We start from the raw sequence: 55,821 nt of genomic DNA, 5'->3' as shown, positions 1-55,821 counted from the left end.
ACCGTCTCCTGTTCGCCTTGCAGATGGATGTCGAAACGGTAGCCGTCCGCGGCAGGCGTGGCTACGAGGGACGCGCGGCGCGATTCCGGCAGCGAGGCGAGCAAAGGATCCCCATCGAGATCGTCCCCGGGGAAGTAGACCCGCGTGACGGCCCGGCGAAGCATGCCGCGGGCAAAGATCGAGAGCGCGATGTACGGCGCCTGCGCCCGCCCGTCGATCGTCGGCACCGCTCCCGGCTTGACGGTGACGAACTCGTACTCACCGCTATCAGTCATCGACCGCCCGAAACCCCGAAACCCTTCCAGCGCCTCGTAGATGCCGGGCGAACTCACGAACCGTCCGTCCTGGTCCGCCTGCCAGAGCTCGACCAGAGCATCGAGGATCGGCTCACCACCACCGTCGAACACAGTCCCGGCCAGCCGGATCCGCCCCGGCACGGACGGTCCCGCGACCTGTGGCCCAGCTGCGTACGCCAACGCGTCATGGAAGAACGGCCCCACCGTCTGCCACGGCGTCGGCCCAGGCGAGGCCGGTACGTCGGTCACCGGGTACACGTAGCTCACAGCTGCCCCTCGAAAGGCGTCGCCGTCGCGCCATCGAGCACGATGTCGAACCGGTACCCCGTAGCCCATTCCTGCATCGTCGCACTGTGGTCGTAGGTCGCGATCAACCGCTTCCGGGCAGCCTCGTCCCGGATCGAGTTGAAGATCGGGTCCTGGAAGAACAGCGGATCCCCAGGGAAGTACATCTGCGTCACCAACCGCTGCGTGAAAGCCTGTCCGAACAATGAGAAATGCAGATGCGCCGGCCGCCAGGCGTTGTCGTGATTGCGCCACGGGTAAGGCCCCGGCTTGATCGTCACGAACCGATAGTTGCCGTCAGCATCAGTCAGGCATCGCCCGGCGCCGGTGAAGTTCGGATCGAGCGGAGCCGGATGCGCGTCCAGCTTGTGCACGTACCTGCCCGCCGCGTTGGCCTGCCACAGTTCGAGCAGCGTCCCAGCGAGCGGCCGGCCGAGCGTGTCGGTGACGCGCCCGTGCACGATCAGCCGCTCGCCGATCGGCTCACCGACCCCATGCAGGGTGAGGTCGGAATCGGTCTCCCGGACATCGCCCGTGCCGAACACCGGCCCGGTCGACTCGACATAGCCAGGCGGCGGCATCACCAACGCCTTGCCCGGCGAGCGAAGTACCGTCGAGGAATAGTCCGGGAAGAGGTAGGGCGGGTCCAGGGCCATGCCCATCATGCTCGCTTGCGCCGGCCTGGCATCGCGAGCAGACTTCCGTCACATGGAAGGCACCGGTACGGCCGCGAGCAGACTGCTGTCCGTTCTCAGCGTGTTCACCGGCCAACGCCCCGCCCTGACCCTGACCGAGATCGCCACCACCACCGCCCTCCCCCTCAGTACGGCCCACCGCCTAGTCGGCGAGCTGGTCACCTGGGGAGCTCTCGAACGCGGGTCCGACGGCCGATACCGGATCGGCCTGAGGCTGTGGGAACTCGGCTCTCTGGCCCCACGCGGCCTTCCACTCCGCGAGGCGGCGCTCCCCTACCTCGAGGATCTCTACGAGGCCACCCACGAGAATGTCCAGCTCTCAGTCCTCGACGGCGACGAGGTGGTCTTCGTCGAGCGCCTGTCCGGCCGCCAAGCGGTCAAGACCCGCACCCGCGTCGGCGGACGGCTCAGCAGCATCGCCACCGCCGGCGGCCGGGTTCTCCTCGCCAACGCACCGGCCGAAGTCCTCGACAAAGTCCTGACCGAGCCAGTCGTCCCCTACACCCCCGAGACCATCACCGACCCCGCAATCCTGCGCAAGCTCCTCATCGACATCAAACGGCAAGGCGTCGCCGTCGACCAGAACCAGGTGACCAACGGCGCGATCGCCATCGGCGCTCCGATCCGCAACCGGTACGCCGAAGTCGTCGCCGCCGTCTCCGTCGTCGCCAAAGCCGAACCGGGCGCCGCGCGACTCCTCACCCCACTGGTGACGACAACCGCCTCAGCCGTCTCCCGGACCCTTGGCTACAAGGGCAAGCGAAGACGCTCCTAGCTCCACCGCAGCCCGACATAGTTCTCGGCCAGCGTCGTCGCCGCGGCAGGCGAGCTGACGACGTACTCCAACTGCGACCGTTGCAACCGCCGCTCGAAGGGGTCGTCGCCCGGGAAGTTGTGCAGCATCGATGTCATCCACCAGGAGAAGTGCTGCACCCGCCACACCCTCCGCAAGCAGGTGGCGGAGTACGAATCCAAGCCGGTACTCCGTCCCGTCGCATACCAATCCTCCATCGCCGAGGCCAGCACGTGGACATCGTGGATGGCCAGATTCAGCCCCTTCGCCCCCGTCGGCGGCACGATGTGCGCGGCGTCCCCGGCCAGGAAGAGCCGCCCGTGCTGCATCGGCTCGCAGACGAAGCTGCGCATCGGAGTGATGGTCTTCTCGAGGACCGGCCCTTCCTTCAGCGACCAGCCGTCGTGCGCGAGCCGCGACTGCAACTCGTCCCAGACCCTCTCGTCCGACCAGGCCGCCAGCTCCTCCGCCGGATCGACCTGCAGATAGAGCCGGCTCACCGTCGGCGACCGCAGGCTGAGCAACGCGAAGCCCCGGTCAGTGTTGGCGTAGATGAGCTCGTCATTCGACGGCGCGACGTCGGCCAGAATGCCCAGCCAGGCGAACGGGTACTCCCGCTCGTACACCGTTGCCCCAGGCAACTCATCGCGGCAGCTGCCGTGAAACCCGTCGCACCCGGCGATGAAGTCGCAGTCCAGCTCGACCCGCTGGCCGTCGTGGGTGAAGCTCACCCGAGGCACGGCCACATCCACGGAAACCTCGTCGGCCGAGAAGAAGATCTGCCCACCCGCCGCCAACCGCGCCTCGGTGAGATCGCTGACCACACGCTGCTGACCGTAGATCGTGATCGCCCGGCCTCCACTGAGATCGCTCAGCGGAACCCGATGCGACACCCCGTCGAAGAGGAGTTCGATCCCATGATGTGGCAGGCCGTCCCGATCAAGCCCGTCGCTCACCCCGATAGACCGCAGCAGATCGACGGTGCCCTGCTCGAGCACCCCGGCCCGGACCCGCTTCTCGACGTACTCCCGGCTACGCCGCTCCACCACGACGGACTCGATGCCGCGCAGATGCAGCAGATGCGACAGCACCAGCCCAGCCGGCCCGGCACCGACGATCGCCACCTGTGTCCGCACGCGGTCTCCTCCCGACGTCCCCGGAAGAATGCCCGACCGCGCCCCGGAGAGCGACCACCCTTCCGCCAGACGGAAGCCGACTGGCCGGGTCTGAGCAGCCCGGCCAGTACGGTCCTACTTCTTGGCGCCGCCGCCGCGGAGCAGGCCGGTGACGTGGTCCCGGGTTTCGTCCCATTTGTCGGCCGGGAGGGAGCCTCGCAGGACGGAGTACGCAAGCCAGAGCGCGAGTGCGTAACACGGGAGGCCGAGGCCGATCTTGGCGATCCCCAGGGCGTTCAGCTGGTGGGTCAGATACAGCGGAATCTGGATGGCCAGACGGCCGGCGAACAGACCCGCGAAGACCAGCGTCGCGCGGTTGAAGCCCCGGTACATGTCGGGGTCTTTGCGCCACTCGCCGCCGGTCTGGGTGATCACGCCGTAGAGGGCGCCGAACAGCGGCCAGCGGACGACGATCGAGAGGCCGTAGATGAGGAGGTAGCCGCCGCTGAGGATCATGCCGGGGAGGTAGACGTTCTCGGCCTTGCCACTACGGTTCGCGACCCACGCGGAGAACGCGACGCCGATGAAGCCGCCGATGACGTTGCGCAGCGGCTGCTTGCGCAGCAGCCGGAGCAGCGCGACCGCGCCACCGCAGGCGACCGCGACGATCAGGGCCAGCTTGAGGTCGTGGTCGGACGCGGCGTACACGATCATGAACGCGATCCACGGCAGACCGACGTCGAGCAGGGCTCCCCAGCCGCCGAGCGCCTGGAAGAAGTCCTTGTCGGTGGTCGCCCCGGGCCTGGCCGGTGCCCCTTCCGCGGCCGGTACTTCCTCGGCCGGCGGTACTGCCCCGGCCGCCTCGAACTCGGGCTTCAGAATCTCGACGAGCTTCTCGTTCAGGTCCTCGTCGAGCTGGTCACGCTGCGTTCCGTGCGGCTCAGCCATGCGCGGCCGCGGGACGGAGCTCGTACTTCGGGTTGAACATCACCCGGTCCCCGTCCACGACACCGATCCGCCCGGACGCGGTCAGCTCCGATCCCGGGTGGATGCCGGCGATCTTGCGCCGGCCCAGCCAGACCAGCTTGACCGTGCCGGTGCCGTCGTACAGCTCACCCTCGAGCGCCGGTACGCCGCCGCGCGGGCTGAACGTGATCGTGCGCAGCGTGCCGTACAGCGTCACCATCTCCCGGTCATGGCATCCGGTGATCGACCGCGCGCCACAACCCGACGCGTAGTCCTTCAGTACTTCGGCGTCCTGCTCGTCCCGGTCGCCGGCCAGTCCCTTGAAGGCGCGCTTCCACAGCCCCCCGGGTTTCTCACTACCCATGAGCCCAGTGTAAGCCGTTCGTGAGCGTGCTCGGCCGGTATCCGGACATGTCGGTCAGGCCTCTTCCTCGGTCGCTGCCTGGGCACCCGCGGGCAGCCGCAGAGCCAGCGACTCACGCGGCGCCATCGGCTCCGGACCACGGACGACGACCACGTTGCGCAGCGACTGCTCCATCGGCGGCGCGGCGTCCGGCTCGACCGCGGCGCGGCCCAGCACGGTGGCCCGCAGCAGCCAGCGCGGACCGTCCACACCGATGACGCGCGAGGTCTGGCTGAAGATCTGCCCCTCGGGGTCCTCGACCGGTACGACGAGCACGAGCTCGGTCCCGAACGGTCCCTCGGTCTCGGACGCCGTGCCACCCATCCGGGTCGCCTCGGAAGCGATCTCACGCCGCACTTCGGACCAGATGCCACTCGTCTTGGGCGCCGCGAACGCGCGCAGCTCCAGCGCCGAGTCCTCCAGCACCAGCAGCACCGCCTGGACATCACCGCTGGCCTCGTCGACCTGCAGCCGCAGCTCCATGCCCGGCAGCCCGGTGACGACCAGCGCCCCCAGGTCGATCCGGTCCTCGGCCTCGAGCGACTCGGCATCCACCTCGGTCGAGTCGAACGGGCCGGCGCTGCGACCGACCGGTGCGGCCTCCTCGGCGTCGTCAGCCTCGACTGTTTCATCGTCGTCGCCAAAGAAACCGCCAGAGGTGGCCGGCTCGTCGTCGTTCTTGCCCTTGCGACGGAAGATCACTGCTCTAGCCCTACTTCCATAGTCATCATCTAAATCCGCTGGCGGCCATGACTCAGCCAAGGCCCGCCGTAGTCTCGCGCATGCCGCAGGTCAATCGCGTGCACCTGATCAGCGTGTCACACCACCGAAGCCACCCGTCGAGCCGTGGCCACCCTCGCCGCGATCCGACCCGGGCAGCTTCGTCACCTCGACGAACCGGGCCCGCTCGACCCGCTGGATGATCAGCTGCGCGATCCGGTCGCCGCGCTTCAGGGTGATCTCGGCGGCCGGGTCCAGATTGATCAGGCACACCTTGATCTCGCCACGGTAACCCGCGTCCACGGTGCCCGGCGCGTTGACGATCGACACCCCGTGTTTCGCGGCCAGTCCGGAGCGCGGGTGCACGAACGCGGCGTACCCGTCCTGGAGCGCGATCGCGATCCCGGTACCGACCAGTCCCCGCTCCCCTGGCTTCAACGTGATGTCACTGGCCGCCACGAGGTCGGCACCCGCGTCTCCAGGGTGCGCGTACGCCGGTACCGGCAGGTCCTCGTCTAGCCGCTGGATCAGTACCTCAGTCATGGGAGAGGACCCTACCGACGGCGCCGGACACCGGGCGTGCCAGGCTGGTGTCGTGGAGCAATACCGGGAACGGCTGAGCGTGCCAGTGAGCTGGTGGGTCATCGCCACTGCCGCAGTGATCACCCTGTACGTCATCACTGCTGTCCCTGCCGGCGTCATAGCGGGCGCAGCGGTCGGCGGGATCGCCGCTGTCCTCCTGCTCACCCTGTTCACCCGGTACGGCGGTGCTGTGGTCGCCGTCGACTCCGAGAAGCTCCGGGCCGGCCGTGCCGCCATCGAGCGGGAGTACCTCGGCAAGGTCGAGCCCCTGTCCGGTGACGATGCCCGCAACGCGTTCGGCCGCGACTGCGACCCCGCTGCCTTCCTCGTCCTGCGCAGCTACCTGCCTGGCGCGGTACGGGTCGAGATCACTGACCCGCAGGACCCGGCGCCGTACTGGCTGATCGGCACGCGACACCCTGATCGGCTAGCAGCGGCGCTCACAGCCGACAGCGTGGCAAGATCCTGAACAACGGGACCTAGGAGGTAGTCGTGGTCGGAGCGAAGATCGGCTGGAAGCTTGTGCTGATGGCGTTCACCATCGTGGTGTCGCTGGTCGCCAACAAGGCGGTGACGACGGCCTGGAAGATCGGGTCCGGCGGCAAGCCGCCCAAGGGCAACCAGGCCGGCTACATCGAGATCATCACCTGGGCCGTGGCCAGTGGCGCGTCCGCCGCGGCCGCCAAGCGGTTCGCCGAAGACCGTGCGGCCAAGTACTGGCTGAAGTCCACCGGCAGCCTGCCTCCCGGCTACGAGGACAAGCCGAACTCCTGACGCAGCGACTCCGCGACGGGACCGCGCGGGCGGTCGCGAAGCTTCCCGTCGACGTAGACGTCCAGTACGTCGTCGTAGAACGACACCAGCCCGGCGAGCTCCCTAGCCTCCTTCAGCGGCTCCAGGTAGCTCCACAGGAGGCTGTCACTGCCGTAGTAGGTAGCCCTGCCCTTGTAGGCGCAGGTAGTTACCCGGTCGCTCTCCACCAGGTCGATGACGAAGTCTTCCCGCGGTAGGTAGAACCGCGTCGGCAGACTCGTCTCGAACACCAGTGTCGGCCTACTGCTCTCGGCGAGCACCTGCCCGTCCCGCTCGACCCGGACCGTCCGCGAGCTCTGCCGGGCCGCCACCCGGTGATACGGCTCCCGCGGATGCCCCACCAGCCGCTCGTCCTCCTCGTACCACTCGTCGAAGGCCCTGAAGTCCAGTACGACGTACTCGGCCAGGTCGGTGTCCGCCGGCCGGAACCCCGCGCCCGGCAGTCCGTCGACGTCCATCACCTCCCCCGGGCACGAGTGCGCCGCGAAGGGGATGCCGGGATGGAGGATGCCGTCCGGTACCGGCATCACCGGCGCGTCCGACGGCTTCAGCGTGGCGTGCAGCTCGGTGGCCGGTACGGCGTACGAGGGGACCACCCGGCGCGGTTCCCAGACCAGGAGCGCCCTGGCCGTGTCCACCAGCTCGTGACCGTCGTGCCGGATCCGCACCCGCATCTCGGTCGGTTCGTGGCGTAGCTGCCCCAGCCCCTCCGCCCAAAGGTCCCGCATCTGCTTGCTCATACGGCCAGGCTAGGAGCCGCTCGGCCGCCTGCACATCGGTGAGAGCCACCTATTGCAGGACATGACAACGGGACCGTCCCCCCGGAAGGGGACGGTCCCGTGAGTCGGTACGGACTCAGCCGAGCAGGGCGACGATGCTGTGGTTCAGGCAGCGCAGTCGCGGCAGATCAGCTGTCCGTTCTTGCTGTTCGCGAGCTGGCTGCGGTGGTGAACCAGGAAGCAGCTCGAACAGGTGAACTCGTCGGCCTGGCGCGGGAGCACCCGCACCGCCAGCTCTTCGTGGCTCAGGTCCGCGCCGGGCAGCTCGAAGCTTTCCGCAGCTTCCGCCTCGTCCTCGTCGACCTTGCCGGAGTTCTTGTCGTGACGGCGAGTCTTCAGTTCCTCGATCGACTCTTCGCTGGAGTCCTCGTCCGTCTTGCGCGGGGCGTCGTAATCAGTCGCCATGGTGTTCCCTGCCCTCTTCGTACCCGTGGTGTTGCCTGCTGAGCCCTTGAACGGGTAAAGCGGCCGAGAAATTCCGCGATGGAAGCTCTCGTCCCCCGAAACCCTTGACAGACAGGCTGGCAGCGGTGTCAGTACCGCCCCCGAGGCAGGGATTGTGCCCTATCAACGGGCCTTCGCGCGCGTCGGGGTCCACCTTCTGGCCCGCGTGTCGCAGATTGAGACAGGACCGAACAGTCGAATGCTCATTATTGCGTACTAGCGCGCACTAATGAGCAGTTTTACGATCTGAGCGGGTTGGCGGCAGCGAGCGCATCGTGCAGCGCGCTGAACACGGCGGGGGTCGCGGCGATCGACATCTCGGGCGAAACCGGGGCTCCGCCGATCCCGCCGACGGTCGCCCCGGCCTCCGACGCGATCAGTGCGCCCGCACCGTAGTCCCACGGGTTGAGCCCCCGCTCGTACACAGCGTCGAGCCGGCCGCACGCTACGTAACACAGGTCGATCGCGCCGACCCCGATCCGGCGGATGTCGCGGACCTTGGCGATGAGAGATTGCACAACTTCGGCCTGCACCAGGCGGCGGTCCGGGTCGTACCCGAAGCCGGTGCCGACCAGCGCCTTACTCAGATCCGGGCAGTCCGAGACCTGGATCGGCTGCCCGTCGAGGAACGCTCCACCGCCGAGCGTCGCGGTGAACATCTCCCCCTTGGGCGCGTCCACGACCACGCCGGCCACCGTCTGCCCGTCCACCTCGACCGCGATCGACACCGCGTACGTCGGAATGTCGTACAGGTAGTTGACCGTGCCGTCGATCGGGTCGACGACCCACCGGACGCCACTGGAGCCGTTGACGTCGTCACCCTCCTCGCCGAGGAACGAGTCGTCCGGCCGGGCCGCCAGCACCCGGGCCCGGATCAGCTCCTCCGACTCCCGGTCGACAGCCGTGACGATGTCCGTCGCGGTGCTCTTCGTGTCGGCCACGGTGATCGTGCCCCGGCGGCGCTCGACGATCAGCTGGGCTGCCTCGGCGGCGACCTCGACCGCCAGCTTCAACAGGTCCTGGGGGTTCTCGGAGCTCATATGGATTCCTTAGCTGCCGGTGCGGCGGGTTCATTTGAGGTGGGCGCTCCGGGGCGGCGGAGGGCGGGACAGCAGTCGGGGCGGCAGTCATCCCAGCCGGGGCCGAGCTTGCCGAGGCAGGGGCGGGCAGGCTGTTCGCCACGCTCGGCGGCGGCCCGCTCGAGGACCAGGTCGCGCAGCATCGTCACGAACCGCGGGTCGGTACCAGGGGTCGCGGCGCGAGCCATCGGCAGCCGCAGCTTCTCCGCAGTCGCCAGTGCCTCGGTGTCGAGGTCGTAGATGACCTCCATGTGGTCACTGACGAACCCGATCGGTACTACGGCGACACCGGGCACCCCGTCGGCCGCAAGGGCCTCCAGGTGGTCGTTGACGTCCGGCTCCAGCCACGGCACCTGCGGCGGCCCAGAGCGCGAGCAGTAGACCAGATCGGTCCGGCGCTCGACCCCGGTACGCCGCTGCAGCTCCGCCGTGATCTCGGCGGCCACGTCCTGGTGCCAGCTCACGTATCCGTTGCCGTCAGGGCCACTGGTCTCGTTCATCTTGTTCGGGATGGAGTGCGTCACATACGCGATCGCGGAGCCCTCGGGCAGCTTGCTCAGCGCCTCGGCGGTCGACTCGACGAAGGAGCCGACGAAGCCGGGGTGGTTGGCATAGTGCCGCAGCTTGTCGATCCGCGGCGCACCCTCGACCGCAGCGGTCGCATCGGCCAGGTTCTCCCGGTACTGCCGGCAGCCGGAGTACGAGGGGTAGGCGCTGGTGACGATCACCACAGCCCGGCGTACGCCGGCCGCCGTCATCTGCCGCAGCGTGTCGGTGAGGTACGGCTCCCAGTTGCGGTTGCCCCAGTACAGCGGCAGGTCAAGGCCCACCTCGTCGAAGGACTCACGCAGCGCGCTCAGCAGCTCACGGTTCTGGTCGTTGATCGGGCTGCGGCCGCCGAACGAGTAGTAGTGCTCACCCACCTCCACCAGCCGCTCGTCCGGGATGCCGCGGCCGCGGGTGACGTTCTGCAGGAAGGGCAGCACGTCCGCGGGCTTCTCGGGACCACCGAAGGACAGCAGCAGGACGGCGTCGTACGGGGTGGGGTCAAAGACTGGATCTGGCGTCGGCTCGACGGGCATACCCCGATGATCCCAGGCGCACCGGAAATGGATGCGTGTGGTCCCCTCGGCGCGAGTTAGGGTGAACTCGATTTCCTATGCTGAAGCCCTACGTACACCTCATGCGCCGCCCTGGCGCCCGTGCCTTCTTCGTTGCCGCGATCATCGGCCGGATGCCGATCTCGATGCTCGGCCTCGGCATCGTCATCCTGATCGCCCGGGAGAGCGGCTCCTACGGGCTGGCCGGCGCAGTCTCGGCCGCCGGGGTGATCGCGGGAGCGCTCACCGGACCGATCCAGGGCCGGCTGGTCGACCGCTGGGGCCAGCGGTCGCTGCTCCTGGTCGGTACGACGCTGTGCACGATCGCGCTCGGCGGTCTGCTCGTCGCGGTCCGTGCCGACGCGCCGTCCTGGGTGCTGTACGTCATCTCGTTCGTTGCCGGGGGCACCCGTCCGCAGGTCGGCTCGTTCGTCCGGGCCCGCTGGACCCATCTGCTCGGCCGGGGGCGCGCCCTGCAGACCGCGTTCGCGCTCGAGGCCGTCGGCGACGAGGTCGTCTTCATCGTCGGTCCGGTCCTCGTCACGGCCCTCGCCACCCAGATCAGCCCGTACGCCGGCCTGGCGGCAGCCGGACTCCTCGGCCTGGGTGGTGGCATCTGGCTGGCCTCGTTGCGCGGCTCCGACCCGCCAGGACGCGGCAGCGCGAACGGTACCGAGAAGGCACCGCTCCCCTGGCTCTCCCTGCTCCTGCTCAGCATCATCGGGCTGGGCCTGGGCGCCACGCTGGGAAGCGCTGAGGTCGTCACTGTCGCGTTCACCGCCTCCGAGGGCAAGCCGGGCATGTCCGGCGTCGTACTGGCCGTGTGGGCGCTCGGGTCGCTGCTGGCGGGCCTCTGGTACGGATCGGTGCACTGGAAGGCGCCGGTGGAGCGACGGCTGCTGCTCGGCACCATCGCTTTGGCCATCACGCTCGCGCCGCTGCCCTTCGTCGGCAACATCCTCGTGCTGGGCGTGGTGCTGTTCGGGGCCGGTCTGACGATCGCGCCGACGATGGTCGCGGTCACCGCGTGTGTCGAGGAGTGGGTACCGCCCCAGCGGCTCACCGAGGCGATCACCTGGACCGTCACCGGGCTGCTGCTCGGTGTCGCCCCGGGCAACGCGGCCGCCGGACACGCGGTCGACGTGTGGGGCGCCTCGACGGCGTACTGGGTCCCGGTCAGCGTCGGCATCACGTGTGCCCTGATCGCGAGCGTCTCGGTCACTTTCGCCCGCCCGAAGACCCGCTTCGCCCACAACTGAGGTTGACTCTCCCCCGAGGGGAGACAGGAGGGTGGCCGGTATGGACGAACTCTTCCCGATCGGTGAACTGGCCCGGCGGACCGGACTCACGGTCAAGGCGGTCCGGTACTACTCCGACCGCGGGCTCGTTCCACCGACCGACCGCAGCCCGGCCGGTTACCGCCGCTACGACCTCGCCGCCGTCGCCCGCCTCGAACTGGTCCGCTCCTTGCGGGAGCTCGGGCTCGATCTCGGCACGATCCGCCAGGTGCTGGATCAGGAGCTCGCACTCTCCGACGTGGCCGCAGCCCATGCGGAGGCGCTCGCGGTCCAGATCCGGACGCTGCGGTTGCGGCGCGCGATCCTCACGGCGGTGGCCGAGCGTGGCTCGACTCCTGAGGAGCTGAATCTCATGCACCGATTGGCCCGACTCTCCGAAACCGAACGATCGCAACTGGTCGACGACTTCCTGATGAGCGTCTTCGGATCCGACCCGGTGTTCGCGGGCATCCGGCAGACGCTCACCGCTGAGCTACCGGACCATCCGTCCGCGGAGCAGCTGGAAGCCTGGGTCGAGCTTGCCGAGCTCGCCCAGCAGGAGTCCTTCCGTTCCAGCGTCCGGCTGATGGCGGCCGACTATGCGGTCGTCGTCGTGCGGCCCGGGACGCTGCGTGAGCGGTTCGCGCAGTTGCAGCGGCCGGTGGATCCGCGCTGGAACCGGTACCTGGAACTGCTTGCCGTGGTCAACGGATGGGCTGCTCTACGTCATACGGGGTAGCGGGGCGTTCCAGCCTCGGCGGATGGCGATGAAGCGGATCAGGAAGCAGACGACGGCCGCTGCGAGGGTGGTCCAGGGCGCGTCGTAGTGGAGGGCGTTGACGACGACCACGATGCCGGCGCCGAGGAAGGCGGGGGTGGCGTAGATCTCGCTGCGCAGTACGACGGGGACGCGGCCGGAGAGCAGATCGCGGATGACGCCGCCGCCGATACCGGAGATCGTGCCGACGAGCGCGGCCGACAGCGGCGGCAGTCCGTACTCCAGCGCCTTACGAGCGCCCGTGACGCAGAACAACGCAAGCCCGGCCGCATCGAAGATGTTGACCAGGCGCTCGACGCGCCCGATCCCCGGATGCAGGAAGAACGTGATCAGCCCAGCCGCCACCGGCACCACCAGATACCGCCAGTCGACCAACGCGGCCGGCGGAGTCGCGCCGATCAGCACATCGCGGATGAACCCACCTCCGAGCCCGGTCACCAGAGCCAGCACCTGGATCCCGAACACGTCCAGCTTCTTGCGTACTCCGACCAGCGCTCCGGTGATCCCGAACACGAAGATCCCCACCAGATCGAGCACATGCAAAGCCCATCCACTCACCCCCGCACCGTAGCCGCGCCCCGAAAACCAGCGGCACCCGCCACGCCGACCCCCTACCCTGCATGCATGAGCGGACCCCCCGAAGTCGACTACACAGCCACCTCGGCCCGCCCTTCGTGGAGCGCTCTCCCGGCGTCCCTCCGCCACGCCCTGACAGTTGCCCTAGGCACCGAAATCCTCGAAGTCGCCCCCTCGGTAGGTTCCGGCTTCACCGGCGGCTTCGCAGCCCCCGTCACCCTCGCAGACGGCCGCCAACTCTTCATCAAAGCCGCAGACGACAGCCAACACCCGTACAAGGCCTACCAACGCGAAGCAGAACTGGTCCCCCGCCTACCGGCATCCATCCAGGTCCCCCGCATCCTCGCAACAGCCCACGCAACCGCACCCCGTACGGCCGCTGCCGCAGGCAGCCCGCCAGGCGCCGCCACCCGCGGCAAGCCCAGCACCACCATCAGCGGCGCGACCGCTTCCTCCCCCACCCCCGCGACCGAAGGCGAAGCCCGATGGTTCGCGGTTGCGTCGGAGCGGGTCGACGCTCGGATGCCAGGCATGCCCTGGACTCCGGAGGACTTCGCGACGGTGACTTCTACGCTTGAGCAGATGGCGGATGCTCTAACACCCAGTCCGTTCGACGATCTCGAGCCTTTCAGTGCTGAGATCGAAGGGCCCAGCTTTCCGCGGTACCGGCCGGCCGAGATTCTGGCTGGGAAGGAGCCGATGCCTGAAGGGTTCCAGCCGTGGCTGCCTGATCGGCTCCGAGAGCTTCAGGAGCTGGTTGAGCTTTATCCGACGGCGCTGGCACCCACGTCAGCGATCCACACCGACATCCGGCCGGACAACCTTCTGATCGACGCAAGCAACATCTGCTGGACCGTCGACTGGAACTGGCTGTCGCTCGGCCCCGCCTGGTTCGACTGGGTCGGGCTGCTTCCGCTCGCCCACCGCCACGGCATCGACACCCTCGCCGCCGTCAAAACCAGCCCGCTGACAGCAGACGTACCACCCGAGCACCTCGACTGTTTCGCCGCCGTCCTCGCCGTCTACTTCATCAACAGGCTCGACGCTCCGCCCCCACCCGGCTGCACCCCGGAGATCCGCCGCCACCAGCGCCTCTACGCCTGGGCCTACTTCGATTGGCTCGCCATCAGGCGCAACTGGGCGTAGAGCGCCTAGATTGTATACATGAGCAAAGGACCCACGACCCGGTACAAGGTCGAGGTGCAGGACGGCACCAAGACGTCCCGCCGCGAGGACGTGGTGGTCACCGAGGAACCGCTCGAGCTCCGCCTCGAGTGGCCCGGTCGCCCGCCCGAGCCGCTCGTCATCACCATGCGCACCCCCGGCTCCGACTTCGAGCTCGCCGCCGGCTTCTGCCTCGGCGAGGGCTTCGCCGTACGACCGGACGCGATCAGCACGGTCGCCTACTGCACCGACGTGAAGCTCACCCGCGAGCAGCAGTTCAACACCGTCACCGTCACCTTCGACGGCCCGCCTGACCGCGAACCACCCCAGCGGTACGGCATCACCTCGGCCGCCTGTGGCGTCTGTGGCCAGCAGAGCCTCGACGAGCTCGCCGAGCGTCAGTACGACCCAGTCGACCCGGTAGAGGTCCCGCTGGACGTAGTACTCCGCCTGCCCGATCTCCTCCGCGACGCGCAGCCCACCTTCGGCCGTACCGGAGGCCTGCACGCAGCTGGCCTCTTCACCCCCGACGGCCAGAAGGTAGTGGTCCGGGAGGACGTCGGCCGCCACAATGCCGTCGACAAGGTGGTCGGCTGGACCGTGCTCAACCAGCGCAGCCGCAAGGACCTAGTCCTCGTAGTCAGCGGCCGGATGGGCTACGAGTTGGTCCAGAAGACGGTCGCCGCGGGCATCGGCATGATGGTCGCCGTCGGAGCGCCGTCCAGCCTCGCCGTCGATCTCGCGCGACGGTTCGGCGTCACCCTCGTCGGCTTCGCCCGGGGCGAGCGCTGTGTGATCTACAGCTCACCCGACCGGGTCCTGCGCTGACCCATCCGATGACCACCCTGCTCCGAAGTACTCCCGACCAGCTGGATCGAGTCGGAGGAAACGCCTTGTGAGCGAGGAGACCGCTTTACCGTGGCCGCGGGTGGTGAACCCGGCGACCGGTAGCCCGGCCGACCTGATGGCCCGGGTGGCGCGCGGCGACACCGACGCGTTCGCCGAGCTGTACGACCAGATGGCGCCCCGCGTCTACGGCCTGATCCGGCGCGTCCTGCGCAACCCGGCCCAGTCCGAGGAGGTGACCCAGGAGGTGATGGTGGAGATCTGGCGCACCGCCACCCGGTACGACGCCGACCGCGGCTCGCTCACCTCGTGGGTCCTGACGATGGCACACCGCCGGGCGATCGACCGGGTCCGCTCGGAGCAGTCGTCGACCGACCGGGAGCAAGCGGTCGCGGCGGCGAGTTCGACCACGGAGTACGACGAGGTCGCGGAAGCCGTGACCACGAACCTCGAAGTCGAACAGGTCCGGCACTGTCTGTCCTCGCTGACCGAGCTGCAGCGGGAATCGGTGACGCTGGCCTACTACGGCGGATACTCGTACCGGGAAGTGGCGGAGTTGCTCGACGCCAAGCTAGCGACGATCAAAGCACGCATGCGCGACGGCCTGATCCGGCTGCGCGACTGCCTGGGTGTGACGGGGAGGTGAGGGCCATGACGACACCGGAAGTGCACGCGCTGACCGGTCCCTACGTATTGAACGCACTGCCCGAGGACGAGCGGATCAACTTCGAGGAGCACCTCGCCGATTGCCAGTCCTGCAGCGCGGAGGTCGCGGAGCTCCGTGAAGCGGCCAACAAGCTCGGTACGGCGGTCGCCACCCAGCCACCGCCCGCACTGAAGGCCCGGGTCCTCGCCGAGATCGCGGGCACCCGGCAACTACCGCCGCTGGTGCGCCCCGAAGTACAGGTCGAGCTCCCCGCGCCGGTACGCCGGAAGTCCTTCAACCGCCGCTCCCTCTTCAGCCTGGCCGCGGCCGGCCTCCTCGTCGCCGGAGCCGGCGGCATCGCCGTCGACCAGTACCGCGACAGCTCCCGCGAACACCAGCAGAACCAGCAACTGGCCGCCCTGCTGGCCGAGCCCGACGCCAAGACCGTCCGCGGCAACCTGAAGGACGGCGGCCAGGCGGCCGTCGTGATGTCCCCCAGCAAGGACACCGCCATCGTCCTCCTCAACAACCTGCCCAAACTCCCCAGCAACAAGACCTACCAACTCTGGCTGAGCGACAAGTCCCAGGTGATGCACTCGGTCGGCGTAACCACCTCCGACGGCCCCCAGGTCATCCGCGGCGGCGTAGCCGACAAAATCGCCTTCGGCCTGACCATCGAGAACAAGCCCGGCGCCACCGAACCAACCCTCACCACAGCCAGCGTTATCCCGATGGCCTGACGGCCTGACCGAACCAGCCGAGCTCAGCCGGCGTCAAACAACGCATGCGGCTGAGTCGGCTGGAGTGGGGTGCTGGGGACAAGGTCGCCGTACTGGTGCATGGGATGTTGGGATCGGCCCAGCAGCTTCACGAGCTCGGACCAGCTCTGGCAGACCGCGGCTACCGGGCGATTGCCGTTGACCTACCTGGTCACGGAGGCTCGTCCGCAACTATCGACCCGACGATCGAGTCGTACGCCGAGTCCGTTGCCGAAACTGTCCGAGCCGAGCAGAACACCGTGCCCAGAGGCACACCCGGCGCCGCGATCGACCTGGCCATCGGCCACTCGCTCGGGGCCATCGTGCTCGCCGCGGCGCTTCCGGTCTTGCGTCCGGCGAGAGCCGTCTACGTCGACGTCCCGTTCTCATCTGCCGCCAAGGGTGCCGATGCTGACGACCTACTGGGCCGGTTCAGCGCCGCCAAGGCGGGCCGGACCGTTGAGCAGCTGCGGGCCAGTAAGCCCGCGTGGTCGGAAGAAGATCGCAAGGTCGAGGCGGAGGCAGCCCGGCGATTCGATCCTGCGACGGCTGTGGCTCTGCAGCTTGCGTACAACCGAGATCCGCTCCCAGGTCCGCCGGGCACTGACATTCCCTCGATGCTGATCCGGGCCGAGCCCAGCCGGTTCGTTTCGCCGGAGCGAGCTCGTGAACTTGAAGGGCTCGGCTTTGGAGTCAGGTCGATTGCCGGTGCCGGGCACTGCGCTTGGTACGGACGGGTTGACGAATTTCTTGGAGTGGTGTTCGGCTAGTGGCGCTCCGGGGAATCGGCGAGTAGCTCGTCGATCTCCTGGCGTGCTGACTCGGGCAGCGGGCCGAAGTTGATGGCTGCTGCGTGTTCGGTGACTTGTTCTGGGGTTCGGGCGCCGGGCAACGGGATGATGATCGGGTCCAGAGCCCAGAGGTAGGCGAGGGCGCCCTGGGTGAGGGTGCGGCCGTCGGTGGTGAGGATTTCTCGGACGGAATCCAGGCGGCGGAGCCAGTCGGACATGGCGTCGTCGTCGAAGTAGGTCCACCAGGGGGTGTCTCGGCGGACGTCGGTTTCGGCGGGGCGGTTCGAAAGGTTGTACTTGCCGGTCAGCAGGCCCATGGCCAGTGGGGTTCGCGCCAGTACCGCCAGGTCGTACTCGTGGGCCGTTGCCAGCACCTCCGGGTTGTGGCCGAAGACATTCATCTGGGATTGTGCGCTGATCGCTGCCGACTTGCCGAACGTCGCGATCACCTCGGGTTCGTCGACGCTGGTACCGAAGGCTTTTAATTTGCCCTCGGCAACGAGTTCTTCGAGGGTGGCCACGACGGCCTCGGCCTCGGCGGCGGTGCCGGCACCACCGTGCATCTGGGTCAGGTCGAGTGCCTCGACGCCGAGGCGGCGCAGGCTTCCCTCGGTGGCGGCGCGGATCGCGGCCGGCGTGACGTCCTGGCCCTCGGCCACCCGAGTCGTCTCGTCGAAGGTGTTGCCGAACTTGGTTGCCACGATCACCTCGTCGCGCACGCTCGCCGGCAACCGTCGCAGCGCCTCGCCGACCACCACCTCGCTGTGCCCGGCGCCGTACACATCAGCCGTGTCCAGCAACCGGATCCCGGCCTCGATCGCCGTGTGGATCATCCGGATGCTGACCTCGTCATCCACTTCCCCCCATCCCGCGGGCCGGCCGGACGCCACCCACGGCCCACCGATCGCCCAGCATCCAACTCCCAGCGCGCTCGTACCACGCCCGCCGAGCTGCCTACTCATTGACTCAGTCATCAGCTTCCTCGAGTTCAGTCGCGAGGCGGCGGGTCGATGCCGTCCTCGGCGGCCTGGTAGGCCGCGATCTTCCAGTCGATGACCTCGAGGTCAGCCTCCAGCTGCCGCAGATCGGCGAACACCTTGATCCGGTGCTCACGCAGCAACGCCAGCCGGCCGGCCCGATCCCGGTCGCCCTCGCGCACATGCCGCGTGAATCGCCGCACCTGCTCGATCGGCATCCCCGTCCGCCGCAACCGGATCAGCACATCCAGCAACCCGATGCTGAGCTGATCGAATCGTCGCCGCCCACCACCGTCGCGCGGCAACTCCCCGAGCAGACCCTCGCGGTCGTAGTACCGCAACGTGTCGATGGACAACCCGGTCAGCCGGGCCGCCTCGCCGATGGTCACTCCGCTCTCCGGCACCTGGATCGAGGTCATGCAGCTACCCAACTACCTGGAGTGCACTCCAGGTCAACCCCCGGCGTTCATTCCCGTCCACGCTCACCCGCACCAGGCGCGCCGGCCGACCGCCACCTCGCGGGCTGTGCACCAGGATCCACGGCCCGTGCCGCCGGCGCGCTCCCACCGAATGCCCTCGCCGCGGACAACTGCAGCTCGCTGTCCACAGCAGGCTTGTTCAGGTACTTCGCGAAGTCCTTCCCGAACACAGGCACCCACACGTCCGCCCGCGTACCCTCCGGATCCGTCCGCAGCGCGTTCGCCAGCCGCTCGTTGTACTCCCGGATCCCGACCCGGAACCGCTGATAGTCCGCCGGCTTCCACCGATGATCGAAGTTCACATCCGGCCGGCTCGGGTCATCGATCCGCGGCTTGCGCGATGGATCCGCCGTCGCCTCGCACAAACCCTCGGTCAGCTGACGCAGGTCCTCAGTCAGTCCAGCCTGCGCCAACCCGGACCGCTTGATCTGCTCGCCCAACTGGATGGTCAACGCGATCGGCGCCAGCGGCAACTCCCCATCGACGGCGTTCGCATACTTCAGCAGCCGCACCGCCGGCCGCAGACTTCCACCCGCGCGTGAGTCCTGCTGGTCGATCCACTCCGCGATCCCGACCGGATCGACCGGCTGGAAGGCGTCCTCGTCGAAGTTCACGATCGCCCGCTCCCCCGACGGCAGCTGCACCATCGGTACGACATCCACGTGCACCTCGCCCGGGAAGTCGATCCGCACGTTCCGGCTCTGCCGCTGCGCCGACCCCGCGCAGGTCCGGCTCTCGTTCAGCGCCCGCTCGGCCTCGACCAGATACCGCTGCGGATTCCAGTCGGCGCGATACGGAAGCTCGAGCAGTACGTCGACGTCGAGTCCGCGCTCGGCGACCGGCTGGATCGCCGTACCGTAGAAACAACTCCCCTGCCCGAGCAGCCGGTTCTCGTTCTCACCGAAGCGCGAGTCCTCAACAAATGCCCGGTGTACGTCGGCCACCCGCTCCCCCAGCACCCGATAGGCATCCGCCGACAGACTGACCTCGGAGTCGAGAAACCGCAGCAGCGCCCGATCGATCCCCCGCTGCTGATTGCCACGCAGCCGGGGATTCTCGCCCGGCACGGGCAGCTCCGGCGGCGTGATCCGCAGCCTGTCCTCGTAGCCGGCCTCACGCATCGGCCCACTCCCTACCGTGTTCAAAGCCTCCGGACCCACGATCTTCCAGCGCACCGCCTGGTCGATGTCCGGCGGTTCGAGCTGTTCATCGCGCAACCCGAAGACGGCCGGTGTCACCTCCCGCCCGAGCATCGCCTGCCACCGATCCGTCCAGTCGGCCATGCTCGGGAACGCCTCGTTCATCAACGACTTGTGGACGAACCTGTACTTCGGATGCAGGTAGTCGTCAGGTCCATGCGCCGGATCGGCCTCGTACCGCTCCCGCGCCCGCCGGACCATCTCGTCGGAACTGATCACCAGATCGACATCGCTCGGCGGCTCCAGCCCGAGCCGGTGCATCGCGTCGAACAACCTCGACCGCGGCCGATCGGCATCATCACCCAACCACTGCTCCAGCCGCGCCCTGGCCACCGGCTGATCCGCCAGCTCCGCCGGCGTCGGCAACGCCTTCCGCTTGTTGGCGAAGAAGCTGACGCTCGACCCCTTGAGATACACCTCGACCGACTCGACCGGTACGCCGTCCGTCCGCAGCGCATCGAGCAGACTCGACCTGAACTCGCGGAACTGCAAAGGCGTCAGCCCGTTCGGAGCCGTCCGGCCGTGCCACCACTCGAGCTGCTCACGTGAGTAGCCGAGGAACTCGAGGTCCCGCGCCCGCACCTGATAGCCGTTGGCCGGATCGACGGGATACACAGGCTCAGCTCTCGTGATCCAGTACTACGCCCGCCGCGGCAACCGCCGCCCGCACGCGATCGCGCACCGCCGCCACCTCACCGGCTGCCGGTGGATCCCCTTGGTACGTGAGGATGAACGACCATCGCTCGTCCTCTCGGTACAGCCGCAGCACTACCGGCGTACCGGGGGTGTCGCGCAGCCGGCGTACGCCGAACTCTTCCGACCGGTCGTCATCGAGCCGCCCACGAGCCTGCAGCCCGGCGACCTCGCGCAACCGATCAAGCGACACAGCGGTCAACGCACCGGAGAACCGAGCGGTGTAAGCACGCACGACCGGCAAACTCATGCGCGGCACGTTACAACGTCAGCGGGCCGTCAGGACTCGAGTTTGATGTACGTCGCGCGCGGGACGTACTCGTACCGATCCGGCATGCAGGTGAGGATGATGACCTGCCCGTGGTCGCCGGCCCGCCCGAGCAGCGCGCCCATGTCCCGCAACCGTGCCTTGTCGGACCAGCCGAGGGCGTCGTCGAAGATGATCGGGACGCTGCCTTCGCCGGTGCTGACCAGGTGGCTGATCGCCAGCCGGGTGATGATCGCGAGCTGCTCCTGGGCGCCCGTCGACAACGCCTCGACTCGCAGTCGGGCGCCGTCCAGCTCGCGCTCGGCGACAGCCAGGTCATCGTCCAGCCAGACGCGGAACGACGGTCCGTAGACACTCCGTCCGAGCGCCTCGATCCGGGTCTGCAGAGGCTCCGAGTACTTCGTCTGCGCCTCCGCGCGATGCCGGCCAAGCGTCTCGTAGACCCGGCGGGCCGCATCCGCGCGACGCTTCAGGCTCTCGTGCTCGGTCCGCAGCGCGGCCAGATCGAGCTCCGCCATGTCGCGCCGGGACGCCAAGCCGTCCCGCCCGGATTGCTCCAGCCGGCCCTCGGTGGTCCGCAGCGAATCACGCAGTACGTCCCGCTCACCCTGCAGCCGCGTCGCGACCGCGAGCGCATCGGCCAACTCACCAGCGACCCGATCGGCCCCGGCCGCGTCGACCTGCTCCTGTACTGCGGTCAGCTCCTCGAGCACCGCCTCGACTTCACTCGTCGCCTCAACCTCAGCGCCCTCGACGTCATCGTCGGCCAGCAACCCCCGAGCAGCCTCAAGCGACTCGAGCGCAGCAGCCAACCGCTCCCCCGCCAACTCGGCCCTCGCCCGCGCCTGCTGCGCCTCCGACCGATCCTCGTCGGCCGCCTTCCGTGCCTGCGCCGCCGCGTACTCCGCGTCCGCCAGCAACGACTCCGCCTCGGCCAGCCCGCTCCGCGCGTTCTCCAACCGCCGTTGCGCGACCGCCAGCTCGCCGACGTCCATCGGCTCCGGGATCTCCAGATCCTCGAAATCAAAGGCGTTCTCGTCCGGCTCGAACTGCTCGAACAGCGACATCTGCCCGGGCACGCTCACATCGGCGACCTGCTTCGGCGCCGGCTCCTCCACCGGCTCGCCCTCGACGAATCCGAGCCGCGAGGTCAGCAACGCGATCCGCTCGGCCGGGTCCCCGCCCGACGTCAACGACCGCTCGGTACGCCGTGCCTCCTGCAACTCCGCCGACGCCAGATCCCCCTTGCGCAGCAACTCCCGCGCGGCGGCCAGGTCCTTGACCCGTGCCTTCTTCAGCAGATCCTTCTCACGCCGGACAGCCTCATCCACCGCGGCTCGCAGCGTCGCCGCCTCACCACCCGCGCGAACCCGGACCTCGACAGCACCCGGTACGCCGACCACCAACTCGCCCGACACCAGCAACTCGACAACGCCGTCTTCGTCCAAAGACGAAGGCACCTTCGCCGTCCCGGCATCCAGCCCGGTCCCCGACAACTCAACGGCCTCGCCACCAAGCCGTCGTACCGACACCTCCGGCACTCCGGCCGCCAGCGCCGCCCGCGCCTCGACAACCTTCGCCCGCGCATCCTCCAGCGCGTTGACCAACGCATCGTCGACCGAGATCGCATCGAGCACAGCCCCAGCAGCAGCGATCCGGGCCCGTACGTCGACCAGCTCAGCCTGCTGCCCCAGCAACCGATCAAGCTCGGCCCGGTCCATCAAGGACGAGACGAGCCGCTCCACATCCTGGACCTCGCCCCGCCGCTCGTCCTTGAGCTCGACCACCTCGGCGAGCGCGGCCTCGGCGGCATGCACGGTCTCGGCTGCCTTGCGAGCAGTCTGGTCAGCGTGCTTCCACCGCTCGGCCAGCTCCGCGTCGGCCTTGGTGAATCGCTCGACATCGGCCAGCAGCCGCTCGCGCTCGAGCCGCGTGCGGGTGTGGTTCTCCAGCCGCGCGCGAGCGGTCTCGGCGCGACTCCTGATCGAGTCCCGCCGGAGCAGGATCTCGTCGGTCGCCTTCTTCTTCTCGCGCAGCTCCTCGACCGACACCAGATGCGTGTCGAGCCGGCCCGACAGGTCGGCCAGGTCGAGTGCGAGCCGCTCGGCGCGACGGATGTCGGCGAGCACCTCGTCCATCGCCTTCAACGCCTGCTCGGCGGCGAGCTCGGCCGCCGCGACGTGCTGCGCCGACTTGGCGAAGTCGCCGGTCGGGCGACCGCCGCGGGTCCAGTAGCGCAGGTACTCGTGCTCGACCGCTGTCACCAACGGCATCGAGGCGCCGTCGACCGGCGTACCGGATTCTGCGGTGACCGCGGTGATCAGTGGCTCGGCATCGGCGGGCGTCGGAAGTACCAGCGACTGGCCTTGGCCGACCATCAACGTCTGCCACAGCACCGGATCGACGTTCTCGGCGAACAGCCGCTCGGCTTCGTTGTGCGCCTCGCGACCGGTGAAGGTCTGCCGGCGGCCGTCGGGCTCGACGACGGACAGCTCGGTGGAGCGGTTCTTCAGCCAGCGTTTCGTGTACGTGAGTTCGCGCCCGCCCAGCGTCAGCTCGACCGTCACCTCCGGCGCCACGTCCTGGCCGACCGGCTGGATGTCGCGGATCCGGGTCGACTTGGAGTCGTCGGGGAAGTCGAAGACCAGCGCGAACGCCTCGACCAGGCTCGACTTGCCGACCTCGTTGTCACCGACGATCACGGTGGTACCGATGCCAGGCAGGTCGACGGTACGGTCCTTGACGCCACGGAAGTTCCGCAGCGTCAGTCGATGCAGCCTCATCCCGCGTCCCGCGCCAGTCTGTGCATCAAGGTGAGCGCCGCGCCGGCACTCTCGTCGCCACCGGCCAGCGCCTGCCGCAACTCCTCCATCGCCGCCCGCGCCGGACCGCTCAGCTGCAACGCATCCAGATCCGCGGCGTCGGGTGCCGGACGAACGGTCCAGAACTTCGCCCACCGCTCGACGCTGGCGAAGACCTCGCCCTGCGCGTCGACCATCGCGTCCAGCCGGCTCAGCAGCGGCAACGGCAACGACCCGTCGGCGGCGAGCCGGACATAGGTCCGCTCCTTCTCGGGCAGCTCGGCGAAGAAGTCCTCCAGCGCGGTCAGCGACTCCTCGTCGTACAGCTCCGCGTGGTGCTCGACCATGTGCCAGGCCCCGACCCGAATCGGCTCGACCTCGATCTCCGCGGCACTGACCGTCACCTTCAAGACATTGCCCGGATGCGTCTCCTCCGGCGCGGTGACCTCCTGCGTCCCGGAGAACCAGATCCGCTCGGTCACCTCGGTCGTCGAGTGCCGGTCACCCAGCCCGACATAGTGCAACCGCCCATCGGCGACAGCGGCCTCGAGGGCAGCCTGATCGATCGTCGGTACGTCGGACATGCCGCCGCTCAGGCTGGTCAGTTGCCCATGCGCGAGCAGAATCCGCGTCGTACCGGCCGGCGCAGGCTTCAGCTCGGCGTACCCAGGAGCCGCCGGATCGGAGACCGGCCGCCGCGAACGCCAAGGCGCCCCGACGATCTCGACCCCAGGCACGATCTCAAGCGGCCGACTGTCCGTCACGACGACCACATGATCCGGCGCATGCCCCAACCACTGCGCCGACGACCAGAGCGACCCCGGCTCCAGCGCATCGTGGTTGCCCGGCAGCAACACCACCGGTACTTCGATCCGCTTCAGCGCTTCACAAGCGCGCAAGATCGTCTGCCGCTCGACCTGGTTGTGCTCGAACACGTCCCCGGTGACGACCACGAACGCCGCGCCGGTGTCCTTGGCGACGTCCCCGATCCGCATGACGGCGTCCAGCCGCGCCTGGGCCCACCGAGCCTGACCGTCCAGCCCCAGGAACCGGCGCATCATGCCCAGCTGCCAGTCCGAGCTGTGCAGAAAGGTGATCGAGTCGTTCATCGCGCGAGAACGCTAACCCGGCGTGCTCACCTGCACCCAATCAACACACCCACAACCGGCCGAGTGCCCGCCATTCGAACACCAAATCGAGTTGAAGCGCCGGATCAGGGTCGCGAGGATCACTCCATGGACACCTATCTCGAGACCGGGCGGCTGGTACTGCGCCGTTTCACGGCCGGGGACGTCGAGTTGCTGGTGGAACTGGACGCCGACCCCGAGGTGATGCGGTACCTGACCGGCGAGCCGACGCCGCGGGACGAGATCGAGCGGAAGGTGCTGCCCGAGATCCTCGCGCGATACGAGACGCACCCGGGGCTGGGCACCTTCGCCGCGCACGAGAAGTCGAGTGGGCGGTTCGTCGGGTGGTTCGGGTTGCAGCCGACCGGCGAGGCGGGGACGGTGGACGTCGGGTACCGGCTGAACCGGGCGGCCTGGGGTCAGGGGTATGCGACCGAGGGCACCCGCGCGCTGATCGACCAGGCGTTCACCGCGTTGGGGATGACCCGGGTGGTCGCGGACACGATGGCGGTCAACACCAGGTCCCGGCGGGTGATGGCGAAGTCGGGGCTCCGGTTCGTCCGGGTCTTCCACGTCGACTTCGACGAGCCGCTGCCGGGGACGGAGTACGGCGAGGTCGAGTACGCGCTCGATCGCAGTACCTGGGAAGCTGGGGGACGTGCCTGACGACCAACGCCCGTACGCCGTACTGGACATCGACGCGACGCTGTCCGACACCAGTCAGCGGATCAAGTACCTGGCGAAGAAGCCGAAGGACTGGGACTCGTTCTTCGCCCACGCCAAGGACGACGCCGTGCTGGACGAAGGGCTCGCGGTCGCGACCACGCTGGCCGCGGACCACGAGATCGTCTACCTGACCGGCCGCCCCGAGCGGCTCAGGCGCGACACGGTCAAGTGGTTCGAGGACAACGGCTTCCCCGAGGGCAAGCTGCTGATGCGCGGCAACAACGACCGCCGCCCGTCGGCCATGATGAAGCTGGCCCGGCTCCGGACGCTCGCGCAGGAACGGCGGGTCGCAGTACTGGTCGATGACGACGTCAAGGTCTGCGCCGCCGCCCAGAAGGCCGGCTACCCGGTGATGAGGGCCGACTGGGGACTCGATGCCGAGACCCAGCCGACCCTCTTCGAAGCTCAGGAAACCGAAGGACGCACCTGAGGTACTACTTGCTCAGACCGAGGGTCAGGACGTTCGGGTACGGCGGGTACGAGGGCAGGTAGAAGTTCTGCACCTTGGAGCCGTGCAAGAAGGCGGTCCGTGCATAGATCAGCGGCACCAGCGGCGCGTCGGCCATGATCTGCTTGTCCAGGGCGCCCCAGGCCGCGGCGGCCTTGGTCCGGTCCTGCTCGGCAGTGGCCGCCTGGATCGCGGCGTCCACCGCCGGGTTGGAGTAGCGCGACTGGTTGTAGCCGCCGTTGCCGATCTCGGACGACCCGAACAGCGGCTGGATGTTGCCGAGCGCACTCGGGAAGTCCGGCAGCCAGCTCGACACCGTCAGGTCGTAGTCACCCTTGGGACCGGTGGTGAGATCGAACAGCGGGTCCGACTCGTAGGGCTTGATGGTGACGGTGATCCCGGCCCTCTTCAGGCCCTGCTGGATCGCTTGTGCCACGCTGAGTCCGACCGGCGTGTTGGTGGCGGCGAGCACGAGGTTGAGGTTGCTCACCCCGGCGGCGGCGAGCATCGACTTCGCCTTGTCCGGGTCACCTTGCGGCGAGGCCGGGTACAGGTCGTACTTGCTGTAGCCGTCGATGCCGGGCGTGATCAGCGTGGTCGCGATCTCGCCACCGAAGTCCGGGCCGCCCTGGGCGACCTGGACCGCCTGCTTGTCGACGGCGTACTGGATCGCCTTGCGGACCTCGGGGTTGGACAGCCCCGGGCGCTTGTTGTTCATCGCCAGGTACTGCAGCGCGCCGGACGGAGACTTCGCCACCCGGGCCTTGACCGCCGGGTTGCCGGTGACACTGGGGATCAGCGCGGGCGGGATCACGGTGCCGGTGGCGGCCGCGAACTTGTCGTCGCCGGCGTCCGCGATCAGCCGCTGGTTCACCACGTCGGGCTGCAGGCCCATGTCGAAGACGATCGAGTCCGGCAGCCCGGTCCGCGCCTCGTCGGTCGCCTTGTCCCAGTTCGGGTTGCGATCGAGGACCAGCTTCGAGCCGGTGTCGTTCGTCTTGACCCGGTAGGGGCCGCTGGCAACCGGCTTGTCGTCGTAGTGCGACGGATCCGTGTCGGCCTTCTTCGGCACCGGCCCGAAGGCCGGCATGCTGACGATCCACGGCCAGTCGCCGAACGGCTTGTTCAGCTTGAAGACGATGGTGGTGTCGTCCGGCGTCTCGATCGAGGCGAGTTCCTGGTTCTTGTACGGACCGGTGTACTTGTCACCGCCCACCAGCAGCGACTTGTGGTACCCGAGACCGCCGGACAGTTCCGGCGCGAAGGACCGCTCGACGCCGTACTTGATGTCGGCGGCGACGATCGGCGATCCGTCCTCGTACTTCAGGCCGGACTTGAGCTTGTACGTCCACGTCTTGCCGCCGTCGCTGGACTTGCCGATGTCGGTGGCCAGGTCCGGCACCACCTCGGTGGCCTTGTCCGGAGAGGTCTTCCAGGAGGTGAGGCCGCGCACGATCAGGTGCACGGTGCTGATCCCGAGGTTCTGGCTCTTGGCCGGATCCAGGTGGATGTCCTTGCTGGTGCTGAGCAGGTGGATGGTGCCACCTGGCTCGGCAGCGGCGCTGCCACCACTCGGAGCGGCAGTCTTGTCATTTGCGTTGCAGGCGGTAGCAGCCAACGCCAGGACGGCAGCGACTGCGATCGCTCGGGTAGTGCGTTTCATGGTGTCCTCTCAGACAATGGGGGGTTCGAGAGTTCAAGAGGGGCCGGCGGTTCCGGGAAGTAGCAGGCGACCCGGTGATCGCCGCCGGCAACTGGTTGCAGCACCGGCCGGGTCGTCGCACAGACGTCCTCGGCCTTGTAACACCGGGTCCGGAACGGGCACCCGGACGGCGGGTCGATGGGCGTCGGGACATCACCGGTCAACACGATCCGATCCCGGACGGCGCCGGGGTCAGGTACCGGTACCGCGGACAGCAACGCCCGCGTATAGGGGTGAGCCGGGGACGAGTACACCTCGGACGCCGGCCCCTCCTCGACGATGGTTCCCAGATACATCACCGCGAGCCGGTCGGCCACCTGGCGGACGACTGCCAGGTCGTGTGCGACCAAGACGTACGACAAGCCGAGCTCGTCGCGCAGATCGGCCAGCAGGTTGAGCACCTGCGCCTGGACCGAGACGTCGAGGGCGGAGACCGGCTCGTCGCAGATCAGCAGATCGGGCTTCACCGCAAGGGCTCTCGCGATCCCGATCCGCTGCCGCTGACCACCCGAGAACTCGTGCGGATAACGCTCGAGATGCTCCTCGGACAGGCCGACCTGGCTGAGCAGCTCGACCAGCTGGGCGCGGGTCGGGCGGATGCCCTGAGCCTTGAACGGAGTGGTGAGGATAGTGCCGACGGACTGTCGCGGATTGAGCGAGGCCTGCGGGTCCTGGAAGACCATCTGGATCTTCCGCCGGACCGGACGGAGCCTGCGACCACGCAACCTGGTGACGTCCTGACCGGCGACCGACACCCGGCCCGCCGTCGGGTCGAGGAGCCGGGTCGACAGCCGTGCCAGCGTGGACTTGCCCGAGCCCGATTCGCCCACCAGGCCGACGGTTTCACCGCGGCGCACGACCAGGTCGACGCCGTCGACGGCCTTCACCGACTGCGACCTCTGCCAGGGCGCGGTACCGAGCGCGAAGTACTTCTTCACCTTGTCGAGGCGCAGAAGTTCGTCCTGCGGGGTGGGCTCGGTCATGGTGCGACCTCCGGTCGGCGGCCGAGATGGCAGGCGGCCTCGTGATAGCCCTCGCCCGGCCTCGGGGTGAGCTCGGGACGCTCGGTGATGCACCGCTCCCCCACCTGCGCCGCATACGCGCAGCGCGGCTGGAACGGGCAGCCGGTCTTGATCGACCCCGGCGACGGCGGGCTGCCGGGGATGGTGGTCAGCCGGTGGCGCGGCGGTACGTCGACGCGCGGCATCGCACCCAGCAGGCCAAGACTGTAGGGGTGGGCCGCCCGGTAGAAGAGGTCCTTGACCGAACCACGCTCGGCGGCGCGTCCGGCGTACATGACGAGTACGTCGTCCGCGACCTCGGCGACTACTCCCAGGTCGTGCGAGATGAGCACCAGCGCAGTACCGAACTCTGCTTGGACGTCCTCGAGCAGCCGCATGATCTGCGCCTGCACGGTGACGTCGAGGGCGGTCGTCGGCTCGTCGGCGATCAGCACCTTCGGGTCGTTGATCAGTGCCATCGCGATCACGACGCGCTGCCGCATCCCGCCGGAGAACTCGTGCGGGTAGTCCTTGGCCCGCTGCGCCGCCGCTGGGATGCCGACCAGGTCCAGCATCCGCACGGCCCGCTGGAACGCTTCCTTCTTGGAGGTGTCGTGATGCAGCCGGTACGCCTCGGCGACCTGCCAGCCGACGGAGTAGTACGGGTTGAGCGCGGACAGCGCGTCCTGGAAGACCAGCGCGATGTCGTTGCCCCGGATCCTGCGCAGATCCTCGGCGGGCAGGCCGATCAGCTCGCGGCCGTCGAGCAGCACCTCACCGGTGAGGTCCGCGTTGCCCGGCAGCAGACCCATCACCGCCGCGGACGAAACGCTCTTGCCGGAGCCGGACTCGCCGACGATCGCGAGCGTCTTGCCCGCGGCGACCGCGAAGTCGATCCCGGCCACCGCCGGCACCGGCCCTCCCTCGGTCCGGAACGTGACATGGAGGTCGTGGACCTCGAGCACGGGATTGTCAGCCACGGGTCACCCTCGGATCCAGTACGCCGTGCAGAAGGTCCACCACCAGGTTCGCCAGGATCACCAGGAACGCCGAGAACAACGTCACCCCGACCACCACCGCGATGTCGAGCTGACCGACGCCGCTGATCAGCAACTCCCCCAGCCCCTGCATGCTGAACACCTTCTCGGTCAGGATCGCGCCGCCGAGCAGACCACCGAGATCCAGCCCGAAGATCGTCACGATCGGCACCAGCACCCCGCGCAGACCGTGCACCACCACGACCCGGCGCTCGCCCGCGCCTTTGGCCCGCGCGGTCGTGATGTGGTCGAGGTTCATCTCTTCCAGCATCTGCGAGCGGGTCAGCCGGATGTACGACGCGGCCGAGAGAGCGGCCAGCACGCACCACGGCGTGACCAGGTGCCAGGCCCAGTCGACCGGGCTCTCGGTGAACGGCACGTAGCCGTTGACCGGCACCATGTCGAGCCAGAAGCCGAAGACCAGGATCGCCAGCAGACCGACCAGGAACGACGGCGACGCGACCCCGATCAGGGCCAGGCCGACCGCGAACCGGTCGAAGAACCTGCCTCGCCTGAGCGCCGCCCCGACCCCCAGCGAGACGCCGACGACCAGCCAGATCAGCGCTGCGCCGATCGCGATCGACGCGGTGACCGGCAGCCGGTCGAGGATCAGCGTGGTGACCGGGCGGGCCAGCGGGAACGAATAGCCGAAGCAGGGCGCGTTGCAGTGGACCGCCGCCGCGCCGTCGCCGAAGGTCCGGCCGGCCACGACGCCCTTGAGGAAGGCGCCGTACTGCTGGATGACGCTCTGGTCGAGCTGCATGAAGTGCCGCGCCCGCTCCAGCAGGTCCGGAGTACAGGGCTTCCCACAGGCGAGCCTGGCCGGGTCGGCCGGGATCGCGTAGAAGATCAGGAAGACGGCGAGGCTGAGGACGAGCAGCACCAGGATCGTGCTGAACAGCCGGCGGAGCAGGAACCAGACCAGGTCGGCCATCAGATCGCCCTCCGCAGCCGGACGTCGAACCCGTCCCGGACGCCGTCACCGAGCAGCGTGAAGCCGAGCACCGTGACGAACAGCATCAGGCCCGGGAAGATCAGGAACCACGGGTCGGCGCCGGTGTAGACCCACACGATCGAGTCCGAGATCGCCCGGCCGAGACTGGCCGTCGGCGGTGGTACACCGACCCCCAGGAAGGACAGCGCCGCCTCCAGCCCGATGAAGCCGGGGACGGCCATGGTGGCGACCACGAGAATCGGGCCGAGCAGGTTCGGCAGCAGTTCCCTGGTGATGATGTGCCAGCCGCTCGAGCCGACGCTGCGGGCCGCCTCGACGAACTCGCGGGTGACCAGCGAGCGCGCCTGGCCGCGGATCAGCCGGGCCAGGCCGGCCCAGCCGAAGACGCTGATCACCAGGATCAGCAGCAGCCAGCGTGGGAACTTGGCCGGCACGATGATGCCGAGGGCAATCATGAAGACGAGTTGCGGGAAGCCGAACAGGAAGTCGAGCACCCGGGAGACGACGGCGTCGTACCAGCCGCCGAAGTAGGCGGCGCTGATCCCGACCAGGGTGCCGACCGTCGTGGTGATCAGGGTCACCACCACCGCGATCAGCAGGGAGGTCCGCAGGCCGAGAACGACCCGGGAGAACAGGTCACGCCCGGTCAGCGGCTCGACGCCGAACCAGTGCTCGGCGCTGGCCCCGCCGATCGCCCCTTTCGGGGCCCCGCCACGCGCTGGATCGAGCAGCCCGATGTTGTAGCTGTACGGGTCCTGCCCGGTGAGTTTCACCAGCAGTGGGGCGGCGACGGCGATCACCAGCAAAAAGATCACCAGCCAGGCCCCGAGCCGAGCGCTCCGGTCCCGCCGGACCCGGCGCAGAGCCAACCGGGTCGGCGAGGCCACCGATGCGACCGATGCACTCACGACTTCTCCTGACAACGATGGACTCCGCACACCCGAAGGATGCGCCGAACGACGGTAGGCGAGAGTCTCCCACCAATCCGATCCCATCTTGAATCATGAGAAAGCCAATCCATTGGATGCGGATACTTTCCGCGACCGGCCGGATCCGGAGGGCGACACGCGATCCCTGCCCGGTGGACTGGCGAAGATTATGCTCTAGACCATAATCGCCGACCTCGGATTGAAGGTGCGATGCCCCGCAACGCAGCTCAGACAGAGATCTACGACGCTCTCGGAGTGGGTTTCGGCCCTTCCAATCTCGCGTTGGCGATCGCCCTCTCGGAGCAACCGGAGCGGTTGCGGACCCGTTATCTCGAACGAACCCGGCAGTTCGGCTGGCATCGCGACATGCTGATCGACGACGCCACCATGCAGGTCAGTTTCCTGAAGGACCTGGTCACACCGCGGAACCCGGTGAGCCGGCACAGCTTCGTGGCCTACCTGCACCAGGCGCGCAGATTCCACTCGTTCGTCAATCAGAAGACGCTCTTCCCCACCCGGATCGAGTTCCACAAGTACCTCGAGTGGGCCGCGTCGGACTTCGAGCACCTCGTGCGCTACGGCCAGACCGTGACGGAGATCGGCGCTTGGCAAGACCAGGGCGCGGTGACTGCCTGGGCGGTGACAGCGACCGGACCTGACGGCGAGCTGAGCACCACGCTGACCCGCAACCTCGTTGTCGCGACCGGGCTGACGCCCTCGCTGCCGGCCGGCGTACGGACCTCGCGCCGGATCTGGCACAGCTCGTCGTTCCTCTCGAACCTGCGCGACTGGCAACCGCCGGACCGCCCGAGGATCGCGGTCATCGGAGCCGGCCAGAGCGCGGCGGAGATCACCGCCCACCTCTACAAGCAGCACGAGGCGGCCGAGATCTACAGCGTCTACTCCCGCTACGGCTACACCCAGTCCGACGATTCGCCGTACGCGAACCAGGTCTTCGATCCGCAGGCCGTCGACGACTTCTACTACGCCGATCAGCAGACGAAACAGAGCCTGTACCGCTACCACGCGAACACCAATTACTCGGCGGTCGACCAGGACCTGATCGAGGAGTTGTACCGCCGTCAGTACTCCGACACCGTGTCGGGCCGCGAACGCCTGCGGGTGGTCAACCTGGCCAAGATCTCGCAGGTCCGCGAGATCGGCGACAAGGTCCGGATCGAGCTCAGCAGTCCGCATCTCGACGGACCGCTCGACGTCGACCTGGCGATCTTCGCGACCGGCTACCGGCCGATGGACACCGACGGGATCCTGGCCCCGGTGCTGTCGCACTGCGATCTCGGCGAGGACGGCAGACCGCTGATCGGCCGCGACTACCGGATCGCCACGCGTCCGCACGTCACCGCGGCGATCTACCTGCAAGGTGGCACCGAGGCAAGCCACGGCATCTCGTCGTCACTGCTGTCGAACACGGCGACCAGGGCTGGAGAGATCGCGGACTCACTGACCCGGACCGGACGAGCGGCCACCACGCTGCCCGTATCCGTACCCCAGGAATAGACAGGACCCAACACTTGTACGTACCGCCCGTTTACCGTGCCGGCGATCCTGACTGGATCCGGCAACTGGTCCTCTCCTTCCCGCTCGCGCTGCTCGTCTCCCCCGGCGGTCCCGACCTGCTGGCGACTCATCTCCCGGTGATTCCCGCGCCCGGCTCGTCACTGTCCGACGGCGGAGGTGACAGCGGCCTGGTGGGCTGCACGCTCGCCGGCCACATGAATCGGCGCAATCCGCACTGGGCCGCGCTGGCGGACGGGCCGGCTGGCCAGCTGCTGATCATCCAGGGCCCCAGCGCGTACATCACCCCCTCCGTCTATCAGCAGACGCCCGCCGCCCCGACCTGGAACTACGTCGCTCTTCACCTGCGTGGCCGGGCGGTACCGGTCAGCGCCGGAGCCGAGACGCTCCGGATCGTGCAGGAGACCGTTGTCAGTTACGAGCGCGATCACGGCAGCGGCTGGGACCACAACGGTTCGGTCGGCTACTTCGAGTCCATCGTCGCCGGGGTCGGCGCCTTCACCTTCGAGATCACCGCTGCCGAGGCGATGGTGAAACTCAGCCAGGACAAGCCCGCGGAGCTGCGGGACACGATCGCCGAACACCTCGGCCAGGCCCAGAGGTCGCGCGCCGGCGTTGCCGCGGCGATGAGAACCCTGGGTCTGGCCGGCCCCTGCCCGGGGATGGCCGATGAGTAGCGATCTCCCCAGCCTGGTCCGAAGGGCTGCCGCGAACGCGCCCGATCACCCGGCCGTCATCAGTGGTGAGTGCTGTCTGACCTATGCCGAACTCATCGCCCGGGCCGAAGCGCTGGCGGCGGCCCTCCAGGCGGCCGGTATCGGCCACCGGTCCCTGGTGGCGGTCAATCTGCCCCGATCGGCCGGACTGATCGTCGCGTTGCTGGCGGTGCAGCTGACCGGCGCCGCCTACCTGCCACTCGATCCGGCATATCCCACGCAACGCCTGGACTTCATGGTCACCGACGCGCACGCCTGCCTGCTGGTCTGTGGTCCGGGGCAGGACTCGTTCGGAATCGCCTCGGTGCGGATCGACGAGGAAGGCCGTCTGCTGGGCGCGCTGCCGCCGCTGGACCGAACTGTCGTGCTCAGCGGCGGGCTGCCCCCGATCGCCTATGTGATCTACACGTCCGGCTCCACCGGGACACCCAAAGCCGTCCTGATCTCGCAGCGTTCCCTCGCCCGGTTCCTGTCGTCCATGCGCATCGCGATGCCCCTGACCCCGGCAGACAAGCTGGTCGCCGTCGCGACGATCACCTTCGACATGTCCGTTCCCGAGGTGTATCTGCCGCTCGCCTGTGGCGCGACGCTGCTGCTGCCGGCGCGCGACGTCATCCGTGATCCGCGACAGCTGGTCCAGCTGCTCACGCGGTCCGGCGCAACCGTTCTGCATGCCACACCCACATTGTGGAAAGAGCTCCTCGACCACGGCGATGCGCCGTTGCCTGCGGGGTTGCGCGGCTTCATCGGCGCCGAGCCGTTCACCGGCGCGCTGGCCGATCGTGTCCTGGCGAACACGTCGGAGCTGACGACCTTCTACGGGCCGACAGAGGCAACGGTCTGGGCCACCTCGGCGCGGCTGACCGCCGGCAGGGCGGTCCCGCTCGGTACGCCGCTGGGCGACACGACGGCTTACGTCCTCGGCGACGACCTGCTGCCTTGCCGGGCCGGCGAGGTCGGTGAGCTGTACCTGGCCGGAACCGCTCTGGCCGAGGGCTATCTCGGCAGGCCGGCCCTCACCGCCACTCGCTTCGTCGCCTGCCCGTTCCTTCCCGGCGGCGCGCGGATGTACCGGACCGGTGATCTCGTCCGCCGTACCGAGGACGGGGATCTGGTCTTCGTCAGCCGCGCGGACGAGCAGGTCAAGATCCGTGGCCACCGGGTCGAACTACGCGAGATCGAGGCCGCCCTCGAAAGCCACCCGGCGATCTCCGAAGGCGTCGCGGTCGTCGAGGCCGACCGCTACGGATCAACCCGGATCGCGGCCTACGCCTCCCCCGCCTCGATCGGCCGCGAAGAGCTGCACGATCACCTGCGGCAACGGCTGCCCCCGCAGGTGCTGCCCTCCCGGTACGTCCTGCTCGACCGGCTCCCCCGAACGCCGAACGGGAAGGTCGCGCGCTCCGTCCTCGCCCAGGCGGAAATCGCACCGCCGGCCGAGCCCGCGGCCCAGCACGAGCAACTCGTGCTCGACCTGTTCCGCACTGTCCTGCAGGACGGCTCGATCGGGCCCGACGACGACTTCTTCCTGTACGGCGGCCACTCGCTGCTGGCGACCCAGCTCGTCAGTCAACTGCAGCGCGACACCGGTGTGCTGGTTCCGGTGTCGGTCGTTTTCGCCGAACGCACGGCCGCGAAGCTGGCATCGGCCATCGCGCAGCTTGCCCCGATCGATGTCGCGGCCGGGCCGGAGCCGATCGGCAGCCCGGTCGACGCGGCCGTTTCCGCTGCCCAGGAACGGCACTGGGTCATGCACCAACTCGACGCCACCGGCTGCGCCTACAACCAGCCGATCGGGTGGCGGCTCGACGGCGCGATCGATCCGGCCGCGTTGAGACAGGCAGTCCACGACGTCGTACTCCGGCATCCGAACCTGCGCAGAGCGTTCGACCAGGACGACGACGGGATGCTCCGCGGGTACGACGTACCGATCCCCGTACTCGAGTACCTGACCGCCGATGCGTCACCGATCGCCGGCGAGCTGGAGCGGTACGCACGACGGCCCTTCGATCTCGGAACCGAAGCGCCGTTTCGCGCGGCGCTGTTCACCGTCTCGGCCGAACTGCACTACCTCGTCGCGGTCACCCACCACATCGCGAACGACGGCTGGTCGGATCGGATCTTCGCCAATGATCTCGACCATGCCTACCGGGCCCGCCGCGGGAACACCGAACCTGTCTGGTCGACCGCCGTTGCGGGCTACGACCAGTTCAATCGGGACCAGACGGCACGTCTGGCCCGGACCCAGCCGGACGGGTGCACTCCGCGCGAACGGCAACTGGCCTATTGGCGGTCAGTTCTCGACCGGCCCATCGCGGACCTGCGACTACCTGGTCGAGCTGAGCGCCCTGCGGCCGTCACCTTCGACGGACAGACCGTCCGCGCCCCACTCCCGGCTGCCCTGATCGAGCAGATCACCTCTGCAGCACTGCGGTTGGACGCCACGCCCGCGATGTTCTTCCAGGCGGCGGTCGCGGCGCACCTGTTCGCCGACGGTGCTGAGTCCGACTTGTGTTTGGCAGCCCTCAGCGCCGGACGGTCCGACGCCCGCTTCGATCAGACCATCGGCGACTTCGGCAACACCTGGCCGCTTCGCATCCAAGCCCGGCCGGACCTGTCGTTCGCGCAGTTCGTGCGCCAGGTCCGGGATCGGGCGATCAGCGCCTACGACCACACCGACGTCCCGTTCCAGGAGGTCATCCAGGACCTGTACCGAAGGCATCGCGACACCGACCGGGCGCGGAACCCGCTCCAGGCCCTGGTGGCCTGGCACCCGGTCGAGATCGCCCCACCGGAGCTCCACCTGGCCGGTGTCTCGACAGCCATCGTCGCGATCACCACCCGGACCGCGAAGTTCGAGCTCTCGATCAACGCCACAACCTGGCCGGACGGCGCCGGCGAGGTGGCGCTCGAGTACGCGGACCACGTCTTCACGCCTTCCACGGCGCACTCGTTCGTCGAGCGACTCACAGCACTGCTCGACGAGGTATCGCACTCTCCTCAGACCACTCTGCTTTCCATCACACAATCGCGGAGCCAATGATGCCGACAGCAGCGAGATCCATCCCGCAGGCCTTCCGAACGGCGGTCGCCCGGTACCCCGGCGATCCGGCCGTCGCCCAGGACGGCCGTACCTGGAGCTACGAAGAGCTGGACACGATGTCCACAGCGGTGGCCCACGGCCTACGGCAGCACGGGGTCGCGCCAGGTCACCTGGTCGCTGTGGCCGCCGTCCGTGACGTCCGGCTGATCGCCGGAATCCTGGGCGTCCTCAAGGCAGGCGCCGCCTACCTGCCGATCGACAGCCACTGGCCGGCGGATCGGACGGCGACCATTGCCCGGCATGCCCGGCCACGAGCCTTCCTGACCACGGCCGGCCACGACCCTGGGCCTGAGCCGTTCCCGACAGTGGTGATCGACGACCTGATCGCCGGCGCGTACGAGGCTGGTGCACTGCCCGATGTCACCGAGGAGTGGCCCGCCTACGTGATGTACACGTCCGGATCCACCGGCTCACCCAAGGGCGTGATCCAGCCACACGGGACCATTCTGAACGACATCGCCGCGCTGGCGGCGGCCCTCGGTCAGTCCCGGCCGACCTTGCTGGCCAGCACCTCGACAGCCTTCGACGTATCGGTGTTCGAGATGCTCACCACCTTGCTGCACGGAGGTCTTCTCCTGCCGGTACCGAGCCTGCTGGACCCGCGTCCGGCGTCGGCGACGCCGGGGGTGGTGCTCAGCGGCGTACCATCCATGATCCGCGAATTCCTCCGCGACAACGCTGAGGCGTCGTCGCCCGCCGCGGTCGTCTGCGCGGGCGAGGCCTTCGACCAGCAGCTTCACCTCGACCTGGCCGCGGCCTGGCCGCAGGCCCGGATCATCAACGGCTACGGACAGACCGAGACGTTCTACGCGACCACCTACGTGGCACCCGGATCCCCTACCGCCGCGGGTGCTTCGTCTGTTCCGATCGGGCGAACGTTCGCGGGCAAGACCACCTACCTGCTCGACGACCGGCTTCGCCACACTCCACCCGGCGAGGTCGGCGAGCTGTACGTCGGTGGCGTCATCGGCACCGGTTATCTCAACGAGCCGGCGCTGACCGCCGAGCGGTTCGTGCCCGATCCGTTCGGCCCCCCGGGCGCCCGGATGTTCCGGACCGGCGATCTCGTCCGGGCGGACGCGTCCGGCGAGCTGGAGTACGTCGGCCGGATCGACTTCCAGGGAAAGATCAACGGCGCCCGGGTGGACCCGGCAGAGGTCGAGTCCGCTCTGCTTTCCTGCGACGGTGTCGCCGACGCGGCCGCGATGATCTCGACCGCCGGGGACGTTCCGGCCATCTTGATCGGCTACGTCGTACCGGAGCCCGGCAGGGACGACCTCACCGCGGCCGTTCTCCGGCAGCAACTGGTGGACCGGGTGCCGAGCTACCTGATTCCGGCGCAGGTGCAGTTCCTCGGCCGGATCCCGCGAACGCCGATCGGGAAGGTGGACCGTGCGGCACTGCCGGCCGCCCACGGCCGACCTTCCGAGTCCGGGTTCGGGTCCGCGGAAGCTCCTCCGGACGAGGCGGCGGAACTGCTCCTCGAGATCTACCGCCGGGTGCTCGCGATCCCCGACCTGCGCCCGGACGAGGACATCTTCCTGCGCGGCGCCAACTCCTTGAAGATCGCCGCGCTGGCGGTCCGGATCGGCCGCGCCTTCGGGGTGAAGTGCTCGATGCTCGACCTTCTGCACCACCCCAGCGCGGCCTCGTTCAGCACGTCCATCGCTTCCGGGTGGCGCCCGGTGGCAGCAGCGGAGGCAACCCATGGTTAATCCGTTCGACGACCCGGCCACAGATTTCCGGGCCCTGCGCAACGAACTCGGCCAGTACAGCCTCTGGCCGGTCACGATCGAGCAACCCACCGGGTGGGAAGCCGTCTTCGGCCCGGCATCGCGAGCGGCCTGCCTCGACCACATCGAGCGGTCCTGGACCTCCTTGAGTCCACTCGGTCCCGCTCCGGGAGAGTCGCCGTGAGCCCGGGCCGGGCGCAGCTCACCTGGGCATCGGCGGAGTTCGCGGCAGATCCGGTCGCCGTGGCCGAGCCACACCGGTCCGACCAGGTCGTGTTCGATCCGGACCAGCTGGGCTGGATCCTGCTGCGTCACGACGACATCGACACGGTGCTGCGCAGTGACGACTACCGCAAGGACCCCCGGACCGCCTCCGCCTGTCCCTACACCACCAAGCAGCGCGCGATGGCGGGGTCGTCCCTGATCTTCATGGACGACCCGGATCGCAAACGGCTGCGCCGGCTGATCACCAGGTCCTTCGCGCATCGCAACATCGAGCGGATGCGGCCCCGGATCCAGGACATCGCCACCCAGTTACTCTCCCGGATCGACCCGGCCGGACCGTTCGATCTCGTCTCGGCGTACTCGGTCCCGCTGTCGGTGCGGGTCATCGCGAGCCTGATCGGGGTGGAGACCACCGCCGACCAGGAGCGGTTCGTGGCCTGGTCGGAAGATCTCGAACTCGAGTACGGCCACGACCTGACACCTGCGGACACCCTGCGGATCAGGGCCTCCCGGGCCGAGCTGGCCTTCTACTTCCTCGACGCCATCGAGCAGCGCCGGGCGGAGCCACGCGACGATCTCATCACCACGTTGGTGACAGCCCACGACCGCGACGGCGCGCTGACCGAGGAGGAACTCGTGTCGACCTTGGTCACGCTGCTCGTCGCCGGGAACGTTTCGACCGCCGACCTGGTCAGCAACGCCGCGGTCGCCCTGCTCCGGCATCCTGACCAACTCGCCATGGTGCGCTCCGACCCCGGCCTGCTGCCGGCCGCGATCGAGGAAGTCCTGCGGTGGGACGGTCCACTGACGATCGTGGACCGGATCACCGCCAGGCCATTGACCCTCGGTGAGGTCCGGATCCCGGCGGGGTCATGGATCTGGCCGGCCCTCGCCAGCGCCAACCACGATCCGGCCGTGCATCCGCAGCCGGGCGAGTTCGACATCGGCCGGACCGACAACCACCACCTGTCCTTCGGCGCCGGCGCACGCCTGTGCCTGGGGGCCGAACTCGCCCGGGTGGAGGCCGAGATCGCCATCGCGACACTGTTCGGGTTCTTCCCGGGTCTGCAACTGGATCCGGACCTCCCACCGGACCGGCACAGCAAACCGACATTTCACGGGTTCAGCCGGATCACCTGCACCGCCTGAATCACCAGGAATTGGCCGCAATTTCTTGTTCCGCGACAATTCGATGACGCCTGCCCAAATGTCACTTCGACCACAGTCGAATTGCCACTTCCGGCAACCATCTGTCCTTGACTGGTCACCATGGGTCGCGCAGACTTGATGGCGGTTCCCTGGGTGCACCGGCATCCGGCCGCAAACAGAACAGGAGGAATCAAGATGGCAGATTCCGTATACGAGAAGACCCCCGCGTTCTTCCGTTGCGCATGTGTCGAGGCTTTCTTCGAGGCGGGCAACGGTGACGACCTCGTCGGGCTGCAGAGCGCTGCGTTCAACGAGGACGAGCTCGAGGCAGAGCTGGACGCCCTGCTGGCGGTCTGATCTGAACAGGAAATAGGCGAGGGCGCCGGGATCATCCCGGCGCCCTCGTTTTCTTTTCGGGTTATTTCTGATCGAACAGATGCAGATCCAGGAAAGCCGAGAGACGAGTGAAGGAATCCAGAATGTTCTCTTTCTTGATCACCCCGTGCCCTTCGTCCGGGTAGACGACGTACTCGACCTCGCGGCCGAGCCGCTCGAGTTCGGCGACCAATTGATCGCTTTCCTGCCGGGAAACCCGCGGGTCGAGCGCACCCTGAATGACGTGCAGCGGCGCCCGGATATTCTCCGCGAATGACAGCGGCGATCTGGCGGTCAGCATCTCGGCATCATGTTCGGGATGTCCCACGCTGCGATACATTCCGGCCCGCCAGGTCGGCGGAACGGTTTTCAGGAAAGACACCAGGTTGCTCGGCCCGACGATATCGACGCCGGCGCACCAATACTCCGGATAACGGCCCAGACAGGACAGCACGGCAAATCCTCCGTACGACGCCCCGAACAGCGCGATGCGATCCGGATCGGTCCAGTCACAGGTCCGCACCCACTCCGCGCAGGCCGCGATGTCGCGGAGTTCGTCACCACCCCAGTCCCGCTGGATCAGCCGCTGATAGCTGGAGCCGTAGCCACGCGAACCGCGGTAGTTCGGTGCGATCACGGCGACCCCGCGGCTCGCCAGGTACTGGTAGAAGCCGCCGTAGGAGTACCTCGGGCGCTCCTGCGCGTCCGGCCCGCCGTGGATCGAGACCACGACCGGACAGCGCTGCCCCGGCTCGACCACGGGCGCGTACAGGAGCGCAGGCACTTCCCGGTCGAACGACTGCACGGCAATCGATCGCGGCTCCACCCGAACAGCATCGGCACTCGACGTCCGGCTGTCGGTGATCTTCGAGACGGTACCGGTGCCGAGATCCGCCACGTAGACGTTGGCCGGTCCGGTCGCTGTCTCCCACAGAACGGCCAGCCGCTCCCCTCCGCGTGAGCAGGTCAGGTACCGGCAGACACCGGGCGGCAGGTCCAGCACCCGCGGATCGCCCCAGCCCAGCAGGTGGATCTGCGAGTAGCCGTTCACGTTGACCGCCACGGCCAGCTTCCCCGGCGCCACGAGCACCGCGTCCTCGACCTCCCAAACGGGTTCGAAGACCCAGCTGCCGGAATTCGTCCGCAGATCGAACCGGAGAATTCCCATCAGATCGCGTCCCAGATTCGACACCGCATAAACCGCGGTGCCGTCGGGGTCGGCCCAGGCGAACGGGAAAGTCACCGAATCCGGGCCGTTCAGCCCGGCCGGAAAAGTCAGTTCACCGGTGCCGAGGTCGACGATGCCGGAATGAATCTCGCTGTTGGTGTTCTGCTTGAGCAGCAGAATATGCTTTCCGGCCGGATCGACCGCGCACGGCTCCAGCACGCCGGTCGATTCGGTGATGTGCCGGACAGTCTTTCCGGCGATATCGAAAGCCATCACGTCGCTGTCCTCGAGCGACCTTTCGTTCGAGCTGAAATAGATGGTGCCGCCGTCCGCCGACCAGCCGCCGTATTCACTGAGGTGCTGCTGGACCAATCCACTTCCGGCGCGCAGGCCACCGACTCCGGTGACACCGGAGTCGGTGATTCGCACGACATAGAGCCGGGTCGACTCGGCGCCATCACGGTCGGCGGTGAATGCGACCACGTCGGCCGGGCCCCAGGACAATTCACGGACGGTGAGGCCGGGCTGGGTGAGTTGCTTGTGGTCACCGCTGTCGAGGTCGGCCGACCACAATGCGAAGCCACCGCGGCGATCGCTGACATAGAGTAGTTTTCGGCCGTCCGGCGAGAGCGCCAAGGTCGGCTGGAAATGTTCGGTCGGCGCGTAGTCCTGATAGCTGATCGGTGGCTGAGAATTCAAGCGGGACTCCCTCGAGAAATATCCGGACCACGATGGCAAACTCGTGTAGACTATCGGCTGGCCGCTATCTTGCACAAGACGCCGAGAGGTGGTACGTCATTTCTGCTGAAGTGGATGTGGTAATTGTCGGTGGTGGGCCATCCGGTTTGGCGGCCGCGTTGACACTGACCCGGGCCCGGCGGACGGTGCTGGTGATAGACGAGGGCAAACCCAGGAACAGCGCCGCGACGACCGTCAACGGGGTGCCGGGATTCGCCGGACTCCGGCCGCAGGAACTGCTGGCCCAGCTGCGCCGGGAGGCCGGCGAGTACGGCATGCAATACCTGCCGGGCCGGGTCGCCGACGTGCGCCGGCCGGACGACGCGACCTTCGTCGTCAGCACCGAGCCGGCCGAGGGATCCGCGACCGCCGAGATCCAGGCGCATGCTCTGGTCATCGCCTCCGGTGCGCGCGACTTCCTCCCCAAGGTCCCCGGGCTCGGCGACGCGTGGGGCACCAGGGTGCTGCCGTGCGCGTACTGCGACGGCGCCGAGGTCGGATCGAGCCGAGTGGGCGTACTGGGCGTCTCCCCTAAATGGGGACAGTCGGTGGAAACCGCCCAGCTGCTACGACAGTTCACCGACGACGTGTACTTCCTCCAGCACGAAGCGGCAGACCTGACGGCGCTGGAGCTGTCAGCGCTCCAGGCCCGCGGAATCCGGCATGTCGACACGACGGTCGAGTCGGTGGCCCGGCTGGAGTCCGGCGAGCTCGAACTGGTGCTGACCGGCCGCGACGCGCTCCGGCTGGACTATCTGTTCGTCGACACCGTCACCCGTCCGTCGAGCCCGCTCCCGGCCGCCCTGGGCGTCGAGCAGATCCCGACCCGGCTCGGCCCGGCGCCGCGAACGGCCGCGGACGGTTCGACCAGCATCCGGAACCTGTGGATCACCGGCAGCGCCGCCGTCCCCAACGTCAACATCCCGACCGCGGTCGACCACGGCTACCGCACCGGGGTCTCGGTCAACTCCAGCCTGATCGACCAGGAGATCTCGGCGCTGGTCCCCGGCTGGGACGCCTAGTCGTTTTTCCCGCCAGAACGCCCGCTGCGACGAGAGGGACATCGTTGATGACGACGAGAAGCACCGTGCTGCCCACCGGCTCCGTTCTGATCCCGGGCCTGTCCCGCGTCACCGAGAGCCGGCCACCGTCGGCCGTCGCGGTCGCCGCGAAGGGGCTGGAGGTGCGGTTCTCCGACGGCTCCACCTGTCTGGACGGCGCCAGCGGACTGTGGAACGTGATGTTCGGGCACGCCAACCCGCGCGTCAACCGCGCCGTCACCGAGGCCCTCGAGACGGCCGGTTACCTGAAGTGTTTCGAGACCTCCAACTCCTACGCCGAGGACGCCGCGAGCGCCCTGATCGCCGAGTGCCCGGCGTTCCGCGCCGTCATCTTCTCCACGTCGGGCGCCTCCGCGAACGACCTCGCGCTGAAGCTGGTGCGTCAGTACGCCCACCACACCGGCCGGCCGCAGCGCAACGGCGTGGTCGCTCTCAACGGCTCCTGGCACGGTCTGACCTTCGGCGCCTTCTCGCTGACCGGTGAGCAACTCGGCCAGAGCATGTACGGCGTCGACCGCCGCTTCGTCGTGCACTGTCAGCCCAACGACGCCGACCAGCTCGCGGCGCTGTTCGAGAAGAACGGCGACCGGATCGCGGCCGTCTTCGTCGAGCCGGTGCTCGGCAGCGGCGTCGTCGAACTGCGGCAGGACTTTCTCGACGTTCTCGAACAGCTTCGCGCCCGGCACGAGTTCCTGGTGGTGGCCGATGAGGTGACGACCGGGTTCTGGCGGACCGGTCCGTTCCTGGCCTCGTCGAGATGGAGCTTCGACCCGGACATCGTCATCTTGTCGAAGGCGCTCACCAACGGCACCTGCGCGGCGTCGGCGGTCCTGCTCGGCCCCCGGCTGCACGACGCGTTGCAGGACGCCGACGCGGTCATCGCGCACGCGGAGACCCAGGCCGGCACACCACCGTCCTGCGCGGCGATCACCGCCGTGCTCGCGGAGGGAGCAGCACTCGACGCGGTCCACCGGGCGAACCAGCTCAGCCAGGCGCTGGAGGAACGACTGACCGCGCTGGCGAAGTCGCACCCGGCCGTGGCCTCGTTCAACGGCCTGGGCGCGATGTACGCCGTCGAGATCCACGACCTCGACGGCACCGACTCGTCAGCACTGGCGGCGATCCGGGACTGCGGCGCCCTGGTCCACAAGTCGCCGGGCGGCATTCAGCTGATGCCGTCCTTGATGTACACCGACGACGACCTTCACCGTCTCTTCGAGTCGATCTCCGCCGGGCTCAGCCGCTGGCAGAGCTCTGCCCGGTCCTGAAACCGCTGCTCGCCGCGGCCCATCGCCGGACGCCCTGCCGGATCTCGTCGTCGATACCCTGCGGGTCCGCCGTCGGCGGGCAGCTCAGGGTGTCGCCGACGTCAGCGAGAAAGCTCCCCGTCCTCGCCGCGGCATGGCTGCGGCCGGTCTCGTAGGCGAAGTTCGGAACGCCGTCCGGTGGCAGATCCAGCAACGAGATCAGTACGTCCTCGAGCGGAACCAGCCCGGCGATCAGCGGATGGTCCTCCGCGATCCGCGCATAGTGGCTAGCGGCACTGTCCTGCCCGGCCCGGAGCTCGATCAAGGACGACACCAGCGTCGCGACCCTGCTGAGGCACATCTCGACGTACCGGCCGCCTTGGGTCCACTGGATCATGGCTGTCGAGGTCTTCGCCGCCCGGGCCAGATCCTCCGCGAGCTGATCCGACAGGACGATCGATTCACAGGCCATCGAGACCGCCTCCAGAACGGTCGGATCCAGATCCTCGATCGAGTTCAGCGCGCAGATGTCCTGGCCCATCGCGCCGTGACTGATCACGTGCCCCAGCTCGTGGGCCAGCGACACGACCTGCTGGAAGCTCAGCACGGGCGCCACCGAACCGTCGGTGAAGGTCGCCCGGCACTGGATCCACGCCCGCGCTCCCCGCCCACTGCCACCACCGCGGTTCACACATCCCAAGGTGTTGCTCGCCATCCCCTGCTGCCAGGGCACGAACTCGACCTCGGCCTGTGCCGCGACCCCTGGACCGGCCAGTTCGACCGACCAGCGACCGGCACTGCCTCGGTGGCTCAACTCGATGCCCAGGGCATCGATCAGCGCGGATCGCAGAACAGTCAGGGCCACCTCGGCACCGATCACGGGAAGCGGGCCCGGCTTCGATGCCGCCAGCAACAATCCGGGATGGACCTGTTCGGGATCGGCGCTGCCGAATCCCAGCTCCGCCGCCGTTCTCAGCAGCTCGTCGGCCGTTCGCAGCGCCGCGTCGAGCGAGCTCCTCAGATAGCGTTCCAGCTCGAGCTCCGGCACAACCGTGCGCGCTCGGCCGGAATCGGCCGCAGCAGCCGCCAACTCGTCCCACCGAGCCGCCAGCGCTGTGCCGAAAGGCGCCCGGGTGGCACGCCAGACAGCCATCAATTTGGCGCGTGCACGCGGGCTGGCGGTTGAGGCGAGCACCTGACCCAACCCGACCTCCGGACGCCGGCCGGCTCCAGACACCCGCCCTCCGGTAGCCCTGGACAGCATCGCCGCCGAGGCGGCGCTCAACTCGGAGATTGTCGCGTGCGCACGCTGGTGCAGCACGCGGAGCCGGTCCGACGGTGGCCGCATCCGGCGAAGTTCCATCACCCGCGCGGCCTCGATGCGTGGATCGTCGTACGCCGCCTGATCGAGTACGCGCCGATAGTTGCCAGTGGCCTGGTCGATCTCGGTCAGCGTCCTGCCCTGGGCGCGGACCGGGCCGCTGTGATCCCACAGCGCGGCATCGCGATCGGCGCAGAACTCGACCAGCTCGACGAACTCCTGCGCGGACAACGCGGGACCGTCCAGTCGACGACACCAGCTGTTCAACAGCCCCGGCAACGGCCGCTCCCTCGGTGTAAACTCCCTGTCAGCAAGCGATTACTCGTACCCTACAGCGCAGCGAAGGCGGATGGCTTATCTCAATCTCGGCATCGTTGCTCACATCGATGCCGGGAAGACCAGCCTCACCGAACGTCTGCTCTACGCCACCGGGACCATCCCCCACCTGGGCACTGTCGACGACGGCTCGACCCAGACCGACAGCGACGAGATCGAGCGACGGCGGGGCATCACGATCCGCGCCGCGGTCGCCAGCTTCGCGCTCGACGACCTGCACGTGAACCTGGTCGACACCCCGGGCCATACCGAGTTCGTCGCCGAGGTCGAGCGCTCCTTCGCTGTTCTCGACGGGATCATCCTGGTGATCTCCGCGGTGGAAGGGGTGCAGGCCCACACCCGGGTGCTCTACCGCGCAGCCAAGGCAGCAGGCATCCCGGTGCTGGCCTTTGTGAACAAGGTCGACCGGATGGGCGCGCGACCGGCCGAAGTGCTCGAGGAAGTCACCAACAGCCTGAGCACCACCGCTGTCCAGCTGACCCGGACACTCGGCGAGGGCACCGCTGAACCAGTCGTCGAGAGCCTGCTCGGGCCCAGAGACCTGGCGCAGCCCTGGGAGGCACTCGCGCTCGCGTCCGAGACGGCCTTCGATCGCTACCTCAGCGGCCCACAGAACGCTCGCGCTTCGTTCGAGGCGGTCCTCAAGGACCACATGCGGTCCGGACTCGCGACCCCGGTGGCAACCGGCTCGGCCAGAACCGGTGCCGGGATCGCCGAACTGCTCGGGTTCCTGCGTCTGCTGATCCCTGACCCGCCCGGGGACTGCGGCCCGGAATCCATTACCGGCGACGCCTTCTCGGTCGACCACGACGCCAAGGGGGTACGCCGCGTCCTGGTCCGGCTGCGCTCCGGCGAGTTCCGGGCCGAGACGAAGTACCTTCACGTCCACGGCCCGGACGCCGGGGCAGAGCAGGCCCGGCAGGTGAAGGTGGTCGAGGCAGTCGGTCTGCAGCCGTCGGGCGTCGCCGAGGCGGGCAACGTCGTCGCCCTGCGGACCAGGCCGCCGATCGGGGTGACCGACCGGCTCGGCAGCGCCGGAGTACAGGCCGCGCGACCGCGGTACGAGCTGCCGAAGCCGACCGTCGAAACCATGGTCAGGGCCCACGACGGAAACCATGTGGAGCTGTACCGGGCACTCGAGAAGATCGCCGACCGGGATCCGACGATCGCGCTGCGGGCCGTCGAGGGCGGCCGGGTGGCGGTCTGGCTGTTCGGCAACATCCAGGCCGAGGTGCTGGCCGAGACGCTCGACCGCGACTACGGCATCGGCGTCTCCTTCAGCAAGCCCACCCCGCTGTACTTCGAACGCCTCACCGGCACCGGCACCTTCCAGGTGCCGATCGGCCGGAGCCCGTTCACCGCCGGCCTGGGCCTGTTGCTGGAGCCGGCCGAGCCCGGTGCCGGCCTGATCATCGACATGACCGAGGCCAGAGGACGCATCCCCCGTGCCTTCAGCGATGCCGCGGCCGCCGCCTTCGAAACGTCCTTCCAGCAGGCCTACTACGGCTGGCCGCTGCTCGACGCGCGACTGACCTTGACCTTCGCCCAGTACGACAACGCGACCAGCACCGGTTCGGACTTCCGGTTGCTCGCTCCGGTGGTGCTGCAGACCGCGATCCGGCAGGCGCGGACGGTCGTCCTGCAGCCGCTGATCGAGTTCGAGTGCGACTGTCCGGAGAAGATGGTGCCGCCCGTACTGCAGGCGCTCGAACGGTTGACCGGCAAGATCAGCCAGGCCGCTCCGACGCTCTACAAGGACCGCCGGTGGTCGATCACCGGACTGCTGCCCGCCCATGCGGTCGGGCAGTTCTCGGTCGAGCTTCCGAACCTGACCGGCGGCGACGGGTCCTGGAGTTACCGCCCGTCAGGCCAGCGTCCGTTGAAGACGCCGGTGCTCCGCCGGCGTACGGACGGGAATCCGGCCAAGCTCAGTGAGTACATGCACTACCTGAGCCTGCTCTAGCTCAGATAGCGCCGGCGCTGGACCTGCGCCATGTACTCCTGGCTCGACGATTCGGTCAGTTTCTCGAGCACCTTGCCGGTGACGAGGGCCAGCCGCTGCTCGGCCCGCTCCCGGGCGCCGTCCTCCATCCAGGACGCCATCGGCTCCAGCGGCCGGTGCAGGGCGTCGATCTGACGCAGGGCGGCGGCCACCCCGGCCATCACGGCGGTGTACGCGGTCACCACCGGGCAGACGATCGAGATACTCAGCGAGTCGTCCGTCTGCCCCACCCCCTCGTGGATCCACATCAGCGGGATGTACATCACGTCACCCGGTTCGAGGTCGTACTCGATCACCGTGGAGGGATCGATCTCGGCCCCGCCGACGCCCTCGTCGCCGCGGTAGCGAGCCACCACGGTGTCCTTGCTCAGGCTGTCCGGCGGCGACAGCCGCCACGACTTGACGCCCTGCTGCTGGATCACCAGGTTGTCGCTGTGGTCGAAATGGGACCCGATCCCGGACTTCACGTAGGTGCGGATGACGTCGCACCACGCGCTCGGTACGCCGGCGATCCGCGCAACGGCCGCTGCGCGCGCGGCGAGTTCGCCGTCACCGAGGGAGGCCTGCTCGATGAACGTCACCTCGCCGTCGCGCCGGTGAACGTCGACGCCTGGCACACCTGCCGTCCGGGCCAGCAACTCGTCGAACCACTCGTAGCTGCGCTGACTGCCCAGCAGGTGCTGTGCCGCTCCCCGTAGCAGAACGGGGTGCTGACGCCACGCCCCGGCGAGCTTCTCGCTCACAGTCACGTCGACGGAATCCATCGTCATAGTTCCTCCAGTCTCGTGTCCCGCATCCGTCGGAGCCGTTCAGATCAAACTGCCCGCCGACCCACCGTCCACGCGCACCACGGTGCCGTTGCCGTGCCGGCCCAGCCGCAGCAGCAGGTCGATCGAGTCCGCGACCGCGTCGAGCGAGATGAACCGATCGATGACGAGGTCCTGGTTGCTGCGCGCCAGTGCCAGCGCCTCGATCTCGGGAACGGACTTGTCCAGGCGTCGCGCCAGCGCGGACAACTCCGTACTACGCGCCGGTGTCAGCAGCGGACCCAGTGAGAGATAGGCGACCGATTGACGTCGACCACGGCACCACGCGGCCAGGGACGCGGTCAGGACTCGCGAGGCTGCCTTGCTTGCGGCGTACGGCCCGGATGCGTCGTCGGCATGGAACATGGCCTCCGAACCGATGAAGACGGCGCGGCACTCGGCATCGTCCGCGGCGGCGCGCTCCAGTAGTGCGCGGGTGAACACATAGGGAGCGATCGCGTTCACCCGGAACGATCGCTCGATGCTGTCGAGGTCGTGTTCGTCCCGGGCGCCGTCCACAGCCGCATGAATGATGACGGCCGGAACCCCCTGGGTCTTGTCCACCACCGCCTCGACCTCGTCGGGTCTGGCCAGGTCGAGTGTCAGCTGACGGAAGTCCCGGGATTCGGGCTGCGGCTGCCGGCTCACACCCACCACATCCCGTCCGGCAGTGGCGAACCTGCCGGCCAGGTGGGTTCCGACGGCTCCGCCTACGCCCGTGATGAGCACACTGTCCGAGATGTCCATCAGCCCGCCTCCCCGATCCGCACACTGATCATCAACCCGCTGCCGACCGGCACCAGCCGGGAGAAGAACCGTGCGTCGGCCGCCAGACCGACGTTGTACTTGTGGATTCCGGCCACGGCCGCCTGGTGGCCACCCGGCTCGTCGTCGAATCGGCCGCTGATCGGGGCATAGGCGTCGTCCGCGACGATCAGGTCACCCGGCTCCAACCGGTCCGCCAAAGCCTCGAAGTAGCTGGTGTACTCATGTTTGGCGCCGTCCAGGAAAATCAGCGCGCGGTGTTCGAGGTCCAGGTCGGCCAGCAGCGGCACGGCATCCCCGCAGAGAACCGATGCCGAGGCCCCCTCCGGGCCGAGCAGCTTCAGCCGTTCCGAGGTGAGCGCCGCGTACTCCGGGTCCCGCTCGATGCCGACGACGCGACCACCGTACCGGCTGACGCTGCGGGCCAATCTGGCCGTGGAGTAGCCGGTCAGCGTTCCCACCTCGACCACCAACCGGGGCCGGTGAATCATGCAGAGAGCCTCCAGCAGATCACCGGTCGTCGAGGAGATCGCGATGTCCGGTTGCTGCCCTTCCGGCTGCTGTTCTGCTGTTCTGCTGTCCGGCGCCTGGCCGAAGACCTGATCGCGGTACCACTCCACCCGTGACATCGCGTCAGCTCGCCATCCGGGCCCGCAGGCTCCCGACCGACACCGGCGTACCGGCGGGCGGCGCGGCCTGGCCGGACCGTCGGGACTCGTTCCACTGTTGCGCCAACGCCTCTCCCCACAGAATCGTGAAGTCACCGCCTGGCCTGCGTCCCTGCAACGACCAGGACTGATAACTGGTCAGGCGCAGGTAGTCGCCGGGGCAGCCGATCGCATCGCCGGCGGCCGCCACGCAGTCGGTCCAGCTGCGTTCGGCTTCGCGGAAGTACAGATAGGAAGACAGCGCGGAGATCAGCCGGTCCGGAAGCTCGAGCAGCCAGCGCGCGTCCGCGATCCGGCGGCCGGTCGAGCCGTCGCCGATCACGCCCAGGACCGGATCGCTGAGGCTGTACTCCATCGCCATGCTCAGCTCGTCGAGCCGCTCGAGCGGCTCGTAGCAGAAACCGTCGAGTTCGTCGCGCTGCGGGCCTGAGCAGTGCACGATCGCGTGCCCGATCTCGTGCATCGTCCGTTCCGCCGCCCGGTGCAGCAACTCCCGGCCCTGCTCGGAGCCGACCCTGGCGGAGATGAACGCGACCGGCGAATCGGCCTTGCCCGCCTCGATGACCGCGGCCAGGACGTCCTTGTCCGCCGGCGCCAGCTCACGGTTGCCCGCCGGAGAGGCGATCTCGACGACAACGTACCCGGGTGTGCCGGCGGCGCCGACCTGCCAGCACTCGAGCCCCGGCGTGACGAGGATCCGCGTCAGCTCCACCCCGAGCTCCCGGTCCCGGGTGACCTGACCGGCCCGGACGAACAGCTCGTCGAGGGTGGTGGTCGGATCCTGCTTGGCCTGGCCGAGCGCGACGAGACACGCGAACGCGTCGTCGTACGTGCTGCCCGCCGGTTCGATCGCCAGCTCGCCGCAGATCGTGTCCAGCCGGCTCCGCAGCACCTCCGTCAAGCCGCCGGCGGCCTCGAAGAAGCCCGTGACCTCCGCCTCGCGGACGACGCCGAAGCCCAGGCTCCAGTCCCCCACTGCCCCGGCCGGCGCGAGCACGCGATAGGCGTCGGCGATCCGGTCCCATCCCCGATCGAACTCGGCGTCGTACCGCTGCAGGACCTGTCCCCTCAGCTGGGCCAGCTTGCCCCGGACGGCGGCCGAGCGGGCCCGTGCGATCGTCGCGACGTAGGCACGCTCAGCCTCATCGGCGCTCGTAGCTCCGGTAGCGCCTGGAAAGCCTGCTGCCAGCCATCCACCGGCCGCCTGCCGCAGGTCGTCGGCCCGCCGGCGGCCCGACGACTGCGCACGTTCCATCGCGCAGACCTGAGCAGTCACGTCAGAACCAGCGAGGACACGGCCCACCGCGGCGTCCAGCTCGGCGCAGTCCAGGTCGTTCGACTCGCGGTACAACCGTAGGTACAGCAGGTTCTGCCAGGCCCGGCGGCGTTCGAGATCGGTGCCATCGGCAACTAGCTCCTGCTCCCAGGCAGTGACCGCCCATGAGACGACCTGGTCAGGCTTCATCTCCGTCACCGCCTCCGCTCGCCGGCCGGAACAGGTATTCGTACAGGTCCCCGTCGTACGACGTCGCGAACATGTGCCCGTCCGACGTCACCACCGGTGTGGTGTGGACCTCACCGTCGTGCTCGGGTTTTCCCATCACCTGCGAGGTCTGCCAGAGGAACGACCCGTCCGACGCGCGCAGGGCGATGATGTCCTGCTGATCCCGTACGCCGATGACGACGTCCGCCCCCGCTCCGGTGAAAGAGGTGTAGGAGAACGGCGCATAGACGCCTGGTACCTCCCACCGCACCTCGATCCCGCCGGCGTCCGCAGCCAGCCCGAAGACCGACCCCATCCTGGTCCCGCACACCACTGTGTCCCCACAGACGTACGGCGTGCCGTTGATCCGTCCTCCCAGGGCCACCGATCCGTGCACCTGCCCGGTCTTGGCTTCGACGGCCCGGACCAGTCCGTCCGTCGCTGCGATGAGGACGGTGCCGCTGTCCGGTAGTACGACCGGCGAGGCCTTCACTGCGGAGCCGACCTCCACCTGCCACCGGAGCCGGCCCTGGTCATCCAGGGCCACCACGCTCTCGCCTGCCACGACGATGAGCAGGTCATCCACCAGTACCGGGGTGGCATAGATCTCCCGGCCCGCAATGATCCCGTCGACCGCGGCATCCCAGGGCTTGGGTACTTCGACTAGGCGATCCACGTCTCCGGTCGACGCGTTCAGGTAGGCCACGGTGCTCCTGAAGCAGGCGCACACCACGGTCCCGGTCTCCGCCCAGACCGTCGGCATCGCGTAGACCGGATGGTCGAGCTTGCGGGTCCAGTTGACCTTGCCCGAGGCCCCTATTGCGGCCACCAGTCCGTTGGTGGCGGCCACGATGAACTGCCGGCGGGCGGGATCGGCCACCGGTGAGGCGTAGACACCGGCCGGCAGCCGCCTGGTCCAGACCTCCGCCGCCAGTCCGTACCTGTACAGCGTGACGCAGCCGTCGTCGCCGGCCAGCACCACACCGAGCCCCTCGATCACGGCTGGCGTCGAGTTCAGCGGGACCGGCCGTTCGGCGCCGTCGCGCAGGTCCTCCCGGGTCAGCCGGCGATGTGCCACCAGGCGCGGTTCCCGGTGCGGGTCGAAGTGCTGAACGTCGTCGCCGCGATCGTTCAGCACCAGTCGGCTGCGAACATGGCGGCCGTGCTGACCGGTCACGTCTGCGGCACCCGGCTGAGCCTGTTCAGCCGCCGGGTGAACGCTGTCGCCAGCCCGATCGTCGGGATGACGGCCAGCGCGTAGGCCCAGAAGCCGGAGTGCAGCAAGTAGATACCGGCGGCGGCCAGCGGGATGTTGCCCAGCCAGGTCGCGACCGTCGAGGACACCGAGAGGAAACCGCCGTCCTCGTGGGCGGACAGCAGTTCGCCGTTGAGCCCCTCGAAGAAGTACGGAATCACCAGGATGAAGAACGCTCCGACCATCAGCAGCGCCGTCTTCATCGGCACCTGCCCGCCACCGAACAGCAGGACCAGAAGGGGCGAGAGCAGCAGACAGACGGCGACCGCGACGATCGTCGGCACGGCCGAGTACCGCGTCACCTTGCGCCGGAACTCCGCGGTGATCTCGGCACCCTTGTCGACCGCGTACCCGTAGTAGATGAAGGCGGCGTTGAAACACGCCTGCGGCACCCGGCAGAAGAGCGTCCAGATGCTCGACGCGACCCCGATCGCCGCCACGCTCTGCACCCCGAGGGTGCCCGCCATCACCAGCGGAATCGTGCCGCCGGCGTAGTCGTTCATGTGCCGGACGCCGATGCCCGCGCCGCGGCCGAGCATCGTGCCCAGCTGCCCCCGGACCTCGTCCCGCCCCGGCCGCCTGAAGTTCCGATCGGCGACCTGCCGCCGGACCACGCGGATGCCGATCACGGCCATGATGACCTGCGCCAGCACGGTGGCCAGCGCGACCGAGTACATCGGCGAGCCGAGGGTCCCCGGTACGGCGTACAGCAGCACCGCGTTGAGGGCCGCGTTGACGCCCAGCCCGATCCCGAACACCGCGATGCTGCTGCTCCTGGCGCCGATCACCTTGAGGGTCTCCCGGACGGCGGACATCCCCAGCAGGATCGCCACCCCGAAGCAGCGGATCACGACGTACTCGCGGGCCGCGCCGGCTACGTCCGGGTCGGCGACCAGCAGCGGCAGCACGAACCAGCAGATCGCCCCGAACACGATCGAGACGGCTTCCAGGATCAGCAAAACGATGCCGAAGGCAACGAAGACGGCACCGAACTCGTCCTCGGACCGGCCGCTGCCCTCGGCCCGGGCGAGCCGCGCCGTCATCACGTCGACGAAGCCGATGAAGAACGCGTTCAGTACCTGGATGACCGATTCACCGACCGCCAGGCCGGCCACGTAGACCAGGCCGAGCGGCGCCGTCATCGCCATGTCCACCAGCCCGAAGCCGACCGACAGCACGCCGAGGCCGAACATGAGCACGCTGAAGGACGCGAAGTTCCCCGCGGTCAGTGTGGTGTGATCCCGAGTTCCGAGTCGCATAGCCGTTCAGTTGTCCTGTTCGTTGGTCAGCGCGGCACGGAACGCACGCGCTTCGGTTGGTCGGCCAAGATTCTTCGCGATACCGGCGCCGCGTTCCAGCACCTCGGTGGGCGTGCCCGCCGGGTCGAAGTCGGCCAGCCAGCTGAGGATCTCGAGGCATCGCTCCGGTTCGTCCAGTCGCTCGAGCACGCGGACCAGACGCCAGGCGTAATGCTGCAACCACGGCGGGCCGCAGCGGCAGGCCTGCAGGTAGGCCTCACTGGCGTTGCGGTACTCGCCGAAGGACTCGTAGATCTCGCCGAACTCGCCCCAGCTCGGTCCCCAGACCGGATCGAGATCCACCAGCGCCTGCGCGGCCTCCACCGCTTTGTCCCGGTCGCGGTTCACGTACAGGCATTCCTTCGCCGTCGACTCGAGGTAGGTCTTCAGCAGATGCCGGTCGTAGTACCGGCTGCGGTTCGTGCTCAGCGCCGCGACGGCATGTCCCCGCGCGCGCTCCATCAGCTCCCGCGTCCGGCCGACGTCCTTGCCCTTCGCCGGGATCATGGCCACGCCCCGGTACCACGAGGACAGACCGCCCTGGTCGACCTCGGCCTTGTGCTCGATCGCGCATCTGGTGCCGTACTCGACGAACCACCGGTAGTCGTCGCGGTCGAGAGCGCCGGTCTTCATCTGACAGACGATCGCCTGGGCGCACGCGTCCAGCGCCCGTGCCGGAGCGATCTCGCCGCCGGACAGGTGCCCGCGCAGCAGGGCGAACCAGTCCGCGTCCTTCTTGGCGCCGACCCGGTTGCCGACGATGTAGCCCAGCAGAGCGAACTCGAACGCGAGCGGCGCGGGCAGCGACCGGTCCAGCGACTCGTCGATCAGGGTGGAGGCGATCTCGAACCTGCTGAGCGCGACCATCATGGAGGTGAAGTAGAGCCGCTCCGGACCGCCTGACTCCGGCATCTGCTCCAGCTGCTGCCGGAGCCCGGCCTCGCGAACGGTCCGGCCGGTCCGCAAGGTGGCGAGATCGTGGTCGTCCAGCCCGGCCGCGATGGCTGCCTCCCGGCGAACCGCCGGCTCGAACACCTGAGAGATCGGAAAGCTCGGGAACGTCTCCTCGCGCAGGCCGAACGCCTCGGATACGCCACCGGAGTACAGGTCCAGTGGCCGGCCGTCGTCGTCGTCGAAGGAACTCATCATCGCGACGAAAGCGTTGCTGACGGCTACTTCTTCGTGAAAGGTCACTGCTGCCTCCCCGGGCGGCGCTGATCGGCAAGGGTGCTCAAGATGAACTGCAGGAGATTCGCGACTCGACCGGCGTCGAAGATCGTCCGGTGGCTGATCTTGGTGGTGGCGAACTCGACCACGTCCAGCCCGACCACCCGGTTCCGGCGGAGTACCAGCTCGACCATCCGCTGGAGTTCGCGAAGCGACAGGCCGTGTTCGGCCGGGTAGCCGGTGGACGACATCTCGCCGACGTCGAGCACGTCGACGTCGATGGTCAGATAGACGTCCCGCCCGGATGGCAGCCACTGCGCGAACAGGTCCTCGTCATGCAGGGTCCGGCTGAACAGGGCCGCCTGGCCACCGAACCGCCCCAGCAGCTCGCGTACCGCGGCGGCGTCGTCCTCCACCACCG

Annotated in this window: 55 protein-coding genes (2 of these 55 cut by a window edge); 22 read left to right on the top strand and 33 right to left on the bottom strand. The window is 68.4% G+C overall.

Annotation, left to right across the window (positions count from 1 at the left end):
- Both pcaG and pcaH read right to left on the bottom strand, forming a co-directional pair.
- Positions 1-563, bottom strand: the 5' portion of a protein-coding gene (gene pcaG, locus ABD116_RS31020; protein WP_343978325.1) for a protocatechuate 3,4-dioxygenase subunit alpha. It extends 25 nt beyond the left edge of the window; only the first 563 of its 588 coding nucleotides appear in the window; it begins with the start codon at positions 561-563; its stop codon lies off the left edge, out of view.
- On the bottom strand, positions 560-1,237 hold the full coding sequence (gene pcaH / locus ABD116_RS31015) for a protocatechuate 3,4-dioxygenase subunit beta (protein ID WP_343978322.1): 678 nt from the start codon (positions 1,235-1,237) through the stop codon (positions 560-562). Before pcaH ends, pcaG begins: the two co-directional genes overlap by 4 nt.
- Between pcaH and ABD116_RS31010 the strand changes: the two genes are divergently transcribed.
- A complete protein-coding gene (locus tag ABD116_RS31010) occupies positions 1,236-2,051 on the top strand; it encodes an IclR family transcriptional regulator (RefSeq protein ID WP_343978320.1) in 816 nt (271 codons plus the stop codon). The genes pcaH and ABD116_RS31010 overlap by 2 nt on opposite strands.
- On the opposite strand, the gene ABD116_RS31005 is transcribed toward ABD116_RS31010, so the two are convergent.
- From ABD116_RS31005 to dut, 5 genes are all read right to left on the bottom strand, one after another.
- Complete coding sequence (locus tag ABD116_RS31005) at positions 2,048-3,205, bottom strand: 4-hydroxybenzoate 3-monooxygenase (RefSeq protein WP_343978317.1); 1,158 nt, start codon at positions 3,203-3,205, stop codon at positions 2,048-2,050. The two genes, ABD116_RS31010 and ABD116_RS31005, sit on opposite strands and share 4 nt — an antisense overlap.
- Positions 3,206-3,319: 114 nt before the next feature.
- A complete protein-coding gene (locus ABD116_RS31000) occupies positions 3,320-4,132 on the bottom strand; it encodes a DUF3159 domain-containing protein (RefSeq protein ID WP_343978314.1) in 813 nt (270 codons plus the stop codon).
- On the bottom strand, positions 4,125-4,514 hold the full coding sequence (locus tag ABD116_RS30995) for an OB-fold nucleic acid binding domain-containing protein (RefSeq protein ID WP_343978312.1): 390 nt from the start codon (positions 4,512-4,514) through the stop codon (positions 4,125-4,127). The genes ABD116_RS31000 and ABD116_RS30995 overlap by 8 nt, the downstream gene beginning before the upstream one ends.
- A gap of 54 nt (positions 4,515-4,568) precedes the next feature.
- The gene (locus tag ABD116_RS30990) at positions 4,569-5,255 is read right to left on the bottom strand and encodes a DUF3710 domain-containing protein (RefSeq protein ID WP_343978309.1); all 687 of its coding nucleotides are present in this window, start codon (positions 5,253-5,255) and stop codon (positions 4,569-4,571) included.
- Between the two features lie 108 nt (positions 5,256-5,363).
- On the bottom strand, positions 5,364-5,816 hold the full coding sequence (gene dut, locus ABD116_RS30985; RefSeq protein ID WP_343978306.1) for a dUTP diphosphatase: 453 nt from the start codon (positions 5,814-5,816) through the stop codon (positions 5,364-5,366).
- Between the two features lie 52 nt (positions 5,817-5,868).
- On the opposite strand from dut, the gene ABD116_RS30980 reads away from it, so the two are divergent.
- Together ABD116_RS30980 and ABD116_RS30975 are read left to right on the top strand one after the other, a co-directional pair.
- Positions 5,869-6,324 (top strand): DUF3093 domain-containing protein, encoded by a 456-nt coding sequence (locus ABD116_RS30980; protein WP_343978303.1) that lies wholly within the window; start codon positions 5,869-5,871, stop codon positions 6,322-6,324.
- A 23-nt stretch (positions 6,325-6,347) separates the two neighbouring features.
- Positions 6,348-6,629, top strand: a complete 282-nt coding sequence (locus tag ABD116_RS30975) for a DUF4235 domain-containing protein (RefSeq protein WP_343978300.1) — start codon at positions 6,348-6,350, stop codon at positions 6,627-6,629.
- Here ABD116_RS30975 and ABD116_RS30970 read toward each other — a convergent pair.
- The 4 genes from ABD116_RS30970 to ABD116_RS30955 all read right to left on the bottom strand — a co-directional run bounded on the left by ABD116_RS30970 (position 6,605) and on the right by ABD116_RS30955 (position 10,052).
- Entirely contained in the window at positions 6,605-7,408 is an 804-nt protein-coding gene (locus ABD116_RS30970; protein WP_343978297.1) for a DUF427 domain-containing protein, read from the bottom strand. The two genes, ABD116_RS30975 and ABD116_RS30970, sit on opposite strands and share 25 nt — an antisense overlap.
- 144 nt (positions 7,409-7,552) lie before the next feature.
- Positions 7,553-7,852: a DUF4193 domain-containing protein gene (locus ABD116_RS30965; protein ID WP_012921380.1), complete on the bottom strand. Its 300-nt coding sequence runs from the start codon at positions 7,850-7,852 to the stop codon at positions 7,553-7,555.
- A gap of 278 nt (positions 7,853-8,130) precedes the next feature.
- Positions 8,131-8,931, bottom strand: coding sequence for an inositol monophosphatase family protein (locus ABD116_RS30960; RefSeq protein ID WP_343978294.1), 801 nt, complete (start codon positions 8,929-8,931; stop codon positions 8,131-8,133).
- Positions 8,928-10,052, bottom strand: coding sequence for a ferrochelatase (locus tag ABD116_RS30955; RefSeq protein WP_343978292.1), 1,125 nt, complete (start codon positions 10,050-10,052; stop codon positions 8,928-8,930). The genes ABD116_RS30960 and ABD116_RS30955 overlap by 4 nt, the downstream gene beginning before the upstream one ends.
- A gap of 77 nt (positions 10,053-10,129) precedes the next feature.
- On the opposite strand from ABD116_RS30955, the gene ABD116_RS30950 reads away from it, so the two are divergent.
- Positions 10,130-11,329: an MFS transporter gene (locus ABD116_RS30950; RefSeq protein ID WP_343978289.1), complete on the top strand. Its 1,200-nt coding sequence runs from the start codon at positions 10,130-10,132 to the stop codon at positions 11,327-11,329.
- A gap of 40 nt (positions 11,330-11,369) precedes the next feature.
- On the top strand, positions 11,370-12,086 hold the full coding sequence (locus ABD116_RS30945) for a MerR family transcriptional regulator (RefSeq protein WP_343978286.1): 717 nt from the start codon (positions 11,370-11,372) through the stop codon (positions 12,084-12,086).
- Here ABD116_RS30945 and ABD116_RS30940 read toward each other — a convergent pair.
- The gene (locus ABD116_RS30940; protein WP_343978283.1) at positions 12,069-12,683 is read right to left on the bottom strand and encodes a trimeric intracellular cation channel family protein; all 615 of its coding nucleotides are present in this window, start codon (positions 12,681-12,683) and stop codon (positions 12,069-12,071) included. The two genes, ABD116_RS30945 and ABD116_RS30940, sit on opposite strands and share 18 nt — an antisense overlap.
- A 66-nt stretch (positions 12,684-12,749) precedes the next feature.
- On the opposite strand from ABD116_RS30940, the gene ABD116_RS30935 reads away from it, so the two are divergent.
- The 5 genes from ABD116_RS30935 (at position 12,750) to ABD116_RS30915 (ending at position 16,885) form a co-directional block, all read left to right on the top strand.
- Positions 12,750-13,847 (top strand): phosphotransferase, encoded by a 1,098-nt coding sequence (locus ABD116_RS30935; RefSeq protein WP_343978280.1) that lies wholly within the window; start codon positions 12,750-12,752, stop codon positions 13,845-13,847.
- An 18-nt stretch (positions 13,848-13,865) separates the two neighbouring features.
- A complete protein-coding gene (gene fdhD, locus ABD116_RS30930; RefSeq protein ID WP_343978277.1) occupies positions 13,866-14,693 on the top strand; it encodes a formate dehydrogenase accessory sulfurtransferase FdhD in 828 nt (275 codons plus the stop codon).
- Positions 14,694-14,760: 67 nt separating this feature from the next.
- A complete protein-coding gene (locus ABD116_RS30925; RefSeq protein ID WP_343978274.1) occupies positions 14,761-15,357 on the top strand; it encodes a sigma-70 family RNA polymerase sigma factor in 597 nt (198 codons plus the stop codon).
- 5 nt (positions 15,358-15,362) lie between these two features.
- Complete coding sequence (locus ABD116_RS30920) at positions 15,363-16,097, top strand: anti-sigma factor (protein WP_343978271.1); 735 nt, start codon at positions 15,363-15,365, stop codon at positions 16,095-16,097.
- Positions 16,098-16,141: 44 nt separating this feature from the next.
- Positions 16,142-16,885 carry an alpha/beta fold hydrolase gene (locus tag ABD116_RS30915; RefSeq protein ID WP_343978268.1) on the top strand — a complete coding sequence of 248 codons (744 nt, stop codon included), beginning with the start codon at positions 16,142-16,144 and terminating at the stop codon, positions 16,883-16,885.
- Here ABD116_RS30915 and ABD116_RS30910 read toward each other — a convergent pair.
- The 6 genes from ABD116_RS30910 to ABD116_RS30885 are packed head-to-tail and all read right to left on the bottom strand — an operon-like array spanning position 16,882 to position 24,432.
- Entirely contained in the window at positions 16,882-17,868 is a 987-nt protein-coding gene (locus ABD116_RS30910) for an aldo/keto reductase (protein WP_343978265.1), read from the bottom strand. The two genes, ABD116_RS30915 and ABD116_RS30910, sit on opposite strands and share 4 nt — an antisense overlap.
- A gap of 26 nt (positions 17,869-17,894) precedes the next feature.
- A complete protein-coding gene (locus ABD116_RS30905; protein WP_343978262.1) occupies positions 17,895-18,302 on the bottom strand; it encodes a MerR family transcriptional regulator in 408 nt (135 codons plus the stop codon).
- Positions 18,303-18,349: 47 nt separating this feature from the next.
- Entirely contained in the window at positions 18,350-20,176 is a 1,827-nt protein-coding gene (locus ABD116_RS30900; RefSeq protein WP_343978259.1) for an SMODS domain-containing nucleotidyltransferase, read from the bottom strand.
- Positions 20,177-20,180: 4 nt separating this feature from the next.
- On the bottom strand, positions 20,181-20,504 hold the full coding sequence (locus ABD116_RS30895; RefSeq protein ID WP_343978256.1) for a hypothetical protein: 324 nt from the start codon (positions 20,502-20,504) through the stop codon (positions 20,181-20,183).
- 29 nt (positions 20,505-20,533) lie between these two features.
- Complete coding sequence (locus ABD116_RS30890) at positions 20,534-23,305, bottom strand: AAA family ATPase (protein WP_343978253.1); 2,772 nt, start codon at positions 23,303-23,305, stop codon at positions 20,534-20,536.
- Positions 23,302-24,432 carry a metallophosphoesterase family protein gene (locus ABD116_RS30885; protein ID WP_343978250.1) on the bottom strand — a complete coding sequence of 377 codons (1,131 nt, stop codon included), beginning with the start codon at positions 24,430-24,432 and terminating at the stop codon, positions 23,302-23,304. Before ABD116_RS30885 ends, ABD116_RS30890 begins: the two co-directional genes overlap by 4 nt.
- A 126-nt stretch (positions 24,433-24,558) precedes the next feature.
- On the opposite strand from ABD116_RS30885, the gene ABD116_RS30880 reads away from it, so the two are divergent.
- On the top strand, positions 24,559-25,116 hold the full coding sequence (locus ABD116_RS30880; RefSeq protein WP_343978247.1) for a GNAT family N-acetyltransferase: 558 nt from the start codon (positions 24,559-24,561) through the stop codon (positions 25,114-25,116).
- Positions 25,109-25,606 carry a phosphatase domain-containing protein gene (locus ABD116_RS30875; protein ID WP_343978244.1) on the top strand — a complete coding sequence of 166 codons (498 nt, stop codon included), beginning with the start codon at positions 25,109-25,111 and terminating at the stop codon, positions 25,604-25,606. The genes ABD116_RS30880 and ABD116_RS30875 overlap by 8 nt, the downstream gene beginning before the upstream one ends.
- 4 nt (positions 25,607-25,610) lie before the next feature.
- On the opposite strand, the gene ABD116_RS30870 is transcribed toward ABD116_RS30875, so the two are convergent.
- Genes ABD116_RS30870 through ABD116_RS30850 form a run of 5 tightly spaced genes read right to left on the bottom strand, consistent with a single transcriptional unit; the run spans position 25,611 to position 31,227 of the window.
- Positions 25,611-27,287: an ABC transporter substrate-binding protein gene (locus tag ABD116_RS30870; protein ID WP_343978241.1), complete on the bottom strand. Its 1,677-nt coding sequence runs from the start codon at positions 27,285-27,287 to the stop codon at positions 25,611-25,613.
- Positions 27,284-28,309, bottom strand: coding sequence for an ABC transporter ATP-binding protein (locus ABD116_RS30865; protein WP_343978238.1), 1,026 nt, complete (start codon positions 28,307-28,309; stop codon positions 27,284-27,286). The genes ABD116_RS30870 and ABD116_RS30865 overlap by 4 nt, the downstream gene beginning before the upstream one ends.
- Positions 28,306-29,307 carry an ABC transporter ATP-binding protein gene (locus tag ABD116_RS30860; RefSeq protein ID WP_343978235.1) on the bottom strand — a complete coding sequence of 334 codons (1,002 nt, stop codon included), beginning with the start codon at positions 29,305-29,307 and terminating at the stop codon, positions 28,306-28,308. Before ABD116_RS30860 ends, ABD116_RS30865 begins: the two co-directional genes overlap by 4 nt.
- Positions 29,300-30,298: an ABC transporter permease gene (locus ABD116_RS30855; protein ID WP_343978232.1), complete on the bottom strand. Its 999-nt coding sequence runs from the start codon at positions 30,296-30,298 to the stop codon at positions 29,300-29,302. The genes ABD116_RS30860 and ABD116_RS30855 overlap by 8 nt, the downstream gene beginning before the upstream one ends.
- Entirely contained in the window at positions 30,298-31,227 is a 930-nt protein-coding gene (locus ABD116_RS30850) for an ABC transporter permease (protein WP_343978229.1), read from the bottom strand. Before ABD116_RS30850 ends, ABD116_RS30855 begins: the two co-directional genes overlap by 1 nt.
- A 231-nt stretch (positions 31,228-31,458) precedes the next feature.
- On the opposite strand from ABD116_RS30850, the gene ABD116_RS30845 reads away from it, so the two are divergent.
- From ABD116_RS30845 to ABD116_RS30815, 7 genes are all read left to right on the top strand, one after another.
- Positions 31,459-32,766, top strand: coding sequence for a lysine N(6)-hydroxylase/L-ornithine N(5)-oxygenase family protein (locus tag ABD116_RS30845; RefSeq protein WP_343978226.1), 1,308 nt, complete (start codon positions 31,459-31,461; stop codon positions 32,764-32,766).
- A gap of 14 nt (positions 32,767-32,780) precedes the next feature.
- On the top strand, positions 32,781-33,461 hold the full coding sequence (locus tag ABD116_RS30840; protein ID WP_343978223.1) for an FMN-binding negative transcriptional regulator: 681 nt from the start codon (positions 32,781-32,783) through the stop codon (positions 33,459-33,461).
- The gene (locus tag ABD116_RS30835; RefSeq protein ID WP_343978220.1) at positions 33,454-36,543 is read left to right on the top strand and encodes an amino acid adenylation domain-containing protein; all 3,090 of its coding nucleotides are present in this window, start codon (positions 33,454-33,456) and stop codon (positions 36,541-36,543) included. Before ABD116_RS30840 ends, ABD116_RS30835 begins: the two co-directional genes overlap by 8 nt.
- Positions 36,543-38,318, top strand: coding sequence for a non-ribosomal peptide synthetase (locus tag ABD116_RS30830; protein ID WP_343978217.1), 1,776 nt, complete (start codon positions 36,543-36,545; stop codon positions 38,316-38,318). The genes ABD116_RS30835 and ABD116_RS30830 overlap by 1 nt, the downstream gene beginning before the upstream one ends.
- Positions 38,311-38,520 (top strand): MbtH family protein, encoded by a 210-nt coding sequence (locus ABD116_RS30825; RefSeq protein ID WP_343978214.1) that lies wholly within the window; start codon positions 38,311-38,313, stop codon positions 38,518-38,520. Before ABD116_RS30830 ends, ABD116_RS30825 begins: the two co-directional genes overlap by 8 nt.
- Positions 38,517-39,710, top strand: a complete 1,194-nt coding sequence (locus tag ABD116_RS30820; protein ID WP_343978211.1) for a cytochrome P450 — start codon at positions 38,517-38,519, stop codon at positions 39,708-39,710. The genes ABD116_RS30825 and ABD116_RS30820 overlap by 4 nt, the downstream gene beginning before the upstream one ends.
- Before the next feature lie 195 nt (positions 39,711-39,905).
- Positions 39,906-40,067 (top strand): hypothetical protein, encoded by a 162-nt coding sequence (locus ABD116_RS30815; RefSeq protein WP_343978208.1) that lies wholly within the window; start codon positions 39,906-39,908, stop codon positions 40,065-40,067.
- A 61-nt stretch (positions 40,068-40,128) separates the two neighbouring features.
- Here the strand turns inward: ABD116_RS30815 and ABD116_RS30810 are convergent, their stop codons facing one another.
- Positions 40,129-41,952 carry a S9 family peptidase gene (locus ABD116_RS30810; RefSeq protein WP_343978205.1) on the bottom strand — a complete coding sequence of 608 codons (1,824 nt, stop codon included), beginning with the start codon at positions 41,950-41,952 and terminating at the stop codon, positions 40,129-40,131.
- Positions 41,953-41,984: 32 nt separating this feature from the next.
- Between ABD116_RS30810 and ABD116_RS30805 the strand changes: the two genes are divergently transcribed.
- Together ABD116_RS30805 and mpaD are read left to right on the top strand one after the other, a co-directional pair.
- Positions 41,985-43,013 (top strand): NAD(P)/FAD-dependent oxidoreductase, encoded by a 1,029-nt coding sequence (locus tag ABD116_RS30805; protein ID WP_343978202.1) that lies wholly within the window; start codon positions 41,985-41,987, stop codon positions 43,011-43,013.
- Between the two features lie 47 nt (positions 43,014-43,060).
- Positions 43,061-44,320, top strand: coding sequence for a daptide-type RiPP biosynthesis aminotransferase (gene mpaD, locus ABD116_RS30800; RefSeq protein ID WP_343978200.1), 1,260 nt, complete (start codon positions 43,061-43,063; stop codon positions 44,318-44,320).
- On the opposite strand, the gene ABD116_RS30795 is transcribed toward mpaD, so the two are convergent.
- Positions 44,289-45,899: a hypothetical protein gene (locus tag ABD116_RS30795; protein ID WP_343978197.1), complete on the bottom strand. Its 1,611-nt coding sequence runs from the start codon at positions 45,897-45,899 to the stop codon at positions 44,289-44,291. The two genes, mpaD and ABD116_RS30795, sit on opposite strands and share 32 nt — an antisense overlap.
- 70 nt (positions 45,900-45,969) lie before the next feature.
- On the opposite strand from ABD116_RS30795, the gene ABD116_RS30790 reads away from it, so the two are divergent.
- Positions 45,970-47,919: a GTP-binding protein gene (locus ABD116_RS30790; RefSeq protein WP_343978194.1), complete on the top strand. Its 1,950-nt coding sequence runs from the start codon at positions 45,970-45,972 to the stop codon at positions 47,917-47,919.
- On the opposite strand, the gene ABD116_RS30785 is transcribed toward ABD116_RS30790, so the two are convergent.
- The 8 genes in view from ABD116_RS30785 to ABD116_RS30750 are tightly spaced (at most 39 nt apart) and all read right to left on the bottom strand, a layout consistent with a single transcriptional unit that may run on beyond the window.
- Positions 47,916-48,728: a JmjC domain-containing protein gene (locus tag ABD116_RS30785; protein WP_343978191.1), complete on the bottom strand. Its 813-nt coding sequence runs from the start codon at positions 48,726-48,728 to the stop codon at positions 47,916-47,918. The two genes, ABD116_RS30790 and ABD116_RS30785, sit on opposite strands and share 4 nt — an antisense overlap.
- A gap of 39 nt (positions 48,729-48,767) precedes the next feature.
- On the bottom strand, positions 48,768-49,511 hold the full coding sequence (locus tag ABD116_RS30780) for an SDR family NAD(P)-dependent oxidoreductase (RefSeq protein ID WP_343978188.1): 744 nt from the start codon (positions 49,509-49,511) through the stop codon (positions 48,768-48,770).
- Positions 49,511-50,158, bottom strand: coding sequence for an O-methyltransferase (locus ABD116_RS30775; protein WP_343978185.1), 648 nt, complete (start codon positions 50,156-50,158; stop codon positions 49,511-49,513). Before ABD116_RS30775 ends, ABD116_RS30780 begins: the two co-directional genes overlap by 1 nt.
- Before the next feature lie 4 nt (positions 50,159-50,162).
- Positions 50,163-51,662 carry a hypothetical protein gene (locus tag ABD116_RS30770; RefSeq protein WP_343978182.1) on the bottom strand — a complete coding sequence of 500 codons (1,500 nt, stop codon included), beginning with the start codon at positions 51,660-51,662 and terminating at the stop codon, positions 50,163-50,165.
- The gene (locus ABD116_RS30765; RefSeq protein ID WP_343978178.1) at positions 51,652-52,857 is read right to left on the bottom strand and encodes an outer membrane protein assembly factor BamB family protein; all 1,206 of its coding nucleotides are present in this window, start codon (positions 52,855-52,857) and stop codon (positions 51,652-51,654) included. The genes ABD116_RS30770 and ABD116_RS30765 overlap by 11 nt, the downstream gene beginning before the upstream one ends.
- Positions 52,854-54,194: an MATE family efflux transporter gene (locus tag ABD116_RS30760; protein ID WP_343978175.1), complete on the bottom strand. Its 1,341-nt coding sequence runs from the start codon at positions 54,192-54,194 to the stop codon at positions 52,854-52,856. Before ABD116_RS30760 ends, ABD116_RS30765 begins: the two co-directional genes overlap by 4 nt.
- Before the next feature lie 6 nt (positions 54,195-54,200).
- Positions 54,201-55,427: a tetratricopeptide repeat protein gene (locus tag ABD116_RS30755; RefSeq protein ID WP_343978172.1), complete on the bottom strand. Its 1,227-nt coding sequence runs from the start codon at positions 55,425-55,427 to the stop codon at positions 54,201-54,203.
- Positions 55,424-55,821 carry the 3' portion of an arginase family protein gene (locus tag ABD116_RS30750; protein WP_343978169.1) on the bottom strand. It continues 589 nt past the right edge of the window, so the window shows 398 of its 987 coding nt (coding positions 590-987); its start codon lies beyond the right edge, outside the window; the stop codon is at positions 55,424-55,426. Before ABD116_RS30750 ends, ABD116_RS30755 begins: the two co-directional genes overlap by 4 nt.

Origin of the sequence: Kribbella koreensis (genome assembly GCF_039525325.1) — a bacterium.
Taxonomy (GTDB): Bacteria; Actinomycetota; Actinomycetes; order Propionibacteriales; family Kribbellaceae; genus Kribbella; species Kribbella koreensis.
Note: the sequence above shows the minus strand (reverse complement) of the source record. Positions and strands in the feature narration are given on the sequence as shown.

What these genes read in the sequence shown, in the direction of transcription:
- ABD116_RS31010 (WP_343978320.1), top strand. Translation starts at nt 1,236, where the DNA reads ATGCCCATCATGCTCGCTTGCGCCGGCCTGGCATCGCGAGCAGACTTC.
- pcaH (WP_343978322.1), bottom strand. Translation starts at nt 1,237, where the DNA reads ATGGCCCTGGACCCGCCCTACCTCTTCCCGGACTATTCCTCGACGGTA.
- ABD116_RS31000 (WP_343978314.1), bottom strand. Translation starts at nt 4,132, where the DNA reads ATGGCTGAGCCGCACGGAACGCAGCGTGACCAGCTCGACGAGGACCTG.
- ABD116_RS30995 (WP_343978312.1), bottom strand. Translation starts at nt 4,514, where the DNA reads ATGGGTAGTGAGAAACCCGGGGGGCTGTGGAAGCGCGCCTTCAAGGGA.
- dut (WP_343978306.1), bottom strand. Translation starts at nt 5,816, where the DNA reads ATGACTGAGGTACTGATCCAGCGGCTAGACGAGGACCTGCCGGTACCG.
- ABD116_RS30970 (WP_343978297.1), bottom strand. Translation starts at nt 7,408, where the DNA reads ATGAGCAAGCAGATGCGGGACCTTTGGGCGGAGGGGCTGGGGCAGCTA.
- ABD116_RS30965 (WP_012921380.1), bottom strand. Translation starts at nt 7,852, where the DNA reads ATGGCGACTGATTACGACGCCCCGCGCAAGACGGACGAGGACTCCAGC.
- ABD116_RS30960 (WP_343978294.1), bottom strand. Translation starts at nt 8,931, where the DNA reads ATGAGCTCCGAGAACCCCCAGGACCTGTTGAAGCTGGCGGTCGAGGTC.
- ABD116_RS30955 (WP_343978292.1), bottom strand. Translation starts at nt 10,052, where the DNA reads ATGCCCGTCGAGCCGACGCCAGATCCAGTCTTTGACCCCACCCCGTAC.
- ABD116_RS30950 (WP_343978289.1), top strand. Translation starts at nt 10,130, where the DNA reads ATGCTGAAGCCCTACGTACACCTCATGCGCCGCCCTGGCGCCCGTGCC.
- ABD116_RS30945 (WP_343978286.1), top strand. Translation starts at nt 11,370, where the DNA reads ATGGACGAACTCTTCCCGATCGGTGAACTGGCCCGGCGGACCGGACTC.
- ABD116_RS30935 (WP_343978280.1), top strand. Translation starts at nt 12,750, where the DNA reads ATGAGCGGACCCCCCGAAGTCGACTACACAGCCACCTCGGCCCGCCCT.
- fdhD (WP_343978277.1), top strand. Translation starts at nt 13,866, where the DNA reads ATGAGCAAAGGACCCACGACCCGGTACAAGGTCGAGGTGCAGGACGGC.
- ABD116_RS30920 (WP_343978271.1), top strand. Translation starts at nt 15,363, where the DNA reads ATGACGACACCGGAAGTGCACGCGCTGACCGGTCCCTACGTATTGAAC.
- ABD116_RS30915 (WP_343978268.1), top strand. Translation starts at nt 16,142, where the DNA reads ATGCGGCTGAGTCGGCTGGAGTGGGGTGCTGGGGACAAGGTCGCCGTA.
- ABD116_RS30910 (WP_343978265.1), bottom strand. Translation starts at nt 17,868, where the DNA reads ATGAGTAGGCAGCTCGGCGGGCGTGGTACGAGCGCGCTGGGAGTTGGA.
- ABD116_RS30905 (WP_343978262.1), bottom strand. Translation starts at nt 18,302, where the DNA reads ATGACCTCGATCCAGGTGCCGGAGAGCGGAGTGACCATCGGCGAGGCG.
- ABD116_RS30895 (WP_343978256.1), bottom strand. Translation starts at nt 20,504, where the DNA reads ATGAGTTTGCCGGTCGTGCGTGCTTACACCGCTCGGTTCTCCGGTGCG.
- ABD116_RS30890 (WP_343978253.1), bottom strand. Translation starts at nt 23,305, where the DNA reads ATGAGGCTGCATCGACTGACGCTGCGGAACTTCCGTGGCGTCAAGGAC.
- ABD116_RS30885 (WP_343978250.1), bottom strand. Translation starts at nt 24,432, where the DNA reads ATGAACGACTCGATCACCTTTCTGCACAGCTCGGACTGGCAGCTGGGC.
- ABD116_RS30880 (WP_343978247.1), top strand. Translation starts at nt 24,559, where the DNA reads ATGGACACCTATCTCGAGACCGGGCGGCTGGTACTGCGCCGTTTCACG.
- ABD116_RS30870 (WP_343978241.1), bottom strand. Translation starts at nt 27,287, where the DNA reads ATGAAACGCACTACCCGAGCGATCGCAGTCGCTGCCGTCCTGGCGTTG.
- ABD116_RS30865 (WP_343978238.1), bottom strand. Translation starts at nt 28,309, where the DNA reads ATGACCGAGCCCACCCCGCAGGACGAACTTCTGCGCCTCGACAAGGTG.
- ABD116_RS30855 (WP_343978232.1), bottom strand. Translation starts at nt 30,298, where the DNA reads ATGGCCGACCTGGTCTGGTTCCTGCTCCGCCGGCTGTTCAGCACGATC.
- ABD116_RS30845 (WP_343978226.1), top strand. Translation starts at nt 31,459, where the DNA reads ATGCCCCGCAACGCAGCTCAGACAGAGATCTACGACGCTCTCGGAGTG.
- ABD116_RS30835 (WP_343978220.1), top strand. Translation starts at nt 33,454, where the DNA reads ATGAGTAGCGATCTCCCCAGCCTGGTCCGAAGGGCTGCCGCGAACGCG.
- ABD116_RS30830 (WP_343978217.1), top strand. Translation starts at nt 36,543, where the DNA reads ATGCCGACAGCAGCGAGATCCATCCCGCAGGCCTTCCGAACGGCGGTC.
- ABD116_RS30825 (WP_343978214.1), top strand. Translation starts at nt 38,311, where the DNA reads ATGGTTAATCCGTTCGACGACCCGGCCACAGATTTCCGGGCCCTGCGC.
- ABD116_RS30815 (WP_343978208.1), top strand. Translation starts at nt 39,906, where the DNA reads ATGGCAGATTCCGTATACGAGAAGACCCCCGCGTTCTTCCGTTGCGCA.
- ABD116_RS30805 (WP_343978202.1), top strand. Translation starts at nt 41,985, where the DNA reads ATGGCAAACTCGTGTAGACTATCGGCTGGCCGCTATCTTGCACAAGAC.
- mpaD (WP_343978200.1), top strand. Translation starts at nt 43,061, where the DNA reads ATGACGACGAGAAGCACCGTGCTGCCCACCGGCTCCGTTCTGATCCCG.
- ABD116_RS30790 (WP_343978194.1), top strand. Translation starts at nt 45,970, where the DNA reads ATGGCTTATCTCAATCTCGGCATCGTTGCTCACATCGATGCCGGGAAG.
- ABD116_RS30785 (WP_343978191.1), bottom strand. Translation starts at nt 48,728, where the DNA reads ATGACGATGGATTCCGTCGACGTGACTGTGAGCGAGAAGCTCGCCGGG.
- ABD116_RS30780 (WP_343978188.1), bottom strand. Translation starts at nt 49,511, where the DNA reads ATGGACATCTCGGACAGTGTGCTCATCACGGGCGTAGGCGGAGCCGTC.
- ABD116_RS30775 (WP_343978185.1), bottom strand. Translation starts at nt 50,158, where the DNA reads ATGTCACGGGTGGAGTGGTACCGCGATCAGGTCTTCGGCCAGGCGCCG.
- ABD116_RS30770 (WP_343978182.1), bottom strand. Translation starts at nt 51,662, where the DNA reads ATGAAGCCTGACCAGGTCGTCTCATGGGCGGTCACTGCCTGGGAGCAG.
- ABD116_RS30760 (WP_343978175.1), bottom strand. Translation starts at nt 54,194, where the DNA reads ATGCGACTCGGAACTCGGGATCACACCACACTGACCGCGGGGAACTTC.